This window comes from Paenibacillus sp. GYB006 (assembly GCF_036577645.1).
GTDB lineage: Bacteria > Bacillota > Bacilli > Paenibacillales > Paenibacillaceae > Paenibacillus.
In genome coordinates this window covers 1-49,199 of the sequence record NZ_JARBDA010000023.1, presented here as the reverse complement: position 1 = coordinate 49,199, position 49,199 = coordinate 1, and the positions used below count along the sequence as shown (strand labels likewise).

Genomic DNA, 49,199 nt, shown 5'->3' with positions numbered 1-49,199 from the left:
CGACTTGCATGTATTAGGCACGCCGCCAGCGTTCGTCCTGAGCCAGGATCAAACTCTCCAATAAAGTTATTGAAAAGAGCGATAAGCTCATTTAGAAAATGCTGACGAGAACTTAACGTTCTCTATTCAATTTGTTATGACCAACAAATTGAATTTGTATTAATTCACTCACGAGTTTCACTTGCGTAAAACTCCTCGTTGTTCAGTTTTCAAAGATCAATCTCGCTAACAACTTTCGTCGTCAGAAGAGTTTATATCATATCATTTCCGGTTCAGAGTGTCAAGCTTTTTATAGAAGTTTCATTCGACTTCGTTAAGTTGCTTGGTTATTCAGCGTGTTGCTTACTGTCTAACTTCTTGGCCGGAATTAGAATATACCATGCTGATAAAAATTATGCAAGTACTTTTTTGAAAAAATTAAAAACTCTACTAATCACATTTGGGTCAGCAGACAATGACACTCCATTCTTGGATAGATCCACTTTTACAGTTCGTTATTCCCAAACTATTAGTATGGACGTAAATATCAGGATTTGGGCTGAAATTCTCTCCTCTTAACACATTGGTTAATTTAGAATGCAGAAAATCAAACTTTTTGGAAGTATTCAATAGAGAGATCGTTGCAAACTGGGATACAGAGGTAAGAGGTAACTATGCGTTTCGAACTGATCCCCTGATCAACAATCAATATTAATTAAAAAACCCAGCCCTTATCAGGACTGGGTTTATGTATGGAGGCGAGGGGAGTCGAACCCCTGTCCGAAGATAACGCCACATAAGCTTCTACGGGTGTAGTAACAGATTTAATGTCACCCTAGAGACTCCCCGTTACCGGATTCTCTTCAGGTCAGCCTGATTGTCTTCTTCAGCTAGCCGCAGGCGGAGACTAGACAGCGTATCCCACTAAAGTTGAGCCCTTATCCCGGTACATGGGCGATACAGAGTAAGAGCACGCTCACAGGTTATTAAGCTGCGAAAGCGTAGTTGTTTTGTTGTTTGCCGTTTAATTGGCTTTAGCGTTGATGAAGCGGACGCGTCCCCACTACCCGCTACCCATGCTCGAACTATCCCCGTCGAATCCATAAACGCCCCCTTAATAAAAAGGGCTTCTTTGGATAGATCGGATTGTAATCCTGAGCAAAAGTAGATCTATTCCGTATCCTTTTCCTCCATGGTAAAAGGATAATCAGAAGCAGTAAAAACTTGTCTTCACGAGATCGTATGTTCCTCTCTCGTACGAAACTTAGTATATCACAAAAATATATATAATGCGACAGATAGCACACTACATCTTGCAGGTAAACAAGGAGAGAGTTACCAAATGAAGCTTCATACCATCAACCATAAACCATTAACCTTACATCTTAACGAGCAATCTTCTGCTTCTCTCGCAGTGCACGCTGAATATCACGTTGTGCATCCCGCTTCGCAGCAGTGTCCCGTTTATCATATTGCTTCTTACCTTTACCAAGTCCAAGAAGCAGCTTCGCGTACCCATTCTTGATATAAATCTTGAGTGGTACGATCGAGTATCCATCCTGCTTGGATAAACCAAGGAGTTTATGGATCTGCGCTTTATGCATAAGCAGCTTACGTGTTCTTGTCGGGTCTTCCGGATTGTGGCGGTTCCCTTGCTCAAATGGACTAATGTGCATGTTGTGAATATGAATCTCTCCATTACGAATCGTCGCAAAGGCATCTCCAATATTCGCACGACCATTTCGCAGAGATTTAATCTCCGTACCGGTCAGCACCATCCCTGCTTCATACGTATCCTCGATAAAGTAGTCATGGGAAGCTTTTTTATTCTGCGCAAGCACTTTACTGTCCGTATTCTTCGCCATGTTCTCACCTCTTCTCAGGATCATTTATTCACACTGGACGGTATTGCTAGCTAACTCTATTCCGGTCTTCATTGTAACAAATATACAGACCCAAAATCAAGGTAACAAACCTCTATATGTATTGTACCCCAAACAAGCTTTTTGAAGCATCGAAATCCTAATATGCAACCTCTACATTCGTCTTCATTCCTCCTCCCTGCGAATTCCCGTGAAAATAAACCAAGGCCCGCAGAGAATTCATTCTGCCGGCCCATCTTTCCTCTTCAAGCCGCTCCTTCATGTCACGCCTATCTCACAGCGAAATACTCTTTCAGTCGAATTTCTTCCTGCTGACGAGAAGAAGCATACGTTCCAAGAATAATCTCCAGCGAATGTCTTCCCTCTTCTCCGGTTATAACCGGCTCTCTCTGCTCACGTACCGCATAACAGAGATCACGGATCTGTTCCCTGTGTCCGTCAGGTATTACTTGAAATGGAGGAAAAACAGGAAGCTGAACCTGCTGCCCTTCGATCTCCAGCTGTACAATATCTTCTTCTTCGATGATCAGCGAACCCTTCTCACCATAGATTTCAATACGCATTCCTTTGCCTTTGAAGGCAGTTGTAGTAATTTCCAGCACACCCATAGCTCCACTCTCATACTCAAGCATTGTAATAGCCGTATCCTCTACCTCGATGTTCCTCAGTACATTCCGAGCTTTTCCCTGTAATGAGACGACATTTCCAGCAAGCCACTGCAGCAAATCGACTGTATGAATCCCCTGATTCATCATGGCACCCCCGCCGTCCATCTCCCAGGTTCCCCGCCAGCCGGCACTGTCGTAATAATCCTGACTGCGATAGATTTTGACGTAAGCAGAACATAAGCTCAGCCTGCCCAGAGCACCCTGTTCAATAAGCTGCTTCGCATATTGTGCTTGAGGAGACATCCTTCTTGGAAAAATAGTAGCCAGCTTCACACCCGCCTCACGGCAAGCCTCAACCATCCGGTCCATTCCATTTATTTCAATGGCCATTGGCTTCTCACAGAGAACATGCTTTCCTGCCTTAGCAGCCCGTATCACTTGCTCGACATGCAGTCCGCTAGGGGTACAGATACATACCGCTTCAATGTCCGTCCGTGCAAGCAACTGATCGAGATCGCTGTACGCAGCCGCCCCGTATTGTGCTGAGAACCTAGCTGCATGATCGGGCTTGCTATCACACACGGCGATTAGCTCCGCTTCTGGTATTTTGACCATCTCGGCTGCATGAACTTCTGCAATAATCCCGCAGCCAACAATTCCATACCTTAGCGGTTTCACCTTAGATACCATCTTTATTTTCCCCCTGTCCCATTCATTGTCATCTAACCTTTAGCTAAATCCGGGTTAAGATTATGACTAAGAGATTGATCTTAAGAACTTCACTCGTTTGGCCTGCTCATCAGCAAGCAAAGTTGCTTTCGTCGCTTCAAGCAAATCTTGGTGGGTGAAATCATGTGCTTCTCCTCGGACACGTCTCAAAAAATCCTCCGTCACCGATGCTACGGGTGCTCTTAGTGGAACTTCCACAAGCGCTTGTTCATGCGTCATCATAAGCAGCAATTCTTCGTCAGTCGAAACGACAGGGTCACCGGCAAGCCGAATCTCCGCACTTCCTTTTGTTCCCGTTACAAAAATACGGCCATCACCCCACGTCCAGCATTTCTCCGGTGCATGCCAGTCAGCATACAGCTGCGCCACGGTTCCTTGATCCATTTCTACTTGTACAGCTGCCGTATCATAGAACTCGGGGTACTCCGGCAAGATCTGTTTCCCCATTCTGCCGCTCACTTCTCTTACTTCCTGTCCTGTCAGCCATCTGAGGAGATCAAAATCATGTATGAGCAGGTCAATAACAATTCCGCCAGACTGCTCCTTGCTAAAATGCCAATCGGGCCTCGTATCTGGCCGTAATCGATGTGGTTTTCGCATCGTAATACTCATCACTTGTCCAAGCTCATCTTTACGAATGAGGTCATACAGTGTATATACAGCCGGCCGGTATCGCTCAGTTAACAGCATGCCAATCTGAATCTTTCCCCTGCCTATGATCTGTTCCAGCTGATTCAGCCCTGCCTGGTCTACCACAGCAGGCTTATCAAGCATCAGATGTTTTCCATACCGCTCACAGGCAGCAACAATTTGAATCTTCTCGTTATTGATAGCAGAACTACCGACATACTTTACATCTTCATTCGCCAGCAGTTCTTCCATACGATCCGCAAAAGGAAGCTGGTACTGCTCCGCTATCTGCCTTGCCAGCGTTTGATCGCCTTCATCATATATCCCAGCACAGGGATGCCCGAGTGCCTGCATTTCCTCTATAAAGATAGAAATATGGGGATGCTGACAGCCGGCTATAGCAAAGGCACCATGATCACCCTTCCCATCTGTTTCTGTTCTTTTGCTACCTAACGTCATGGGACAATTCCCTCCTTCTCTACCTGTATCTACACGGGCCCACCATCCTCTGATTCTTCTACCTGCATCTGCATGGATCCACCATGATCTAATTTCAGCTATTCAAGTGAACTGCTTCTCTTGCCCTCTCTCACAGCTTCAAGCTGTCTTTCGATCTCAGCCAGATCATAAGCAAGTCGCTCTTTCGGTGGAAAAGGGGCTGCACACTCCAGTGTGATCCAGCCGGCATACCCGCTCTCCAAAGCAGCAGCCAGCATGGGCCGGTGATCTACATAACCTTCCCCTAGCCTGCACTGCATAAATGCCTCTATGCCATGCCGAGTTCGATTGCTAAAAGACCCTTCTGCACCTTCTATTGCAATCCGTTTCTCATCTTTTATATGGATATGGCTCAGATGGCTTCCAAGCTTTCGCACGGACGCTTCCCCAAAGTCCACACCTGAAATATACATATTGCCTGCGTCATGGATAAAACCAAGCCCTGATCCACCTGTTAACTCTAAGAGACGCAGCGCACTATCTGCATCTTCCACTAAGGTCTGATTGTGAATCTCAATCAGCAGCTGAATTCCGGACTCTTCCGCCTCTGCGATACATTTCCTTAAATAGTGAGCCGCTCTCTCATAGTGCTGATCCTCTGCCAAGAACGCATTAGGTCCTCCCGGAAAAACCCGAATACAAGGAACAGACAACACCTCGGCAATCCGAAGCAACTTTTGAAATTCCTCCAGCGCATCTTCACATTCTTCATCATTTAGAGTGGAGAAGTGACCCGTGTATCCTGCTAGTGCCGGGATGCAAAGTCCAAGCCCCGCTGCATAATCGCCTAACTCTCTCACCTCTTCCAGGGGTGTATCCAGTCCAAGGTGAGGAGAGCGGCAGGCAATTTCAATCCCATCAAATCCAAGCCCTGCTGTAATTTCCATTGCTTCTCGCAGGGGATAATCTATTAACGATCCGCTAAAAGCGGCGAGGGGTATCCTTCTTGTATATTTAAGCTCATTACTCATCAGCATGCTCACTCCTCTTCTTCCTAAGTAGGAAGCGACATATGACGCGATATATGATTTCAATCCATCTACTTAATCTGACTAACTAGGTATAATCCATGCCCTTACTTAATCCCTGATGCCGAATGATTTTGCACAAAATATTTCTCAGCAAACAAGAAGACCAGTAGGATCGGAAGCAAACTCATCAGTGCTGCAGCAACCATCAGCTGCTCATTCCCCACCCATTGTCCTTTCAGCCCCAAGATCCCGATCGGAAGGGTAAACTTCTCACTGGAACTCAGGTAAATGGAAGGAGCGAGGATCTCATTCCACTTGCTCATAAACGTAAAGATCGCGAGGGTAGCAAGCGAAGGTAAGCTCATTGGCATGTAGATCCGCCAGTAAATCCGCAGCGGGTTGCAGCCTTCCATTTTGGCCGCTTCCTCATACTCTCCCGGAATCCCGAGAAACGCCTGCCGCATTAAAAAGATGCCAAAAGGCTGAGCAAGCCATTCAATGACCCAAAGCGGGGTTAGTGTATCCAGCATGTTCATGGAGTTGAAGATCATAAAGTGCGGGATAATAATAACCACAGGCGGAATCATCATCGTACCGAGTACAATGAGAAAGAGTATATTTTTCATTGGAAACCGAAGTCTCGCGAACGCATAACCGACTAATGAGCAGGATAACAGCGTCCCAATGACCGAGAGTATAGATACGATAAAGCTGTTCATCGTTTGGGTTCCGAAATCCCCCAGCTTCAGCACCTCAGCATAGTTTGACCACTGGAAGATGTCCGGGAACCAGGTAGGCGGTACGGCTGTATATTCCTTATAGGTCTTTAGAGAATTGAGTACAGCCTTGGCAAATGGGACAAGCATAACGAGTGAACTGATAATAATAGCCAGATATGCAGCTGCTTTACGCAGGTTTTTACCGGGCATCCGTATCCACTTCCTTTCTTACAGAAAAACAGGTATAGCCGCATTCAATTGTAGTGCACCCACCGGTTCTGCATTTTCATCTGTACGAGCGTGAGGCTGAACAAGATCATAAACAGGACCCAAGCAATCGCCGAGGCATAACCCATATGCATGAAGGAGAATCCTTCTCTATACAAATACAGCATGAGCACAAGACTCGCATTTCGAGGTCCGCCTGCGGAAGAGATATCCCCGGCCCCTGTCATGACGTAGACTTGTTCGAATGCCTGAAACGTAGAAATCGTACTTAGGATGATGACAAGAAACGTGGTAGGCGATATAAGTGGTACCGTAATGGCACGGAATTTACGAAAAGCACCGGCTCCATCCATTTCTGCCGCTTGGTACAGCTCGCCAGGAACACTTTGGAGCCCTGCCAGAAATAGAATCATGATGTACCCGATTCCTTTCCATACGGCAATGATAACGAGCAAGGGAATAACCCATTTTTCACTGTTCAACCACTGCTGTGGATCAAGGCCCCATTTGATGAGAAGCGAGTTCGCAATCCCAAAACGGGGATTAAAGATCGAATCAGCCACATAAAGAATAACCGTCCAGGAAGAAATCACCGGAATAAAGTGAGCCATCCGGAACAATTTTAGTCCCTTCAGCTTCTGATTCAGCATCACAGCAAGAATGAGCGCAAGCACCGTCTGGATCGGCACGAAAAGGATAGCAAAGTAAAGGGTGTTCCATAGAGACTTCCAGAATAAAGGTTCCTGAAATAACTGCTCATAATTTCCTAGTCCAATCCACTGTGGTGGAGTTAACATGTCATACTTTGTGAAGCTGAAATAGAGGGAGACAGCCAGCGGTCCTGCCACGAAGACGAGAAAATGTATCAGATAGGGGGACACCATGAGGAGTCCCCACCTGCCTTCTGATCGCAATAACCTGCTTCGTCCCGCCGCCTGAAACCTCCGCTTTTTCTTCTGTACTTCTTGAGGAGTTTCACTTGGAATCATGGGCGGCTCTCCTTTGTCTGTTTTTTACTGATAGAAACCATCCAGCACTTTCTGTATATCTTCATTCGCTTTTTTCAGTGTCTCTTCTACAGGTGTATCACCAAGGAAGGCACGCTCTGCATTTTCATTAAACTTCGATACCCACTCTTCCCATACGGCATTCGTATCGAGAGTCCCGGCAAACTCAAAGCTATCGAGGAAAGCCTGGCGATTCGCAGGGTTTGCTCCTGAGGTAAGGAATACGTCAGAATTCGCTACCGACTTTTTTACCGGAACGGCTTCGCCAAGTGCTGCCCACTCTTTTTGTACTTCATCTTCTGTTGCCCAGAATTTCATCCATTCCCATGCAGCCTGTGCCTTAGCATCATCTGCCTTCGCGCTAATTACCCAAGAGTTCGCAATAACGGGAGCAAAACGCTTGCCATCTGGACCTGTTGGAAGTAGCGCTACATCATAATTAAGTCCTGCTTCATTAGCTGCCTGAACACGTGCATAAATCCCGATCCGCATCGCAGCAGAGCCGCTTGGGAATACAGCCATCGAGCTTTGGAAACTTTTCAGATCAACCGGATCCGTAAAGATTCCTCTATTCATACCGTCTACGATCCAGTCCATTGCCTGCTTATTTTCCGGGGAATCTACGATGGATTTTGTATTTGTCTCATCCAGAATGCCTCCACCATACGATTTCAGTACGGAGAACCAACCTTCGGTAATGCTAAAAAAGGTTAGACCAAACTGGCTTACGCTATTTGCATCAAAACTTGCATCGACAGCTGTCTTTCCACTTGCATCCACCGTCAGTTTTTCCGCGGCAAGCTTCAAATCTTCCCAGGTCCAGCTATCCTCTGGGTAACTTACCCCTGCTTTATCAAAAAGATCTTTGTTGTAATACAGCACACCAATCTGAATTCCTTGGGGAATTCCCCAGTAGTGGCCTTCGGCATCTTTATTGAACTCTAAGCCATAATAATCATCTTTATTGAGATCCTTGTTGATCCACTCCGTCACATCTTTCAGCGTACCGCGTTCGGCATACTTCATGACAAGTGCTCCATCGGATAACCACACATCCGGGGCTTTACCCGCCGCAATCTGGGTATCGAGTTTTTGATAGAACTGGCCATACGGTGCACTTTGCGTTTTTACAGTAATGTTAGGATGCTTATCCGTAAATGTAGTGATGAGTTCTTTCATCTTGGCGTCGCTTTTCCCATCTGAATAATAACCAAGGGTAATCTCGGTTTGCTCCTGCGCTGGTGTATCTGTGCCTGGCTTAGGTTCTGTTACTCCCCCCGGTGAATCTGCAGTACCACTCCCGCCCTTGCTGCAACCTGCTGCGAATACTGTCAGCACAAGCAGCATACATACGAGTACAGACATGCCTTTACGCTTGACCATGAAACCGCCCCCCGTTATATTAGATCCATCTCACACCTTATATTGTAAATATTGTAAGCCCAAGTGGAATGGTTTTTCGTATTCCGGTTGTCTTTTCCTACACTGAAGTTTGGCAAGGGAGTGATCAAGCAGTCTATGCTGAAGAATCTAACCATTAACAAAAAACTCATTGCCATTAGCCTGTTGTTCGTCTGTCTGCCTGTTCTTCTCCTCGGCACCTATTGGTACAATGCCTCCACGGAAACCATTGAAGAATCAACCATTGCTTCGAACCAGCGGATCGTGACCCAGACCACAGAGTACCTAAACTTGTACATTGCCGGTCTTGAAACCTCCACCTATCCTTCTCTTTCGGGAGCAAGCATTCAGAATCTCATTAATAGCCGCAGCCTGTCTCCTTACGCCTATTTGAAATTATCTGAATCCATTGAAAAGGGGATCTTTGCCCAAATGCTATACGGCCGAGATGATGTAGTGGGCATGTCCCTTGTAGCGAAGAATGGTTTTGTTGTCAGTGACTATACCCGCGCTCCAGAACTTCTGAATATGGATCAAATTACGCACCGGAATCGGCTTTTACTGGGGAAAATGGATCAAATGGATGATTTTCATATTGAGGGGATTCGTTATGTAGGTTCTGAGCCTGTCCTTACGGTGACCCGAAAGATTTCAAGCAATCAAAGCTATCTGTTTGAAGGTTTGCTTATTGTCGATCTCCATCTCAGCCAGATTGCGGGTATATGCAAAAATGTCTCTCACCATGAACTTGAAATATGGATTACTGATGCACACAGTGGACAGGTCATTTACCATCCAGAGCAAACGAGAATCGGCACTTCACTTCCCCCCTCCCTTGTTCATGAACTTACATCCAGCAAGACAGGTTTATTACATGAATATGAAACGGATCTTCAAAATATTTTGTTGTATGAGCACTCTTCTCAAACCGACTGGGTTGTTGCTCTAGAGCAACCTAAGGATGCCGTGATTGGCGAACTACTGGACCTTCGTGCTACGGCAATTTACTTTTTTGCATGTATTATGATCGTTACTGTCTTTATTCTAGGAGGATTCTCACTCCAAATTAGCCGTGCTTTATCGCTGCTAGAGAGGTTAATGAAGCGGGTGCAGACGGGGGACTTCTCGCTGCCAATTACCACAATGACGGAGCGGCGCGATGAGATTGGAAAGCTTTTTCGAAGTCATGCCCATATGGTCGGGGAGTTAAAACGACTTGTGAAAGAGGTACAGTCTGCCAAGCTGAAGGAACGGGAACATGAACTGGCTCAGAAAGAATCTGCTTTGCAGGCCATGCAATCACAGATTAACCCCCATTTTCTATACAACACACTAGAGGTTATTAATAGTCATGCGATCATCGAGAACAATGAGGTCATCAGCAAAATGACCACTTCTCTTGCGGATCTTTTCCGTTACAATTTAAAAAATGCACATCAAATCGTTACCCTCCGAGAGGAGATTGGTCATCTTAGAGCGTATTTGGATATTCAGGCGGCCAGGTACCGCAAACTGAGGATCGATATAAACCTTGATGCACTCGATGAATCAATGCTCTGTCACGTATATCTGATTCGACTGACGCTGCAGCCGCTGGCCGAAAATGCTTTTATTCATGGATATCAGAATCATCGCCTTCCGCCTGCCTATATAGGACTTACCCTGAGCACAGAGGAAGATCGGTATGTTCTCCACATGAAAGACAAAGGACATGGAATGAGTGAAGAAAAGCGAGAGCAGTTAAATGCCTATTTTCAACAAGCACCCGCTTCTCAGGCTATTGCATCAAATGGTATCGGTCTCGCAAGTGTACATGAGCGAATTCGTCTGTCTTTTGGAGATGCTTACGGGCTGTATATCGCCTCATCTAACCATGAGGGTACGCATATCGAAGTTAGACTTCCACGCCGAATGAATTGAAAATAACTCTTTATGTTTATTCATTAAAATGAACCCCCAGACGGTCACTGCCTAACCCACCTTTACACTTAGGAGGAGTTTTCATGTATAAAGTAATCATTGCAGATGATGAATACATGATTCATCGCAGTTTGGCGAAGCTGGTAGAGTCCTCGGAACATCCTTTCCGTGTCGTAGGCGAAGCCGAAGATGGAGCGGAAGCACTTTTACTGCTGAAAGAGAAACCAGACCTCATCATTACTGACATCTGTATGCCGGGTCTGGACGGTCTTGCTTTTATTGAAAAAGCAAAACAAGTAAGGTCCGATGTTCTTTTTCTTGTCATCTCTGGGTATGGTGAATTTGAGTATGCACAGCGTGCACTGCGATTAGGAGTAGAAGACTTCTTGCTCAAGCCCGTAAGCCCTGAGAAGTTTCAGCAGACGCTTACAGCCATCTATCACCGATTGGAGAAACAAAAACGGAGAGTGATGGATTATAGACAGTGGTTCCTAGGTCACGAAGAGCTGCTGCTACAATTATCCGATGCGATTTGGCGTTTGGATGAGAAAGCTGTAGACGAACTGCTTCACAAACTCGTTCACCATTACGAAAAAGAGGCCGCCGATGAAATTCCTTTTCCCACTTTAAATAACATATTGCAAGAGAAAATAATGAATGAACTCGCGAATCGCGGGCTTTCTTTTCAAGATCATCCAATCTATAGAGAGTTAACTGCGGATGCAGATGAGAAAATCAATGCCACTTCCTCTGTTCTGATTCAGTGCAGAGCTTATACTCAAATCCTACTGCATGCGGTGAAGTCATCACGAAACTTCGGCTCACGGACTCATATTTCCAAAGCGATCACGTATACAAAAGATAACCTATCCGACAGCACTTTATCTGTTCAGGCCGCAGCTGATATTGCAGGTATGTCGGTCACCTATTTCAGTCGTTTATTTAAAGAAGAGACCGGGACTAGTTATGTGCAGTACCTTACTCGGCTGCGTATGGAAAAAGCAAAGATACTGCTTGATGAGCAGCTCCACAGCGCCTCCGAAATATGTGAACGAGTAGGTTACGCAGACTACCCTCATTTCAGTAAAACATTTAAGAAAATCTATGGCATTGCCCCGGCTGATTATAGTAAGCTGCATCGAAGTATTTAGTTTATTTCACAGTCCAATTACATGGCTTATTCACATAAAAAAAGCTGACACGAAGATCCTGTATTAAGGACCTCTGTGCCAGCTTCTTTGTTTAACCCATTCTTATAGAGTCATGTGCTTATTGTAAGCTGCTCTGTTGTTAAGAAGAAGGACTATTTTTTCTTCTTGCGTACAAATGCGGCCATCCCGTTCTTGTTGCCGCCTTTGTTTTTATTTCGTTTCCGCTTGCCTGCTGCTGTTTCACCTTCTGCTGCAGGTGGATTCACCGTTTGATCACTGGAATTCGGATTGCCGATAAAAATTCCGCTTTGGGTTGTTTTCTTTTTGCGGCCTTTACCTTGCTTATAACCGCCCCGGCTTTCAGAGAGAGATGAACTTGAACCAGAGGACGATCCAGCCGAGCTGTATCCACCTTTGCCAGATCCAAATCCAAAGCTTGGACGATCCGATGAACGAGGGTTCGTATTATTGTCACGCCCACTGCGTCCACTGTCTTTACCGCGATTTGCATTACCGCCTGCATTTCCATCCGTTTTTTTGGCGCCTCGTTTCTCACCCTTGCTTCCTGACTCTGTATTCCGTCCACGCTGACCTTCCCGGTTGCCGCTTCGGCCTCCGCTGCGTCCATCATTACGCTGACCTCCACGGCCGCCGCGTGGACCGCCTTGACTGCCACTTGGACGTCCTTGACGTGGTTTCATGTCTAGCATCTCAAAGTCGATCGTGTAATCATCCATATTTACGCGAGCCACACGAATCTCGAGCTCATCACCGATACGGAATACCTTCGACGTGCGCTCTCCGATGAGAGCCATATGCTGGTCATCAAAATGATAATAATCATCCGTGAGCATGCTCAGTCTGATCAGACCTTCTACTGTATTCTCCAGTTCAATAAACATCCCGAAGCTGGTTACACTGCTGATCATACCTTCGAATACTTCGCCGACTTTATCAAGCATGAACTCCGCTTTCTTCATTTTCTCTGTGTCACGCTCTGCCTCTACCGCAACACGTTCCCGTTCGGAAGACTGCTGAGCAATATCCTGCATACGGCTGGCCAAGTATTCTTGACGCTGCTCACTAAGCGCGCCGTTGTTCTCGAACACTTCACGCATTACACGGTGAATGACTAGATCCGGATAACGACGAATTGGTGATGTAAAGTGGCTATAGAATTCAGCCGCAAGGCCAAAGTGTCCAGACATCTCGGAATCGTACTTCGCTTGTTTCATAGACCGCAGCATCATTGTGCTGATCACCGTCTGCTCTTTGGTTCCTTGAATATCTTCAAGAAGCGATTGCAATGCTCTCGGATGAATTGCATTGCCGCGCCCCTTCACTTGATATCCAAAATTCGAAGCAAATGCAAGGAAATTTTGCAATTTCTCTTGATCTGGATCTTCATGGACACGATAGATGAATGGCACTTTTAGCCAGTGGAAATGTTCTGCAACCGTCTCATTGGCAGCGAGCATGAATTCTTCGATGATCTGTTCAGCTACTGTCCGCTCTCTCTTCACGATATCTACCGGCTTACCTTCTTCGTCAACGATAATTTTGCTTTCTTCAAAGTCAAAATCAACAGCACCGCGGCGCATCCGCATATTACGAAGCTTCATGGCGATTTCTTTCATCAGTTTGAAGTCATCTACCAAGTCGCTATAACGTTCAATTAGCTCTGGATCTTCTTCCTCCAGAATTTTATATACATTCTTGTAGGTCATCCGCTCTTTGGTCTTGATAACACTTGTGAATATATCATGGTTAACGACCTTCATCTGCTCGTTAAACTCCATTACACAAGACATGGTGAGACGATCTACCTGCGGATTCAAACTACAGATCCCGTTCGACAAGCGTTTAGGAAGCATCGGAATAACACGGTCAACCAAGTACACACTGCATCCGCGATTATAAGCTTCCTGATCAAGCTTCGAATTTTCAGGTACATAATACCCTACGTCTGCAATATGAACGCCGAGTCTATAATGACCGTTCGGAAGACGCTCTACATTTACTGCATCATCCAGGTCTTTTGCATCCTCACCATCAATGGTAACAATGTTCAGACCACGCAGGTCACGGCGTCCCTGACGAGCAATTTCCTCTTCTGTGATGGATTCGGGCACTTGCTCTGCTTCCGCCATCACTTCATCAGGGAATCCCTCTGGAAGTTGATGCTTACGGATAACAGATAAAATATCAATACCTGGATCGTCCTTGTGACCGAGGACTTCAATGATTTCGCCCTCTGCCGCTGCACGGCCTTCCGGATAATTCACAATCTTCACGACCACTTTCTGGCCATCTACTGCGCCTAGAAAACTTCCGCGAGGAATAAAGATATCCCGATTGATCCGCTTGTCATCTGGGATAACAAAGCCGTATACTTCATGGTTTTGGAATACACCCACTACTTGGGTAATGGCACGTTTCACAATGCGAACGACTTCTCCTTCAAGTCGGCCGCCCTCTGGCCCTTTTGATGTTACACGAACAAGAACGGTATCTCCGTTCATGGAACTTTTTAAATCATTGGCATGGATATAAACATCCGGATGCTCGCGATCTTCGGGAATAAGGAAGGCAAATCCCTTGGCATGCGCTTGCAGTCGTCCACGAACCATTTGCATCCGTCCAGGTACACCATAGCGATTTGCACTGGTAAGTACAATCTTCCCTTCATCTTCGAGATGATTGAGCATTTTAAGGAATTCTTTGAACTCAGCAGCATTTTCAATGTGAAAATGCTGTTCCAGTTCCTGATAAGTCATCGGCTTGTAGGCCGTTTCATGCATGAAATCGAGCAATTGCTGTTCTGTTATCATTAGGTTCACCTCTAGGAAACATAAAAGTAGGTCTTTATGTATAAAATTGAATTCAAAATCGGAAATGACAAGGCAGGTCAAGATGGCTTCATTTGTTCACTATCCAGGGTACCTGCCATCACTAAGCATTAGTAAAATCTTACCCTAGTATACACCAAATTAATCTAAACTTTCTCATTACCGTAAAACAAGCCCCCGTAAGGGCAATCACAACTAAATCTGAGTATTAAAAGACCTCCGTTCCTCACGGAACGAAGGTCTGAGTTAGTTATCTTAAAAAACTTACTGGAATACAGCTACTAAAATAGCCAGAATCATAAATCCGGCTGCAAAGCCGATCGTAATCCGCTCAAGAACGAGTTCCATACCGCGTGCTTTGGACTTGCCAAAAAGATGTTCCGCACCGCCGGAGATGGCACCGGAAAGACCTGCGCTTTTCCCTTGTTGAAGAAGAACAACGACAATAACACCGATGGCAAAAATAACGAGAAGCAATTTCAAAACGAGTTCCATAACTTCCACCTCCTAAAAAAATTGTGCGTATACATCACACGCTGATAAACAGTATTCCTATTGTATCATACAGGAGATGGAATTAGCAATCCTTAAACCTTGATATCAATTATACTTCCTGATGTAGGATGAGGAGCAGGTGCAGCCGAATTTAACATGTGCACCATCTGCTGACCATTCATTTCCGTTTGATTCTTCGCCATACCCATCACTTGCAGAGAAGCCGCCTGCTGAACAGATGCTTGGGACATAGCCATTGATAATGCTGCAATATCCATTATAATTTCCCTCCTTTCCTTCTTATCTATATATCGGTTACCGAAATAAAAAAAAAGAGCCGATCCATTTGGATCGACTCTTCTAGAAATAAGCAATAAGCTTATTATTTTTTCAAGTTGTAGAAAGAGTTCAGGCCGTTGTATTGAGCAAGTTCACCCAGTTGGTCTTCGATACGAAGCAATTGGTTGTATTTTGCGATACGGTCTGTACGGGAAGGTGCACCCGTTTTGATTTGGCCTGCATTTGTTGCCACTGCGATGTCCGCAATTGTGCTGTCTTCGGACTCACCGGAACGGTGGGAGATAACAGCTGTGTAACCTGCACGTTTAGCCATTTCGATTGCATCGAAAGTTTCAGTAAGCGTACCGATTTGGTTAACTTTGATAAGGATGGAGTTACCGATTTTTTCATCGATACCTTTTTTCAGGCGCTCAGTGTTTGTAACGAACAAGTCGTCACCAACGAGTTGGATTTTGTCTCCCAATTTCTCAGTAAGGAGTCTCCAACCTTCCCAGTCATCCTCGGAGCAACCATCTTCAATTGTAACGATTGGATATTTTTCAACCCAAGAAGCAAGAAGGTCTACGAACTCAGCAGAAGTGAAGGATTTACCTTCGCCAGCAAGTGTGTATTTACCATCTTTGTAGAACTCAGTAGAAGCAACGTCCATACCAAGAAGAACGTCTTCACCTGGTTTGTATCCTGCTTTTTCGATAGCTTCCATGATTGCGCCAAGAGCGTCTTCGTTGGAAGTAAAGTTAGGAGCGAAACCACCTTCGTCACCTACAGCTGTGTTCAGTCCTTTCGCTTTCAGAACGGATTTCAAGCTGTGGAAGATTTCAGCACCTGTACGAAGAGCTTCTTTGAAAGAAGGAGCACCTACAGGCAAGATCATGAATTCTTGTACGTCAACGTTGTTGTCGGCATGTTCGCCACCGTTAACGATGTTCATCATAGGAACTGGAAGTTGTTTCGCATTGAATCCGCCAAGGTAAACATACAGTGGCAGGTCAAGAGCGTCAGCAGCTGCACGAGCTACCGCCATAGATACTGCAAGAATTGCGTTTGCACCGAATTTACCTTTGTTTGGAGTACCATCCAAAGAAATCATCAGTTTGTCGATACCGAGCTGATCAAGAGCGTCCATACCGATAACTTCTGGAGCAATTTTTTCGTTAACATTTTTAACAGCGTTCAGAACACCTTTACCAAGGTAACGGTCTTTGTCGCCATCACGAAGTTCAACTGCTTCGTGAGCACCAGTGGAAGCACCGGATGGAACGATTGCGCGGCCGATTGCGCCGGATTCAAGATAAACCTCAACTTCAACTGTTGGGTTACCGCGGGAGTCTAGGACTTCGCGAGCATATACGTCAGAAATAATAGTCATGAGTAATAATCTCCTTTTGTTTGGAATCGAATCTATTGTTTGGCTAGCTAGGCCTTATATCTCTTATTAAAACAAAGTCAGGCAGTCAATTGCAAATAAGTTCGGTTAACAACCTATTTGCGTCTTGAGATGATGGATTTTCCGGTCATTTCCGCTGGTTGCGGAAGTTCCATCAAGTCAAGAATGGTAGGAGCGATGTCTGCAAGAATACCGCCATCACGAAGCTCCACATTTTCAGAAGTAACGATGAAAGGTACTGGGTTTGTTGTATGTGCCGTAAACGGATTTCCGTTCTCGTCAAATACCATATCCGCATTACCATGGTCAGCAGTGATCAGAACCACGCCGCCTTTTGCAAGTACAGCTTCAACAACACGTCCCATGCACTCATCTGTAGCTTCTACCGCACGAATGGTTGGTTCCAGCAAGCCGGAGTGACCTACCATATCAGGGTTTGCAAAGTTCAAAATGATCGCATCGTGTTTATCTGCTTCAATCTCTTTAACGCAAGCGTCAGCTACTTCATATGCGCTCATTTCTGGTTTGAGGTCATATGTTGCAACCTTAGGAGAATTGATCAGAATACGAGTTTCACCTGGAAGTTCTACATCACGTCCGCCGCTGAAGAAGAACGTTACATGCGGATACTTCTCGGTTTCAGCAATACGCAATTGTTTCTTGTTGTTCTGAACCAGTACTTCACCGAGCGTATTATCAAGGTTCTTCGGTGTGTAAGCAACGTATCCATCTACTGTTTCGCTGAACAGTGTCAAACATACGAAATGCAGCCCTTGAGGCCATTTATCACCACGATCGAAACCGCGGAAGTCTTGGTTTGTGAATACTTGAGACAATTGAATAGCACGGTCAGGACGGAAGTTTAAGAAGACTACCGAGTCGCCGCTTTCAACAAGCCCAACCGGAGATCCATCCTCTTTTACAATTACTGTTGGTTCTACGAACTCATCATAAACTGATTTTTCGTAAGATTCCTTAACTGCAAGCATCGGATCTGTGTATTTAGGTCCATCTCCGTACACGATTGCACGATAAGATTTCTCAACACGTTCCCAGCGTTTGTCACGGTCCATTGCATAGTAACGACCTTGAACAGTCGCAATTTTACCAATACCCACTTCCTCGATTTTAGCATTTAACTCCTCAAGGAATTTAATACCGCTATTCGGGGAAACGTCACGACCATCGAGGAAAGCATGGATATACACTTCGTCCATTTCTTCTTTCTTAGCCAGGTCCAGCATGGCAAACATATGCTTAATGTGACTGTGTACTCCACCATCAGACAAAAGGCCGTACAAGTGAAGTTTTTTGCCTGTTTGCTTCGCAGAACGCACAGCATTTACAAGCGTTTCATTGTCAAAGAACTCACCATCACGAATGGATTTAGAAATCCGAGTAAGATCTTGATATACGATACGACCTGCACCGATATTCAAGTGTCCTACTTCGGAGTTCCCCATTTGTCCTTCAGGCAATCCAACCGCTTCTCCACTTGCAGTAAGTGTAGTATGCGGATATTTTGCCATATAGCGATCGTAGTTTGGCTTTTTGGCTTGAGCTACCGCGTTACCAACAACGGTGTTTCGAAGTCCGAAACCGTCCATAATGATCAGTGCTACTGGTTTTGGTGCAGTCATCTTACTTCGCCCCCTGAACGAGCGCGATGTAGGATTCAGGTTGAAGGCTTGCTCCGCCAACAAGTGCCCCATCGATATCGCTTTGACCGAGATACTCGGCTACGTTCTCAGGTTTCACACTGCCGCCGTATTGAATACGAACTGCGTTAGCAACCTCTTCATTGTATAGATCTTTAATCACGCCGCGAATGTATGCAATAACTTCGTTTGCATCTTGGGATGTGGAAGATTTACCTGTTCCAATTGCCCAGATTGGCTCGTAAGCTACTACTACTTTTGCTGCTTGACCAGCAGCTAGTCCAGCAAATGCAGCTTCTGTTTGCACTTTACATACATCTTTTGTTTGGTCCGCTTCACGCTCTTCCAGTTTCTCACCCACACATACAATTGGAGTAAGACCATGACGGAATGCAGCGTGAACTTTTTTGTTTACTGTTTCATCAGTTTCGTTAAAGTACTGACGACGCTCAGAGTGTCCAATTACAACGTAATCTACACCCAGATCTTTCAGCATAACGCCGCTGATTTCACCAGTGAATGCACCATTGTCTTCGAAATGAAGGTTTTGAGCACCAATTTTAATGTTTGTTCCTTTTACTGCTTCAACCAAAGCTGGAAGATTGGTGAATGGAGCGCAAATCACGCTTTCTACACCCTCTACTTCAGCTTGCCCTTTTACCGCTTCAATAAACGAAGTGGATTCAGGTACGGTTTTGAACATCTTCCAGTTACCTGCGATGATCGGAGTTCTACTCATATCGTACGCTCCTCCTCTTATATCCAAATTATTTTTTATTTATCGTTCAATGCCACAACACCAGGAAGCTCTTTACCTTCCATAAATTCGAGGGAAGCACCGCCACCAGTTGAGATGTGGTTCATTTTTTCAGCAAGATGGAATTTCTCAGCTGCTGCTGCAGAATCTCCTCCACCAATGATTGTGTATCCTTCTGTTGATGCACAAGCTTCTGCTACTTCACGAGTACCGTGAGAGAATGGCTCGATTTCAAAAACACCCATTGGTCCGTTCCATACAACCAGTTTGGAATTTTTAATAACTTCTGCATATTTCGCACGAGTTTTCGGTCCAATATCAATACCTTCCCAGTCTGCTGGAATTTGATCAATATCAACTATTCTCGTTTCTGCATCCGCGCTAAATTCCTTCGTGATTACGATATCTTCAGGAAGAAGGAAGTTCTTACCTAGTTTCTTCGCTTTTTCGATAAATCCAAGAGCTACATCCAGTTTGGAATCATCCAGCAAAGACTTACCGATTTCGTGACCTTGTGCTTTGAAGAACGTATAAGTGAGACCTCCACCGATGAGTACATTGTCAGCAATGTTAAGCAAGTTATCAATAACATCGATTTTGTCTTTTACTTTAGATCCACCAATGATTGCAGTGAAAGGACGTTCTGGTGTAGTTAATGCTTTACCGAGAACATCAAGTTCTTTCTCCATCAAAAGACCCGAAACGGCTGGAAGATGATGAGCAATACCTTCTGTCGATGCATGAGCACGGTGAGCAGCACCAAATGCATCATTTACGAAAAGGTCAGCCAGATCAGCAAATTGTTTTGCTAGTTCTGGATCATTTTTCTCTTCTCCAGGGTAGAAACGGACGTTTTCAAGTACAAGAACATCGCCGTTGTTCATTTTTTCGATCTCTGCTTTTACTGCATCTCCAATAGCTTCGTCTGCTTTAGCAACCGGTTTGCCAAGCAGCTCAGATAGACGGTTAGCCGCAGGTGTCAAGCGAAGGGAATCAACAAATTCACCTTTAGGACGACCCATGTGACTTGCAAGAATTACTTTCGCACCTTTTTCTACCAAGTATTTAATAGTTGGAAGTGTTTCACGGATACGAGTATCGTCAGTAATCTTTCCATCTTCGAGCGGTACATTAAAATCGACACGAACAAACACACGTTTTCCTGTTACTTCTACATCACGTACACTTTTTTTGTTCATCTCCACGTTCCTCCTAAGTGCTATCTAAAAAAGATAGCTGATATCTTATGTGTAGTAACCATTAGGCGAAACCCAATAGTCCATTCATTCAAACAGCAATATAGTGCCTTTATATCTCTCTATTTATATAGACCGGTTTCTCCGGTTCTCTGGCATTAAAGATAAAAACCATGATGAAGAGGAGAGACATAAATGTTCTCCTCTTCACCTGGATTCACATCAGGCTGTTAAAGCCCTTGTGTTATTCTTACAGACCTTTTTTAGCGATGAAAGCAGCAAGGTCAACTACACGGTTGGAGTAACCCCACTCGTTGTCGTACCAAGATACAACTTTAACCATGTTATCGCCAACTACCATAGTGGATAGGCTGTCGATTGTGGAAGAAGCTGGATCGCTGTTGTAGTCGCTGGATACAAGCGGCTCTTCAGAGAAGTTCATGATTCCTTTAAGTGGACCGTTAGCTGCTTCTTTCAAAGCTGCGTTTACTTCATCAACAGTTACGTTTTTACCAAGTTCAACTACTAGGTCTGTAACGGATACGTTCTTAGTAGGAACACGCATAGCCATACCGTTCAGTTTACCTTTCAGTTGTGGCAATACAAGGCTAACTGCTTTTGCTGCACCAGTTGTAGAAGGAATGATGTTCTCAGCAGCTGCACGAGCACGACGAAGGTCTTTGTGCGGCAGGTCAAGTACTTGTTGGTCGTTAGTGTAAGAGTGAACAGTTGTCATCATACCTTTAACGATACCGAAGGACTCGTCAAGAACTTTAGCGAAAGGTGCCAAGCAGTTTGTAGTACAAGAAGCGTTAGAAATTACAGTGTGGTTAGCTGGGTCATATTGCTCTTCGTTAACACCCATAACGATTGTAATATCTTCGTTTGTAGCTGGTGCAGAGATGATAACTTTTTTAGCTCCGCCTTTAAGGTGAGCTTCTGCTTTTTCTTTCGCTGTGAAGATACCAGTGGATTCAACAACGATTTCAACGCCGTGTTGTCCCCAAGGCAAGTTTTCTGGGTTACGCTCAGCAAATACTTTTACTTCTTTGCCGTTAACGATAAGAGCGCCTTCTTTATGTTCAACAGTTGCATCCAGACGACCATGAGTTGTGTCGTATTTAAGCAAGTGAGCCAAAGTGCTTACGTCAGTCAAATCGTTGATTGCTACGATTTCCACATCGCTGTTGTTTAGTGCTGCGCGGAATACGTTACGTCCAATACGTCCAAAACCGTTAATACCTACTTTAACCATGAGTAAGTTCCTCCCAAGTTTTGCTAAATTTTTATATATTCAAGACAAATCTAAAATAGATTCATCAAGACAACAAGTTTCAAATCTTTCTTACTTCATTATAAATCCTTAACAATTTCCGTAGCTGCCGCCTCATCAATGACAAGTATATCTTCCTGCCCAAAACGAAGCACGGCTTTTATAGAATCTGCCTTGTATTTACCGCCTGCAATGGCGATGACGACATCCGTCCGAGTAATATCCTCAAGACGCATACCAAGCGTGAGCATAGTATGAACTACTTTTCCTTTATTATTGAAGTAATAACCAAAGGATTCAGCGACAGCACCTTCATCTCTAATCTCTTCGATCGTCTGAGGTGCAAGCTTACGTCTTTTAGCCATCTCCATTGCTCCGCCGATTCCATGAATTACAATGCGAGCTTTTCGAATCATACCCAAAATTTCTTGAATGTTAGAGTCTTGAACTAGTGATTCGTAGGCATGGTTACTTAACAGATCAGGCACATGAAGCAACCTGTATTCAGCCCCAAGCTTCTTAGCCATGGTCGACGCGATCGTATTCGCTTGAAATTCTACACTTTCACCAAGTCCGCCTCTTGCGGGTACAAACCATACTCCACGCATAGCAGACGACGGAGTTAAGTGTTCAGCGACCGAAGCTGTAGTCGATCCACCTGTAACTGCAACAACATCTCCATCATTCATGACACTCAGCAGGGCTCTAGCTCCTGCACGTCCAAGTGAACGTTTGGCATATTCAGAGTTTTCTGAATCACCGGGAACAACGATAACCTTTTGGAGTCCATACGTTTTCTCGATTAATTCTTCCATCTCCGACAGTCCAAATAATTCATTAGCCATAGGTTCTAACATTGCAAGCAGCTGCTCGCCGGACTCACTTATTCTCATGCCCATACTCTCGATCTCAATCAGTCCTTGTGATTTAAGCAAGTCTGTCTCCGATCTGAGTACACGCTCCGTCATATCCAGAGAGTGGGCAAGCGTTCTTCGTCCGATTACATCCGAAATCATGATTTGGCGCAAAATGGTATATCTCTTCTTCATTACGTCCATGAGATCAGGTAGAAGTTGCTTCTGCACTTCTAAAATCGTTCGCATACTTTCCACTTCCGCAAACTCCTTCATTCCGGCCTCTAATATGGACTAAAATTGTCCCGGGGTTAACTTTTTAAGTCCCACGTTTATTTTACCTAAATCTACCCTGGTATGCAAGTGGTCAGAAGTATATTTCGCAAGTGGGCGTCTATTTATGCACTTTGCCTACTTATAAATAAAATATTGCTTAGAACGCACTATTAATGTAGTCTGCACATTCTTATAGAACATCAAACACCTCCACTAAACTTTCTTGCATTTTTAATGGCAATCAGATATAATAAATTTTGCTGTCACACTTGTGCGCCCGTGGTCCAACGGATATGACGTAGGCCTCCGGAGCCTGAGATCGAGGTTCGATTCCTCGCGGGCGCGCCATATAATTACTAACAGCTTGTTATACACTTAACCGATGAAACCGAATAGGTTTCTTTTTTTATCAAAATAGTTTGACTTTCTTTGACTTTTTGTTTTGATTTGTTTATGATGTGGTTAATACGGAAACAGTAGATATAGATGCTGTTAAACGTCTAAATATAAACTCTAAACCTAAATTCCTAAGGAGGTTTTTCACGTGAGTTACATTCCTATGGTCGTAGAACAAACCAATCGCGGTGAACGCGCTTATGACATTTATTCCAGACTACTGAAAGATCGGATTATTTTTCTGGGAAGCGACGTTAACGATGTAGTAGCCAACTCTATCATCGCTCAAATGTTGTTCCTCACTGCGGAAGATCCGGAGAAAGACATTCACCTATACATTAACAGCCCAGGCGGTTCCATTACTGCGGGTATGGCGATATATGACACTATGCAATTCATCAAACCAGATGTATCGACAATTTGCATGGGTATGGCAGCTTCTATGGGTGCATTCTTGCTCAATGCTGGTGCAAAAGGCAAACGTTTTGCGCTTCCAAACAGCGAGATCATGATTCACCAACCTTTGGGTGGTGCACAAGGTCAAGCGACAGATATTGAAATTCGTGCTCGCCGCATTCTCAAAATGCGTGACAAACTCAACAAAATCTTGGCTGAACGTACAGGTCAACCGATTGAACGTATCGAGAAAGACACAGATCGCGATAACTTCATGAGTGCAGAAGAAGCTCAAGCTTACGGACTTGTTGATAAAGTTATTTCTTCAACTCCACCGCAAGGGATCTAATATAGAAATAAATGAAAAAAGCCGCAGTCCTAGAGGACTGCGGCTTTTTTCATGCTTCTAAACTGCTTTTCTCAAGTAAAGTACTAGTTAAGTTGATAGTGTACCGTAAGTTCTGTAGTCAATTTAATTTCTCCCGTTTCAACTGACGATGATTTATCAGCAGTACTGTTTGCTGTTTCCACTTTCATATCATACATCTGCTCGTAGTAACGAACTGGTTCTGCCACATTCCCTTGACTCACACTCAGAACAACTCCCAAACTGCGTCCTGAAACTTTAGCGATGGCTCCTGCCTTCAAATTCGCATTAGACATCGCTTTTTCAATTACGGCCGTTTCGAAAGCATCTCTATTCTCAATCGAAAACTGAATATTGTCGATCTGGTTCACACCCATTTTAGCTGCTGAATCCAGCAGTTCTCCGATCTTATCGAGATTACGATAGCTAATTTTTAGTGAATGTGATGCTGTGTATCCTTTTAGTTTCCGTCCTTCTTTTTCGCTATATGTGTAATCAGGCTGTACATAAAACTGATTCGTTTGTATATCTTTGCTTTGCAGCTTCCATGTCTTTTTAAGTAAATTGGTTAAGTTTTGCATCTTTTTAGCATTTGCCTTTTGAGCTTCAACAGCTGTTTTTCCCTCTGTTTGAATACCAATATAAAGATAGGCGATATCCGGCTTTACCGAAATCTCACCTTTCCCTACGACAGATACCACATTCTGAACCGCTGCGGCTTCCTGCGCTTGTGCTTTTCCCGCAAAGGAGATAGCTCCTCCTCCACCCCCACCAATGAATAGAGTACCTGCAATTAATGTAGCTGCTGCAGGCTTTAACCAAACCATTTTCTTTTTCATTACACGATCCTCCCTCTCTATTCAAACATCTTCTAACTCAGGCGCTACAAACTATTAGACGAGATTATTTTGTATAAAGTTCCATTTCTGCTATTTAATTTATGTATTAAATATAACGAAAAAAAGCCCCCTAAGGGGCTTTCCGGTATACACATATGAAAACATGAAATTTATTGGTTTTCCAATTCTTCCTTGCTTACAAGACTGATCAATGCATTTACTGCCTGTTCAGCGTCTGCGCCTTCAGCACTAATGTGAATTTCAGTACCCGTGCTAATTGCAAGGCTCATAATTCCCATGATACTTTTAGCATTCACTTTTTTGTCGTCTTTTTCCACAAAAATTTCGGATGAATACTTATTCGCTTCTTGAACGAATAAAGCAGCTGGTCTGGCATGAAGACCCGTCTTCAAACGGACTACTACCGGGTGTTTTGTCATGAAAACTTACCCCCTCTATAAAAATCTCTACATCATACTACATAATTATTAACATTATACCATTATAGCATGAATGAAACTAGAAGAAAAAAAGACTTCTTTATGATAAATCTCACACTATATGAGTTGTCCTTTTTCCACTCTAATTTTCTCTGCCATCTCATCAATTTTGCGAAGTCTATGGTTCACGCCTGATTTGCTGACGGTTCCTTTTAGTAATTCCCCAACTTCCTTCAAATTAATATCTGGATTCGCAAGTCTTACTTCTGCTACTTCACGTAGTTTATCAGGAAGGGTTTCAAGCCCTACTTCCTTATCAAGGAGCTTTATGTTCTCAATTTGACGCACAGCTGCACCGATCGTTTTGTTCAAATTGGCCGTCTCACAGTTAACGATTCGATTCACCGAATTCCGCATATCACGCATAATTCGAACATCTTCGAATTTAAACAAAGCCTGATGTGCACCGATAATGCTAAGCATCTCAATGATTTTTTCGCCCTCTTTAATATAGAAAATAAACCCTTTCTTCCGCTCGATACAGCGTGCATTCAGATTAAATTCATTGGCAAGATCAACCAGAGCCTGACAATGCTCTTCATACATCGAGGCAATTTCTAAGTGATAAGAGGAGCCTTCCGGGTTATTAACAGAGCCTCCGGCCATAAACGCACCTCGCAAATACGCCCGTTTACAGCAGTTTTTATGAATGGCATTCGGATTGATTCCTGGCGTAAATATAAACCCTTCTGATACAATCTCCAATTCATTCAAAATTTCTTGCACTCGAACTGGAACCCTTACGATGTATACATTATTCTTTTTAAGCCGCATCTTTTTACGAACCAATAACTCGGTATGCACCTGAAAGTGCTTTTTGAGCAAAGAATAGATTCGCCTTGCAATCGCGGCATTCTCCGTAGAGACGTCTAAAATAACCTTCTTGTTCGATAGCTGGACCGAGCCAAGCATACGAATGAGTGCAGACAACTCTGCTTTCTCACAACAAGGCTCGCTTTCGATCAGAGTTAATTCTTTTTTGGTCTGTGCCGCAAACGACAAAGGATCTCACCTCTTTCGAATCATCCAGTTTTGCACTAGCGTGTAGATATGATGACTTAATTTATTCGCATCATGCCGTAAGTAAGTCCGGTACATGACAAGTCGATCTGCGATGCATTCATTCGAGTACTTCAGAATCTCTTCAAGATCAAGCTGTACTGGTTTTGCACCCTTTTCTGCATACATTTCCTGAACAGGTTCAGGAATATCGCCATTGTTAACAATGACGTAATCAAATATTCGATGTCCTATATGGGCATCAATGGCTTTCAAATGATCACCAACAGAATAACCATCGGTTTCACCAGGCTGTGTCATCACATTACCAATAAAGATCTTGGCTGCCTTCGAGGACACAACAGCTTCTGCCAATTTAGGAACAAGAAGATTGGGTAAAATGCTGGTATACAAGCTACCGGGACCAATAATAATCGCGTCTGCCTGTTCAATTGCCTGGATAGCCTCTGGCAACGGCTCCACGTGGTCCGGTTCAAGATAAACTCTCTTAATCCGTCCGCCATATGCTGGGATCTGGGACTCGCCGGTAACGATCGTACCATCTTCCATCTCGGCGCGGAGCACAACGGCTTCCGCCGCAGCTGGCAATACTTGCCCGCGTACAGCAAAAACACGGCTAATCTCTCTCACCGCTGTTACAAAATCACCTGTTATATCTGTCATTCCAGCCAGAATCAAGTTTCCAAGACTATGACCAGATAATCCACCATTTCCACTAAAACGATAATTAAGCAATTCTGACATCAACGGCTCTACATCAGCAAGCGCTGTGAGCACATTACGGATGTCACCTGGAGGAGGCATCTGCAGTTCATCCCGCAGCATGCCTGAGCTTCCTCCATCGTCAGCAACCGTAACTATTGCCGTGATATCAAGCGGCTTATTTTTTAACCCCCGCAACATGACAGATAGCCCTGTTCCGCCACCCATAACGACAAGATGCGGACGTTTCATTTGTTCTACAGCCACTTCTATCACTTCACCTTCTATAAGAGGTTGCTCAAGGTTAGCAATCCGTTACTCTTTTGAAAAATGATGACTAACGAATGCGGTATGAGCGATCCATACATTGTATGTTGTATCCTATGCAGGTGTCATCCCTAAATCGATAAATCCATTCAATTCAAGTCGATATCTTTATCCATTCCACTTTATTTAGTGATTTCCGCGATCACGATCTGCATCTCTATGGCTGACTACAACCGATTCAGTCTCACTTGCCCCAAGCATTTTACCTAAATACTCAGCAATTGCAACGGACCGGTGCTTACCGCCTGTACATCCAATGCCGATAATGACCTGGCTTTTGCCTTCTTTCCGATACTGAGGAATAAGGAAATGAAGCATATCCAGCAGTTTTGTTAAAAACGCCTGTGTTTCCGGCCACTTCATTACATATTCATATACATCACTATTCTGCCCTGTATTCGGCCGTAGATGCTCAATGTAATGTGGATTTGGCAGAAAACGAACATCAAACACCAAATCAGCATCAATGGGAATACCATATTTGAAACCAAATGAAGTAACATTTACGGACAACATATGACTCTCTAAATGAGAGAACCTTGAAATAATTTTTTCTTTTAGCTGCGCAGGCTTCATGTTGCTGGTATCGAGCACCTGTGTAGCTGAGTTCTTAAGTTCTTCTAACATTTTGCGTTCCAGTCTTATACCATCAAGCGGCATTCCCTCTGGCGCAAGCGGATGTCTCCGCCGGCTTTCTTTATATCGCTGCACAAGAACACTGTCTTGAGCATCAAGGAACATAATTTCACAGTGAATCGTAAATTGATCCTTAATATAATTCAAAGATTCAGACAGAGCAGTGAAGAACTCTCGCCCGCGTAAATCTATGACAAGTGCTACCTTACCAATTTTACCATTAGATTGGACAATAAGTTCTGCAAACTTAGGAATAAGAACGGGAGGCAAATTATCAACACAGAAAAAACCTAGATCTTCCAGACTCTGAACCGCAATGGTCTTTCCTGCACCTGACATCCCTGTAATGATAATAAGGGTTGCTCCACCTGCTGGTGATTTTTCACCTTCAAACATGTTTTTCCCCCTATCAATTTCAGTTCGTCTATCTATTGACTTACTATTATTGTTATTTTAAGTTGCGTACGATCTTAGGAACGAATCAATAATCCAGCTGCGCCTACAATACCAGCATCATTTCCCAGGGTTGCCGGTACAATGGTTACCCCTTTTTGAAGAGGCTCGGGCGCAAGACTTGCAAACACACTGCGCACTTCATCAAACAGAATATCACCAGCTTTAGAAACCCCTCCGCCAATGATAAACATCTCAGGATTTAATACGGCAGCAACCGATGCCAGTGATTTTCCAAGATAATAAGCTGCACGATGAACAATACGAAGTGCTACCTCATCTCCTGCTTTCGCTGCATCAAATACATCTTTCGCCATAATGGTGTCTACGGATTGAAGTGAAGTATGATCTCCACGCTCTACCGCATCATTCGCCATACGTATAATCCCTGTAGCTGAAGAAACCGTTTCCAGACACCCCATTTTCCCGCATCCGCATTGAATCGCTTCTAGATCCGGTACTACATTCGTGTGTCCAATCTCACCAGCCATTCCTGAGAAACCTTGATAAATCTTACCATCAATAATAATTCCGCCGCCGACACCGGTACCTAGCGTATAGCATACGCAGTTTTCAACTCCGTTACCTGAACCAGCCCACGCTTCTCCAAGAGCCGCAACATTCGCATCATTATCTATCTTAACGAGCTTTCCTAGCCTATCTTCGAGTATCGAACGGATCGGTACATCTTTAAAACCTACGTTAGGCGCGAGTACAATTACTCCCTCTCGCACATTAGTGAATCCGGCTACACCTGCTCCGACTCCTGCAAGTTGCTCCCAACTGTATGGTGATTCTTCCACAATATGACGGACATATTTCTCGATGTTTGAAATGACAGTATCAACGCCCTTACTCACTTCTGTCGGGCCTTCATATGTATGCAGAAGTGCTCCTTGCTCATTGCAGATCCCAACTTTGATTGCCGTACCGCCTAAATCCACTCCAACGTAGACATTTTCAGACATTGCTAGCAAGCCACCTTTATCATCTGTAATATTTATTCATACGTTATCACTATAATTGAAGGAAGGGGGCCGGTCAAGACGAATACCCTTCCATTTCTCACAAGTCTTATCCAATCAAAGTAAGCAAAAAAGCCGTCCGGACACCCTTTTATGCCCGGCCAGCTTTTCATATTATTGTTCGTTGTTCAATGTTTCGCTCCAGTCATGAGCCATGCTGCCCTCAAGGTACTTCTCACAATCCATAGCAGCCATACAACCCGATCCTGCTGCTGTTATAGCTTGGCGATATTTCGTATCCTGCACGTCACCACAAGCAAAAACACCAGGGATATTCGTCTCTGTAGTTCCTGGATTACAAGCAATATATCCACCTGCATCCAGCGTGATTTGATTTTGCAAAAAGGCTGTATTCGGTGTATGCCCGATCGCTATAAATACGCCGTCTGCTTCCACCAGCTCATCCTGCCCTGTTTCATTATTATGGACTTTGAGGCCCTTTACTCCCTGATCGTCAGCAACGACTTCGAGAGGAGAACGGTTTAAAGCCCATTTTATTTTTTCGTTTTCTTTCGCACGGTCCTGCATAATTTTGGAGGCCCGCAATTGCTCGCGGCGATGTACGATGGTTACGCTAGAAGCAAACCTGGTCAAGAAGTTTGCCTCTTCCATAGCGGAGTCGCCGCCACCAACAACAACAATCTTTTTGTTACGGAAAAAGAAACCGTCACAGGTTGCGCATGTGCTCACACCGCGCCCCACATTTTCTTTTTCGCCTGGGATTCCTAAATATTTTGCAGAAGCTCCGGTAGAAATAATAACGGAATCTGCGGTGAGTTCCTCTTGGCCTTCTACTTTAATGCGGAAAGGACGCTCAGCGAGATCAATGCTGTCTACCCAGCCATTTTTGAGCTGGGCTCCAAAACGCTCAGCTTGTTTACGCATATTGTCCATGAGCTCTGGACCAAGAATTCCTTCAGGAAATCCAGGGAAGTTTTCAACCTCTGTTGTTGTTGTAAGCTGGCCTCCTGGCTCCATGCCTTCAATAACGAGCGGATTCATGTTAGCCCGTGCCAGATAAATAGCAGAAGTAAGTCCCGCAGGACCTGTGCCGATAATAACGGATTTATAGTGAGTCATACATCGTTACCTCCCTTTTACAAAATAAAGTTTGATACTACAGCTTCTCCGATAAAGACCCGAATACGGGCTGTAACAAATGTGTAGAATTACATACTAGATCAATTTGCTTAGCGTACCTGCTCACCGTGGAAGCTGAAATGCCGTAATGACCAGCTACTTCCTTATAGGTAACTTCCTTGCCTGCTGATTTGACAGTGAGATATTCGAGTGCAGCGGACCATCCTTCAATGAGTGAGATCGATGGCAATTCAGGAGCAACTTGCTTCAAATAGTCTGCCCATAAATACTGAACTCCCTTGCGCAAAATATCAGGTTGCTGATCCATCTTCTCCAAAACTTTGTTCAAGACCGCTTGCTGTTTATCATCCAGCTGCTCGTAGTGGGATGATTCTGCATCTTCATTATCTTGCTTATTCAGTATGGATAACTCTTCACCTACTGAACTAGAATCCGCAGAACGTAAAGTACTATTCTGACTCTTCTCCTTCAAAAGCATCTCTGGTTCCCCAATCTCACGCAGTACGGAAAGAGCGAGCTCTTTGAGCTCCGTAGTTTCACCTGGTTGTTCCAGAAAGTCAGTAAGTGCCTGATATACTTCATAGTCACCAATATGACGCAGTGCACTGATCACTTGGGCTTTACTCGTATCATCACCATGATGAAGCGCCCAGAAGAAAGAAGAACGGATCAGCGGATCATTTTTGATATCTTCCGGAATACTCGCTCCGTATTTCTCCCACAGACGGAATTGTTCTTCAAACGGCAAATGATAATGGTAACTTACCGTTCCAAAATCTTGATCTTCCTTCCGTGCTGACAGCCTGGAAATATAAAACTTAGGGACCTCTGATTCAGGATCGAGTGCTTGCACCATTTCCCATAGCCGCTCGGCTTCTCTATATCTCTTCGTATTACATGCTGCCACTGCAGCATAATGAACAAGCGAAGGATCGCTTGCCGTTTCTTTATTCTTAAGTAATCTGCGGAAGTGAGTATAAGCTGCTTCATGTTCTCCCAGAATACCCATCGTCGTTCCTAGTTTAAAGACATGCTCTTGCTCGAAAGGAACTAGAGTCTGCAACTGTTTGATAAGTGCCTCTACCTGTTCTTTATTTCCTTCATTCTGATAGAAAATAGCAAGATTGCATAGACCGTGCAGATTGCCCGGCTCCATTGCTAACAAATCAAAGATAGTATCCTTCGCTTTTGCGAATCTTCCCATATAGTAATAGGCTAAGGCGAGATTATTGCGCGCAGCTGTGAAATCAGGCTGATCTTTTGTAATACTCTCCAGCATTTCTGCTGCTTGAGCAAACTTCCCTTCCTCCAGCAGGCTGCGAGCATAATCATGCTCTGCGATACCTTCTCTAGCTTTAATCCGTCTCACAGGAGCCTTCCGGCCCAGTTCAAAGAACAGAAGATCTAACATCTCTTCCGCCTCATCCAGAAACTGTCCTTGTTCATCCTCTTCCAAATAAGTAACAATCGCTTCTTCTGCGGCTTCAAACTGTTCCATGTTCGCGTAGTTATTCGCCATATAGAAATAACACTCCATCATGGAGGGATCAACTTCAGTGAGCACATGGTTCAAAATTTCATTAGAGCGGGCATAATCCCCCATCTCAGACAGGATGCCTGCCACATTACAATGATTGACCGGATTTTCCGGTTCATATTCAGCTGCTTTACTAAAATATTTTAATGCCTTGTCATAATGATTGCGATCCAGCGAGCGGACAGCTCTTTCAAAGAAAAAAGAAGCGTCCAGTTGAATCGGTACAACATTGACAAGAGAGCGATCAGTCCGCTGCGGTTTGCCCTTCATACGTGCCAAGGCACCTCCTTATATCATACGATTTCATACTCTCCAGTATAACATAATCTGAAGGACTCTTCTCGTGTTGCAGAACTATACAACAGATGAAAAATTTACTTCACCATTCTATAAAAGAGATGTACACATTTTATGAGAAACTCTCGTGATACTTGGTGTGTCGTACATATTTATTACCCTTTACGGTCAGCCTACTAACTCTGCCGAGCCAAACGCAAACAAGGCTCTTCGCTGAAGAACCTTGCCGAGTGATCTATTCGTCGTCCTTAAATACCTGCATCCTTGAATAATGTAGCAATAGAACCACCATCCAGGATAATCCGGATTGCCCTTGCCAGCATAGGAGCAACCGATAAGACGGTAAAACAAGGTGGACCCGACGGAGGCAGCTCAATAGAATCCGTAACAATCACTTCCTCAATATGAGGATGAGAGAGTTTTTCCAATGCCGATCCTGAAAAAAGCCCATGTGTCGCGCAAACAATCGCTGGATATGCATTTCTCTCTTTGAGCCCTTCAACTACGTTAACAATCGTCGTTCCTGTATCAATTAAATCTTCAATAATAATAGGGGTTCTGCCATCGACATCCCCGATCACGTGAGTAATGACAGACTCATTATGAGCTGGACGTTTCTTAATCATGATAGCAAATGGAGAATCGAGCCTGCTTGCCAATTTCTCTGCCATCGATGCTCTTCCCGCATCAGGCGATACAATGACAGGTTTATCGATGTTTTTGCTTTTAAGATAATCACTAATTAAGTCCAGCGCAGTAAGATGGTCAACCGGAATATTAAAGAAACCCTGAATTGCTGCCGCATGAAGATCAATGGTTACAATCCGGTTTGCCCCTGCTGTGGTGAGTACATCAGCCAGCAGTTTTGCTGAAATCGGCTCCCTTGGAGCAGACTTTCTCTCCTGTCTCGCATAACCGTAATAAGGCAGGATGATATTGACTGTTCGGGCAGACGCACGTTTAGCTGCATCAATCATGACAAGCAGTTCAACTAGTAACTCATTGATCGGTCTTGATAGAGATTGCACAAGAAAAACATCACAATTACGAATCGTTTCCTCATAGTGCACGTAAATCTCCCCGCTCTTGAAGCGGGATATTTTGATTTTACCCTGCTCTACCCCTAACTTCTGGCATATATTTTGTACCAGCTGAGGATTGGATGATCCCGAAAAAATACGGAGAGAGTGCTGCATACATGCCTCCTGAAGAACTTATTTTTAACACTAGCATTTCCTGAAAGTACTCGGCTCACAACGAATCATAGAGTGCATTATATAGAAAAACAGGATGTTTTTCCTTTATTATACTACGCTTGTTACAGATTACAACGAAACCATAAAGCGCTTTCTCTCTTTAAAGGTAGCAAGTTCGGTATACCCAATCTCTTTTAAAAGCGTTCTAGCAGTATCTACATTCTCTCCTACTTTCAACGGATCATGGGCATCCGAACCAACCGTCACCGGAATCCCCAGCTGATAGGCTTGCTTCAAAATTCGCTCACTAGGGAACATTTCCGCACACGGCTTAGATAAGCCTGAGGCATTCAGCTCAATTGGAATCCCGCAGTCAGCAATCACCTCTAGGGTTTCGCGTTCTAGCGCATACCAAGCCTCCCGCTCTGCCTGCTTAGGCTCATATGTAAATCGTTTAATTGCATCAATGTGCCCGAGAAAATCATAAAAACCGCTCTTTGCGGCTTTTTGAACAGCATCGTAATAGGTTCGATATACTTCAAGCACATCTTTGTTTTCCCAGTGATAGACTTGCCTGTAATCCGTAATATCCCACTCTTTCAGAAAATGAACAGATCCAATCACATAGTCAAAAGGATAGGCCGAAATCATTTGTTCGATCTCTTTTTCGAAGCCTTCAACATAGTCCCCTTCGAGACCAACACGTACCTCAATATCATCCTTATACTTGTCCTTTAGATAAAGACATTCCTCGATGTATCTTGGCAGCTCTTCCATAGGCATCGCCACCTCTGAGTAATACTCAGCCGGATTAACGTGGAGCAGAGGCATATGATCAGACAAGCCAATCTGGCTGTATCCGAGCTTTATGGCCTGTTTTACATAAGACTCCAAGTCCCCTACCGCATGTCCGCATCTGGCATGATGGGTATGATAATCGATTAACATGAGTATTCCTCCCTTACACTAGTCGCGACGAGGACGCTCGTGACGCAGACTGAGTTCTTTTAATACTTGGTCCAGAGGAAGTTTACGCTCTTGCAACAAAACTAATAAATGATAGATTAAGTCACTAACCTCAAGCTTCAGTTCTTCATTATCCTTATTCTTTGCTGCAATAATCGTTTCGGATGCTTCCTCACCGATTTTTTTCAGAATCTTGTCTACCCCTTTGTTGAACAGGTACGTGGTATATGCACCTTCAGGGCGATCTCTTTCACGTTCTGCAATCACCGACTCAAGCTCTGCGAGCACATCAAAGCGATTACTTGTATATGCAGAAGATTCACTCTCTGCTTCCTCTGTATGAACACCGCGGATTTCCCGATAGAAACAAGTCGTTTCTCCTGTATGACAAGCTGGACCCTTCGGTTTCACCAAAAACAGTAGGGTATCCCCATCACAGTCGTATTTTACAGAGACAATCGTTTGTACGTTACCAGAGGTAGCTCCTTTGTGCCACAATTCATTTCTTGAACGTGACCAGAACCATGTCTCCCCTGTGGTTAATGATTTTTTTAATGATTCCTGATTCATATATGCTAGCATCAGTACCGCTCTTGAATCAGCATCCTGGATCACAGCAGGGACAAGTCCCTGCTCATTCCACCTAATATATTCGGTTACCTGTCCGAGTGATAACTGATCTTTTAATTGATTGCTCATCGAATCTCCACTCCTTTGGCTTTCAAATGTTGTTTTAGATGAGGAATCGCAATTTCCTTATAGTGAAAAATCGTTGCAGCAAGTCCTGCATCCGCTTTTCCTGCTGTAAACACTTCCTCAAAATCTTCTTCTTTCCCTGCTCCTCCCGAAGCGATCACGGGAATGCCTACTGCATCACTAACAGCGGACGTAAGACGAATATCAAAACCATTCTTGGTTCCATCGGCATCCATACTTGTAAGCAGCAGTTCACCTGCTCCCAGCTTCTCTGCCTGCTTCACCCACTCAAGTGTCCTAATTCCGGTAGGCTTACGGCCGCCGTGTGTGTACACTTCCCATTCACCAAATTCATCATTCCATTTGGCATCTACAGCAAGCACGATGCATTGCGAGCCAAACCTGAGCGCACCTTCTTTAATTAAAGATGGATTCAGAACAGCCGCGGTATTGATTCCGATTTTATCGGCACCTGCACGAAGGATTGTCTTCATATCATCAACATGCTTAATGCCCCCGCCTACCGTAAAAGGGATTGCAATCTCACCAGCCGTCTGACGTACAACTTCTACCATTGTCTGTCGTCCTTCTACAGATGCTGATATATCAAGAAACACGATCTCGTCTGCACCTTCACGATCATACAAGGCAGCCAGCTCTACGGGATCTCCCGCATCACGCAGATTTACGAAATTCACACCTTTGACCACTCTGCCGTCCTTTACATCCAGGCAAGGAATAATTCGTTTAGCTAGCATCATCCGACCTCTTCTCAGCTTATTTTCTTTACTTTCTAGCAAAGACTTTATTTAGCCGCGACTTGAATTTATTTCAAATCAGTAACGCCACTATTCTCTACCGTTTCAACCGCCTGTCTTAGGTCAATCGCTCCTGTGTATAATGCTTTACCGATAATTGCTCCGCTTACACCGTCTTCCCGGTGTCTGTGCAGTTTTACAAGATCCTCCATCGTGCTTACACCGCCAGAAGCAATGACCTTTTGTCCGCTAGCCGCCGCTAGAGCAACAATAGCCTCCACATTAGGACCTTGCATCATGCCGTCTCTCGAAATATCCGTGAAAATAAAAGTCTGTGCTCCATAAAGGGAAAGTTCTTTTGCAAGGATCTCTGCTTTCACTTCTGATGTCTCCAGCCAGCCACGAGTTGCCACATAACCATTTCTCGCATCGATACCAATGGCCACTTTATCACCATATGTACCAAGCACTTGCTCCGTAAACTGCCGATCCTCAATAGCTGCTGTACCTAGAATGAGTCTTGCAACGCCCAGATCGAGCAGTTTCTTAACATCCTCTATCCTGCGAATTCCCCCGCCTACCTGAACAGGCACTTGAACCGTTGATGCAATCTGTCCGATGACTTCGATGTTAACAGGCGACCCTGCTTTGGCTCCGTCGAGATCCACTAAATGAATGAACGATCCCCCTTGATCTTCCCAAGCTTTTGCTGCCTCTACAGGACTGTCATGATACACCGTTTCCTGGTTGTAATCTCCCTGAACAAGGCGTACACATTTTCCGCCTCTAATATCAATTGCCGGGTAAATCATGAATGCTGTCATCGCATATGCCCCCTTATAAATGTTCCAGATTAACTACTAGACTCCGCTAGTTTCAAAAAGTTCTTCAGAAGCTGCATACCGAGCTCTCCGCTCTTCTCTGGATGAAATTGCATTCCATAAACTGAACCTCTTCCGGCAATCGCTGTAACAGGAAAGCCATAGTCCGTTACCGCAAGCAGGTCCTCATCATTCTCAGGTTCGACATGATATGAATGCACAAAATAGACGTGACCTTCCGTCAGATCTTGAAACAGTGGATTCTCTCGCTGTATGAACTGAAGCTCATTCCAACCCATATGCGGCACTTTGTATGAGAAACGGTCTTCAAACCTTACTACCCGCCCAGGTATAATATTCAGCCCTTCATGCTGGCCATGTTCCTCACTGCTGCTAAAAAGCAGCTGCATGCCAAGACATATGCCAAGGAGCGGAATTTCTCTCTTTTGGACCTCTCGCATCACTTTATCAAGCCCAGTTTCCCTGAGGTGCTGCATAGCATCCCCATAAGCTCCTACCCCCGGTAACACCACACCCGACGCTCCCATAATTTCTTCTTTGTTACTCGTTACTTGTGCCTCATAGCCAAGCCGTTCGATCGCCTTGCTTACACTATGAAGATTTCCCATCCCATAGTCGACAATGGCAATGGTCATAGACTACAGCACTCCCTTCGTAGATGGAACTCCCGTAACACGCGGGTCAACGAGTGTTGCTTCATCAAGTGCTCTGCCAAGCGCCTTAAAAATAGCCTCGATCATATGGTGTGTGTTTTGTCCGTAGTGAACAATCACGTGCAGCGTAACACGCGCTTCCAGTGCGAATTTCCATAAGAACTCTTGAACAAGCTCCGTCGAGAAGCTTCCTACCTGCTGGGACGGATAATCAGCCCGATATTCAAAGTGAGGCCGGTTGCTGATATCAATGACTACTTGTGCCAATGCTTCATCCATAGGAACAAATACACTTGCATAACGTTTGATCCCTTTTTTGTCGCCCAAAGCTTCACGAAGTGTCTGGCCAAGACAGATTCCGATATCCTCAACCGTGTGATGATCATCAATTTCTATGTCACCTTTCGCCTTTACCTGAAGATCGAATTGTCCATGTTTCGTAAACAGATCAAGCATATGATTTAGAAAAGGAACGTCTGTCTCGAGCTCAGAACGACCGCTTCCATCTACACCAAAACTAAGCTGAATATCCGTTTCATTGGTTCTCCGGCTAACTTCTGCCCCGCGTCCGTCACCAAGAAATTGCTGTACATCATTTCCCATCTAATTCTCCACCCTTCGATTACTCTTCTATATTGGTTCGTCTTATTGTTTGCCTTACTGTTTGCCTTACAGCGCGCTGGTCACTCTATTAGAAGTCCAATAAAGTCTCACTTTTAGATGCTCTCATCCTTCTTTTCCATGCTTTAACCGAACTTCAATTTTGTTTTTCTTGCTTTAATCGGACTTCAATTGCCCGAGCATGCCCTTCTAATCCCTCATGACGAGCAAGCCCAATAATTGCTTCTCCATTTGCTAGAAATGCTTCCTTGCTATAGTAAATCAAACTCGATTTCTTAGTGAAATCATCAACATCCACGGGCGATGCGTATCTCGCCGTTCCGTTCGTCGGAATGATATGGTTAGGACCTGCAAAATAATCCCCGACAGGCTCCGAGCTGTATGGCCCAAGGAAAATAGCCCCGGCATGCCGGATATAAGATACATAGGACATCGGCTCTTGGACCATCACTTCAAGATGTTCCGGTGCGAGCTTGTTGACCACTTCAATTCCTTCAAGCACGGAATTAACAACGATAATGCTGCCGTGATGATCGATCGAAGTACGAGCTATCTTCTCCCTTGGCAGCTGCTTTAGCTGCTTTTCTACCTCTGTTTGTACTTCCTCCGCCAGCAGCTTGGAAGTTGTGACAAGAATAGCAGAAGCCATCTCATCATGTTCGGCTTGAGACAATAAGTCGGCTGCTACATATTCGGCTCTCGCCGTTTCATCAGCCAGCACGACAATTTCACTTGGTCCCGCGATACTATCGATATCGACGGCACCGAACACCTCTCGCTTCGCGAGCGCCACATAGATATTGCCCGGTCCACATATCTTGTCGACCTTGCGAATACTTTCTGTGCCATAAGCCAGCGCCGCTACAGCCTGAGCGCCGCCAACCCGGTACATCTCGCTCACACCTGCTTCCGCAGCAGCCACGAGAATGTACGGGTTAATCCCTTCACCGCCGCTTGTAGCCGGCGGTGTAACCATAACAATCTCTTCCACACCCGCTACCTGTGCTGGAATAACATTCATGAGTACTGAGGAGGGATAGGCTGCTTTCCCACCAGGTACATAGACCCCGACCCGATCAAGCGGTCTAATGATTTGTCCGAGCAGGCTTCCATCGGGTTCAAAATCCATCCATGAATTCCGTTTTTGTTTTTCGTGAAATCTACGGATATTGTTAGCAGCTTCGCGAATATGAGATACAAAAGCCTGATCTACCTTATCGTAGGCTGCCATCATTTCTTCCTTCGTTACTCTGAGCTTTTCGGGAGTAAGGACTACGCGGTCATGCTCTGCGGTATACCTGAGTACTGCGGAATCCCCTTCGTTACGAACAGTGGAAACGATTTGACGGACCGATTCATTCTGTTCGTTTGTTCCATAATCCACATTCCGATCCAGACGAAAATCCTGAGCTGCTACAATCTTCATCTCACTCCACTCCCTATCTTTGAATAATGTCTTCAACGAGCAGAAATGCACCTTCATAGGTGCTAAAAACCCCATTACATTCCGTTATCATGGCCTTTATCTAAAATAATTCGATTCTAATCATTCTGTTTATCCATCATCTTCATTATTAGCGTTAGCCTCTATGGACCTGCATTCCTGCCCTCGGCAAATGAGTATCGTTACCTAGCTGCTACATTAATGACTTGTTGCAACGAATCACAAATCCCTTGAATTTGATCGTTTTTCATACGATAACTAACTCGGTTCGCAATCAAACGACTTGTAATATCAAACATGCTATCAAGTTCAATAAGACCGTTCTCTTTTAACGTCTGCCCTGTCTCTACCATATCCACAATTCGATCGGCTAGGCCAATTAGCGGTGCGAGTTCAATCGATCCATTTAGTTTAATAACTTCTACTTGTTGCCCCTGCTCACGAAAATATTGCGAAGCCACATTCGGATATTTCGTCGCTACTCTCTGCCTGATGCCCGGCTCCCAATCAGGTAACCCGATGACAGACATACGACATCTGGCGATACCAAGATCGAGCAGTTCGTATACGTCGCGATTTTCTTCCAGAAGCACATCTTTACCCACAATACCGATATCAGCTGCTCCGTATTCTACGTACGTAGGAACATCAACGGGCTTCGCCATAATGAACTCTAAGGACGCTTCTGGAATAGGAATGACGAGCTTTCTTGTATCATCAATATCCTCGGGAATGTATATGCCTGCTGCGCGGAATAATTGAGATGCTTTTTTATAGATTCGCCCTTTGGGCATCGCTACTTTTAAAATCTCACTCATATGCCTTGCTCCTTTCTTATTTGATGTTACACAACCTACATTGGACTGCTGTACGTGTACACTTTTTCATACTTTCCTTGGAGGGTAGACACTGCGCAGTTATTCCCCTGCTCATTTGTATCCACGCCCTGGTGGTAACGATCCTCTACTCTTTGCATGAGTCTGGTTACTACGGTCCGGCCTTCCGTTCGAAGTTGCAATGCTTGAGACAAAGCCTCTACTCGGTGTTCCTTCGTATATTCAATAAGTACAGGAAGCGGCTGCTCTGCTCGAATTCCTTGCACTCCATCTATGATGCGGTTTGTCTTTATTGCAAAACCCGTTGCGGGAATGTCTTTACCAAACTGTTTCAGCAACTTGTCATACCTGCCCCCGCTGCATACCGGGAATCCAAGTTCTGATGCATAACCCTCAAACGTCATTCCTGTGTAGTATGAAAAGTCGCCAAGCATCGTTAAATCGATCAGTACATGTTCTGATACTCCATAAGCTTCGAGCACTTCCCACACTGCACATAGATGTTGCACTGAATTTCGCGCTTCCTCACTTGAGATTAGAGATTCAGCACGCTCACCTATTTCTTTTCCGCCCCGCAGACGTAAAATTGACTCAAGTCGTTCCTTTTGTTCTGACGACAAGGACAAGCCTTCTATTTTTTCACGGTAACCTACATAGTCACGCTTAAGTAGTACTGCTTTTAGTTCTTCTTGCAAATCTACTTCCCCTGGAATAATCTCACCGAGTAAACCGTTCAAGAAACCAACATGACCCATCGCTATTTTAAAAGATGCAACTCCAGCTGCCTGAAGCGAACTGATGGCTAGAGCTACAACCTCAGCATCTGCTTCCGGAGAATCATCACCGACCAGTTCTACGCCCGTTTGAAAAAACTCTGCTTCACGTCCTGCTTCTTCTTCAATGGCACGAAATACATTCGCATGGTATGAAAGCCGTAATGGCAATTTCTCATCTTTCAGCATAGAAGATACTACCCGCGCAATTGGTGCCGTCATATCCGAACGGAGTACAAGTGTCGTTCCCCGGTTGTTTAACAACTTAAATAGTTTCCGATCAGACGTTGAGCTGGCTACACCTACGGTATCGTAATATTCCATGGAAGGGGTAATAATCTGACGATATCCCCAGCTACTCATACATTCCAGCACTTTATGTTCAATCCGTCTCAGCTTATCTACGACATGAGGAAGGTAATCACGTACACCGGCTGGCTTTTCAAAACCTTTTGGTTTGGTCATTTCTGTTCACCTCTGCATCTATAGTTCCTAACTTTCACACCGGATTTGTTATCCATAATCTTTACCATAATCCTTATCATTATCTTTACTGCATTAAAGTGCTACCAATCTAACAAATTAAAGTATTATTCGGTATCTTACCATGCTTTCCCTTTTATCGTCAATTCTTTGTCTTCTTCTAAACTCCTGTATGTACACCCATTATTTGATTAAAAGGGTTATATAACAAAAAAAGACCGCTCGATTAGCGGTCTTCCGTGATTTCTATTCTTTTAGGCGTAAAGAAGAACTCTTAGTGTAACGTATTACTTCCACTTTCTCGTTGAGAACCGAGTTCCCGCAAAGGATTACCCCCGACAAAAGCGCCTGCAGCTACATTCTTATGAACAACAGAACCTGCGGCTACCACTGCTCCGTCCCCAATGGTTACTCCAGGTAGAATCGTCGTGTTCGCACCGATTAAGACGTTATCACCAATCCACACATCACCCAGTCGATATTCATGAATGAGATACTCATGCGCCAGAATCGTTGTATTATATCCTATTACGGAATTGGTCCCCACACGGATTCGTTCTGGGAAAAACACATCGACCATCACCATCAGTGCAAATGCCGTGTGATCTCCTACTTCCATGCGAAGACGGCTTTTGTAAATCCAGTTTTTCAAAGGTAAGATGGGACAATATCTTGCTAGCTGCACCCAGACGAAGTTACGAACCCCTTTAAAGGGACTAACCGTTCGATATATATGCCATAGTGCATTCTGCTCTTCAACGGGATAACGTTCCAGCTTCCTCACAGTATTTACTACTCCTTCTTGGTCAGAGTAAGAATGTCATGCATATCATGCAAAATATAATCAGGGTCATACTCTCTAAGCTTTGCTTCCCCTTTTAGGGACCAAGCTACACCTGCTGCCTTAACGCCAGCTGCTTTGGCGGACTGAATGTCCACTGGGCTATCTCCTACCATCAGCGTCTCCGATGGATTCACCTGAAGCTGCTCTACCGCAGTAAGAACCGGTTCTGGATGCGGCTTTGGATGAGTTACATCCGATACAGTTACGATGGACTCCATGTATTTCAGAAGGTCGAACTGTTCCAATACCCGAAGTGTGCTTGGTCTTATTTTGGTCGTAACAACACCCATACGAATCCCTTGCTCGTGAAGTTTCTTCACTACATCCATCACACCCGGAAAAGGCTTCACCATATCATCATGATGAACGGAGTTGTAGGCACGGTATCCTGTAACATATTCTGCTACATCAGGTTTGCCGGTAAATGCCTGCATTTGCTGCTCAAGGGTACCTCCCATATGAGGAATAATTTCTTCTCTAGAGAGGGCGCCCGGACCGAGTTCATTTAAAACATGGATGAAAGAACTGATAATCAGCTCATTCGTGTCGATAATCGTACCATCTAAATCAAATAAAACCGTTTTAATCATGTAACTATTGCTCCTTTATTACCCCTTTTTCTGATCAGTACCAGAACCGATAGAAGATGACTCATCTCTGCGATCTTTTTTTCGTTCTAGTTCTGAAACGTTGTCACTACCTCCATCTGTAGGAGTCTTACTGGATACAATCGGGTCCATATAACGCTCTTTTGAAGCGCCTGTTATGCGCCTTACTACAATGAGGATAATAGCGACGATAATAATTGCAATTGATAAAACTTGTGATATACGGATATTTCCATAAGCAGGGTCTAAATAACCCAGTTCAAATCCCATTGCTGTCATAGGAGACCATAAAGCATTTACGAGTGAAGCAAGCCACTCTGGACCTTGGAATCCAAGACTATCTGTACGTAATGCTTCGATAAAGAAACGACCGATGGAATACCATATGAAATAAGACAGGAATAACTCCCCTGCACGCATGAATTTTTGACGACGTAAAACGAGAAGTAAAATCAGTCCTGCGATATTCCAGAGAGATTCATATAAAAAAGTTGGGTGATGGAAGGTACCCTGCACATTCATCTGGTTTACAATAAAGTCAGGAAGATGCAATGTATTTCTAAGGAAAGACTCTTCTACAGGTCCGCCGTATGCCTCCTGATTGACGAAGTTCCCCCAGCGACCAATCGCCTGTCCAATAATAAGAGAGGGCGCACAAATATCTACAATACGCCAGAAATTATAACCTTTATGCCGGAAATAGAAAAAAGCACAGATAATAGCACCAATTAGTGCTCCGTAAATGGCAATACCGCCATTCCAGATTTTAAATACATCCCAGAAGTTATCCTTATAGTCATCCCACGTGAATGCTACATAGTAAATTCGTGCTCCGATAATAGCAGAAGGAACACCGAGAAGCAATAAATCCATGAAAAAATCAGAGGGGATTCCAAAACGTTTCCCCTCCTGTATTGCGAGCAGCAGACCAACAATGGCTGCTGACCCCAAGATTAGTCCATACCAATGGACACTGAGCGAACCGATAGAAAATGCAATCGGATCAAGTAATAAGGTACCCATCTACCCACTCCCTGTTTCGTTGATAATATGACCTACGCTAGTTCGTTACATCCTCTATCGCAAGATTAGAATCCGTTCATATCAGATTATATTCTTTAGTTTATCTTGATCTGATTTTAGTCCATATCATCGTTATCTTCAGCAATAGTAGCGGTCAGCTTATTCGTAAATTGCAGAGCCGCATTCACACCCATCCGCTTCAGACGGAAATTCATCGCTGCCACTTCAATAATAACCCCAAGGTTACGACCTGGACGTACCGGAATGGTTACGAGTGGAACATCGGTATCAATAATTCGAGTTGTCTCTTCATCGAGACCAAGACGGTCATATTGCTTATCCTGCTGCCAAGCTTCTAGGCGGACAACGAGTGTAATTCTTTTATGATTACGGATCGCACCTACTCCAAATAGGGTCATAACATTAATAATTCCGACGCCCCGAATTTCGAGAAGATGACGAATGAGTTCTGGTGCTGTCCCGTGTAATTGATTGTCTGATGTTTGGCTAATCTCTACCGCATCATCGGCAACAAGACGATGGCCGCGCTTAACAAGCTCCAAAGCAGCCTCACTTTTACCAATTCCACTGCTACCCGTAATCAATAGACCGATACCATATACGTCACAAAGAACACCATGAATGGTTGTCGTAGGAGCCAATTTCCCTTCGAGGAATCCCGTAATACGGCTTGATAGAATTGTTGTCGCCATCGTACTCCGCAGTACAGGCAGATCTTTCTCATTACTGATATCAATCAGTTCTTGAGGAACATCGAGTCCACGAGTAACAACAATACAAGGTGTTTCTTCGTGACACAAACCTTCCATGCGTTCCCGACGTTCTTTCTCGGGCAGCATTTTAACAAAAGCAAGTTCAGTTCTTCCCAGTAACTGTACCCGTTCGGATGGGTAATATTCAAAATATCCTGCCATCTCAAGGCCCGGTCTGTTCAGATCATCTACTGTGATTGGTCTTTTCAGACCATTTTCACCTGATACAACTTCCATTTGAAATTCATTAACAAGTTGCGATACTTTTACTTTTTTAGCCATATTTTATCTTCCTTTCGGCACGGCAAATATAACGCGATCCAAAGAGATAGTGTTGCCACTATTATGTACAGTTCTCTATCTATATTAACCTGATTATCATTGTACTCATCGTATCGGAAAATGAAGCCGATTGCAATGTTCGGTAAGGCGTACCTTTCATGTACCTATGAAGTAGAAAAGGGGCTGCCCGGCTTTAGAAAAGCCTGACAACCCCTTTTATTGGTGCATTATACTCGTATTAATCTAGAACAAGTACGTTTGCTTCTGTTTCTTTATCAAAGATATGAACTTTATTCATATCGATTGCCATTTTAACTGTGTTACCATCGCGAGTATTCGAACGTCCATCAACACGTGCGATTGTTACATCATTACCTACACCGCTCAAGTACAAGAGCAATTCGTGACCAAGGTTCTCACTAACATCTACTTTAGCTGTGAAAGCAGTGTGTGGAGAAGCTTCCAAGAATACTGGCTCTTCATGAATATCTTCTGGACGAACACCCAGAATCACTTCTTTGCCAGCATAACCTTTGCTCTTAAGAATTTGTGCTTTACCTTGCGGGATTTCTACATCTAGACCAGCTGCTGCGAAGCGAAGGCTTTCACCTTGCTGCGTCAATTTACCAGTAATAAAGTTCATTGTAGGTGATCCAATAAAACCAGCTACGAACAAGTTTGTAGGATGATTGTACAGTTCTTCCGGTGAAGCTGCTTGTTGAATATATCCGTCTTTCATTACTACGATACGGTCACCCATCGTCATAGCTTCGATTTGGTCATGCGTTACGTAGATAACAGTCGTTTCAAGACGTTTAGCAAGTTTAGTGATTTCTGCACGCATTTGTCCACGAAGTTTCGCATCCAAGTTAGAGAGCGGCTCATCCATCAAGAAAACTTGTGGGTTACGAACGATTGCACGTCCCAAAGCTACACGCTGACGTTGACCACCGGAAAGAGCTTTTGGTTTACGATCCAGCAAATGCTCGATATCAAGAATTTTAGCTGCTTCACGAACACTCTTATCGATTTCTTCTTTTTTCACTTTACGAAGTTTCAAACCAAACGCCATATTTTGATAAACGTTCATATGCGGATAAAGAGCGTAAGATTGGAATACCATCGCAATATCACGATCTTTAGGAGCTACGTCATTTACAACGCGATCTCCAATATATAGTTTGCCATCGGAGATTTCCTCAAGGCCAGCGATCATCCGAAGTGTTGTAGATTTACCACAACCGGACGGACCTACCAGAACGAGAAATTCTTTATCTTTAATATCTAAGTTAATATCAACAACTGTCGCTTTATCTGCACCCGGATATTGTTTGTAAATATGTTCTAAGCGTACTCCAGCCATGATTATTGCCTCCTCAGCATCATTTCGATTTAATTATGAAAGCGAATACATATAGATTATAGCGAGATGTAATCGAATTCATTTCCTGCTCTTATAATAACCTGGAAAGCCTAGTGGTGACTATGCACAATTCACACAAAAAAATTAAGAGGTTTTCGTCACTTTGTACATGAAGAGAGTCAACTTAACCAAAACTGCATCTTTAAAGGTCCGTACATCAAGACCCGTCTCTTGCTTTATCTTATCTAAGCGATAAATTAGAGTATTACGGTGAATATAAAGACGTTTTGCCGTTTCACTTACATTACAATCCATTTGAAAGAAAGTCTCTAAAGTAGATATCGTCTCATCCTCGAATAGGATCGAAGAGTTGCTCATCCCTTTTAGATAATTTGCTCTCTCTTCCTCAGGTATACTATAGATCAAACGTTCCAAATGAAATTGCCATGGAAAATAAACATGCTCGCCAACTTTAAACTTTTTACCCAGTTCCGTTATTTCTCTAAGAAAAGAAATCGTAGGAGGTAAGGATACTATATTGAATAGAGGTTTAGCTACGGATAGATGAAAGACCCCGACCCACTCATTTGCGATCACCTCATGAAGTCCATCCGTAAAGGCAGCAAGCTCTTCTTCAATGGAAATCTGCATTTTTTGCTGCAGAGCCACTTGGTTCATATCCTCATCTGTATTATCTAACACTAAACCTAATTCAGCTAATATAGACCATCTATCTTCTTCTAAGGGAACTAAGAGCACCTTTCCATCAAAATAGGATTGGAGTAGTTTATTTAAAGCTTTAAGAGAGATTCCAGATTCATGGGCTCCCTCGTACGTTAGGTAAAAAGGAATCATTCCTTTGGTAAACTGTTTTTCATACACACGAAGATCTTCAGGATAAGGCAAGGACTTATCCTTATCTACACTCTCCTGAATCCAGCTTCCTAGCTGCTCTAGTGAGTTTACCTCTTTATTTTTCGCAATTTCAGTAGAATCTGCATTATGATGTAGTGATGATATAATCCATTCAATGAGTGCTCTTTCAGATGCTTCGACGTGCTGGGCTGGTGCAGATAATAGCATCTGCTTTCCTTCTTCTTTATTTGCTTCTAGGTAAAAGTATAATGAATCCCCTTCTTCAAAAGAATGACTGGGTTCATCATCTTTTATAAATGTATGTTTATTAATGGGAACCTCAATTATTTGAAATGGTACGTTAAGAATATCCTGTAGTTTTTGCAACAGTTCTTCATAATTCGCCACGATGACCACCACTTTACGACTTTATTGTCTACTCTATTGCCTTCGTTTTCTTACAATCATACCAACCCGACAAAAATAGTATAATACAGGTAGTCTGCCTCTACCAAATCCTTTATGTATCTACTGATAAAATTCATCTAATATAAAAGTTATTTTAATGAAGTAAGACTCCATTCATAAGTTTGTCTTCTTGTTCTTATAGAGGATTAAAATAGAGGATAAAAACATTATATACAACAAAAAAAGCCACCAGTATGAACTGGTGACTTTCGTATGAGCCATGAAGGGCTCGAACCTTCGACACCCTGATTAAAAGTCAGGTGCTCTACCAACTGAGCTAATGGCTCGTAAAACTGGTGGAGGATGATGGATTCGAACCACCGAACCCGTAAGGGAGCAGATTTACAGTCTGATGCGTTTGGCCGCTTCGCTAATCCTCCGAAAATAAAAGGTGGCTCGGGACGGAATCGAACCGCCGACACGAGGATTTTCAGTCCTCTGCTCTACCGACTGAGCTACCGAGCCATACATTTAGTTACATAATAATAAAGTGAAAAACAAATCTGATTCTCACTTCACTTGTGAAATCACTCATCTACATATCAAATAGTTAAATGGCGGAACTGACGGGATTCGAACCCGCGATCTCCTGCGTGACAGGCAGGCATGTTAGGCCTCTACACCACAGTTCCATAACTATTTAAATAAAGATGGTGCCGGCGAGAGGACTTGAACCCCCAACCTACTGATTACAAGTCAGTTGCTCTACCAGTTGAGCTACACCGGCGTATATGGTGGAGATTGAGGGGATCGAACCCCCGACCCTCTGCTTGTAAGGCAGATGCTCTCCCAGCTGAGCTAAATCTCCAGGGAATTATGGTAGCGGCGGAGGGGATCGAACCCCCGACCTCACGGGTATGAACCGTACGCTCTAGCCAGCTGAGCTACGCCGCCATAATTATTTATCACACAACTTGTACTATATTATCATACTTGATTCAGAAAATCAAGAAGAAATTTATTGGCGGAGAGAGAGGGATTCGAACCCTCGCACCGCTTACGCAGTCTAACCCCTTAGCAGAGGGTCCCCTTATAGCCACTTGGGTATCTCTCCAAAAAAGATGTGTAATATCAAGGAATTGCTCCCTGAAAACTAGATACGAAACAATCTTTGCAATTTATATAGCTTATGCTTCCGAAGTAGCTTTCCTTCAGAAAGCTTGTAGGATAAGCCCTCGACCGATTAGTACTGGTCAGCTCCATGCATTGCTGCACTTCCACCTCCAGCCTATCTACCTCGTCGTCTTCAAGGGGTCTTACTAATTGGGAAATCTCATCTTGAGGTGGGCTTCGCGCTTAGATGCTTTCAGCGCTTATCCCTTCCATACATAGCTACCCAGCGATGCTCCT

Annotated in this window: 43 protein-coding genes, 9 tRNA genes, 2 rRNA genes and 1 other RNA gene; 4 read left to right on the top strand and 51 right to left on the bottom strand. The window is 44.1% G+C overall.

From position 1 onward, the window contains the following. From PV403_RS23445 to PV403_RS23405, 9 genes are all read right to left on the bottom strand, one after another. A 16S ribosomal RNA gene (locus tag PV403_RS23445) occupies window positions 1-64 on the bottom strand; the annotation flags it as partial. Window positions 65-729: 665 nt separating this feature from the next. Then, window positions 730-1,093: a transfer-messenger RNA gene (ssrA, locus tag PV403_RS23440) on the bottom strand. Between the two features lie 271 nt (window positions 1,094-1,364). Continuing rightward, window positions 1,365-1,844, bottom strand: a complete 480-nt coding sequence (gene smpB / locus PV403_RS23435; protein WP_213535943.1) for an SsrA-binding protein SmpB — start codon at window positions 1,842-1,844, stop codon at window positions 1,365-1,367. 287 nt (window positions 1,845-2,131) lie between these two features. Beyond that, window positions 2,132-3,160: a Gfo/Idh/MocA family protein gene (locus PV403_RS23430; protein WP_213535942.1), complete on the bottom strand. Its 1,029-nt coding sequence runs from the start codon at window positions 3,158-3,160 to the stop codon at window positions 2,132-2,134. Window positions 3,161-3,226: 66 nt separating this feature from the next. Beyond that, a complete protein-coding gene (locus tag PV403_RS23425; RefSeq protein WP_213535940.1) occupies window positions 3,227-4,288 on the bottom strand; it encodes a Gfo/Idh/MocA family protein in 1,062 nt (353 codons plus the stop codon). A 98-nt stretch (window positions 4,289-4,386) separates the two neighbouring features. Next, the gene (locus PV403_RS23420; RefSeq protein ID WP_249717838.1) at window positions 4,387-5,298 is read right to left on the bottom strand and encodes a sugar phosphate isomerase/epimerase family protein; all 912 of its coding nucleotides are present in this window, start codon (window positions 5,296-5,298) and stop codon (window positions 4,387-4,389) included. A 104-nt stretch (window positions 5,299-5,402) separates the two neighbouring features. After that, window positions 5,403-6,227, bottom strand: coding sequence for a carbohydrate ABC transporter permease (locus PV403_RS23415; protein WP_213535938.1), 825 nt, complete (start codon window positions 6,225-6,227; stop codon window positions 5,403-5,405). 44 nt (window positions 6,228-6,271) lie between these two features. After that, window positions 6,272-7,234, bottom strand: coding sequence for a carbohydrate ABC transporter permease (locus PV403_RS23410; protein ID WP_213535936.1), 963 nt, complete (start codon window positions 7,232-7,234; stop codon window positions 6,272-6,274). A 24-nt stretch (window positions 7,235-7,258) separates the two neighbouring features. Next, the gene (locus PV403_RS23405; protein WP_213535934.1) at window positions 7,259-8,635 is read right to left on the bottom strand and encodes an ABC transporter substrate-binding protein; all 1,377 of its coding nucleotides are present in this window, start codon (window positions 8,633-8,635) and stop codon (window positions 7,259-7,261) included. 135 nt (window positions 8,636-8,770) lie between these two features. Here PV403_RS23405 and PV403_RS23400 point away from each other — a divergent pair, with 135 nt between their 5' ends. Continuing rightward, on the top strand, window positions 8,771-10,573 hold the full coding sequence (locus tag PV403_RS23400; protein ID WP_213535932.1) for a histidine kinase: 1,803 nt from the start codon (window positions 8,771-8,773) through the stop codon (window positions 10,571-10,573). 83 nt (window positions 10,574-10,656) lie between these two features. Further along, a complete protein-coding gene (locus tag PV403_RS23395; protein WP_213535930.1) occupies window positions 10,657-11,724 on the top strand; it encodes a response regulator transcription factor in 1,068 nt (355 codons plus the stop codon). Window positions 11,725-11,876: 152 nt separating this feature from the next. Here PV403_RS23395 and rnr read toward each other — a convergent pair whose 3' ends face one another. The 9 genes from rnr to PV403_RS23350 all read right to left on the bottom strand — a co-directional run bounded on the left by rnr (window position 11,877) and on the right by PV403_RS23350 (window position 22,742). Next, window positions 11,877-14,555, bottom strand: a complete 2,679-nt coding sequence (gene rnr, locus PV403_RS23390) for a ribonuclease R (protein WP_213535922.1) — start codon at window positions 14,553-14,555, stop codon at window positions 11,877-11,879. A gap of 282 nt (window positions 14,556-14,837) precedes the next feature. Then, window positions 14,838-15,068 carry a preprotein translocase subunit SecG gene (secG, locus tag PV403_RS23385; protein ID WP_213535914.1) on the bottom strand — a complete coding sequence of 77 codons (231 nt, stop codon included), beginning with the start codon at window positions 15,066-15,068 and terminating at the stop codon, window positions 14,838-14,840. A 92-nt stretch (window positions 15,069-15,160) separates the two neighbouring features. Further along, the gene (locus PV403_RS23380; RefSeq protein ID WP_213535912.1) at window positions 15,161-15,346 is read right to left on the bottom strand and encodes a YjfB family protein; all 186 of its coding nucleotides are present in this window, start codon (window positions 15,344-15,346) and stop codon (window positions 15,161-15,163) included. Window positions 15,347-15,450: 104 nt separating this feature from the next. Then, entirely contained in the window at window positions 15,451-16,737 is a 1,287-nt protein-coding gene (eno, locus tag PV403_RS23375; RefSeq protein ID WP_213535910.1) for a phosphopyruvate hydratase, read from the bottom strand. Window positions 16,738-16,850: 113 nt separating this feature from the next. Beyond that, complete coding sequence (gpmI, locus tag PV403_RS23370; RefSeq protein WP_213535908.1) at window positions 16,851-18,395, bottom strand: 2,3-bisphosphoglycerate-independent phosphoglycerate mutase; 1,545 nt, start codon at window positions 18,393-18,395, stop codon at window positions 16,851-16,853. A gap of 1 nt (window position 18,396) precedes the next feature. Continuing rightward, on the bottom strand, window positions 18,397-19,152 hold the full coding sequence (gene tpiA, locus PV403_RS23365) for a triose-phosphate isomerase (RefSeq protein ID WP_332086137.1): 756 nt from the start codon (window positions 19,150-19,152) through the stop codon (window positions 18,397-18,399). Window positions 19,153-19,187: 35 nt separating this feature from the next. Continuing rightward, window positions 19,188-20,369 (bottom strand): phosphoglycerate kinase, encoded by a 1,182-nt coding sequence (locus PV403_RS23360; protein ID WP_332086136.1) that lies wholly within the window; start codon window positions 20,367-20,369, stop codon window positions 19,188-19,190. A gap of 247 nt (window positions 20,370-20,616) precedes the next feature. Continuing rightward, window positions 20,617-21,621: a type I glyceraldehyde-3-phosphate dehydrogenase gene (gene gap / locus PV403_RS23355; RefSeq protein WP_160036724.1), complete on the bottom strand. Its 1,005-nt coding sequence runs from the start codon at window positions 21,619-21,621 to the stop codon at window positions 20,617-20,619. 98 nt (window positions 21,622-21,719) lie between these two features. After that, window positions 21,720-22,742: a sugar-binding transcriptional regulator gene (locus tag PV403_RS23350; RefSeq protein WP_213535947.1), complete on the bottom strand. Its 1,023-nt coding sequence runs from the start codon at window positions 22,740-22,742 to the stop codon at window positions 21,720-21,722. Between the two features lie 300 nt (window positions 22,743-23,042). Between PV403_RS23350 and PV403_RS23345 the strand changes: the two genes are divergently transcribed. Both PV403_RS23345 and clpP read left to right on the top strand, forming a co-directional pair. Next, window positions 23,043-23,117, top strand: a tRNA-Arg gene (locus PV403_RS23345). 196 nt (window positions 23,118-23,313) lie between these two features. Further along, on the top strand, window positions 23,314-23,910 hold the full coding sequence (gene clpP, locus PV403_RS23340; RefSeq protein WP_213535902.1) for an ATP-dependent Clp endopeptidase proteolytic subunit ClpP: 597 nt from the start codon (window positions 23,314-23,316) through the stop codon (window positions 23,908-23,910). An 83-nt stretch (window positions 23,911-23,993) separates the two neighbouring features. Here the strand turns inward: clpP and PV403_RS23335 are convergent, their stop codons facing one another. The 33 genes from PV403_RS23335 to PV403_RS23175 all read right to left on the bottom strand — a co-directional run. Next, complete coding sequence (locus PV403_RS23335; RefSeq protein WP_332086135.1) at window positions 23,994-24,767, bottom strand: SIMPL domain-containing protein; 774 nt, start codon at window positions 24,765-24,767, stop codon at window positions 23,994-23,996. A 170-nt stretch (window positions 24,768-24,937) separates the two neighbouring features. Beyond that, entirely contained in the window at window positions 24,938-25,207 is a 270-nt protein-coding gene (locus PV403_RS23330) for an HPr family phosphocarrier protein (protein WP_160036722.1), read from the bottom strand. 117 nt (window positions 25,208-25,324) lie between these two features. Next, the gene (gene whiA, locus PV403_RS23325; protein WP_160036721.1) at window positions 25,325-26,269 is read right to left on the bottom strand and encodes a DNA-binding protein WhiA; all 945 of its coding nucleotides are present in this window, start codon (window positions 26,267-26,269) and stop codon (window positions 25,325-25,327) included. A gap of 6 nt (window positions 26,270-26,275) precedes the next feature. Beyond that, window positions 26,276-27,241 (bottom strand): gluconeogenesis factor YvcK family protein, encoded by a 966-nt coding sequence (locus PV403_RS23320; protein WP_160036740.1) that lies wholly within the window; start codon window positions 27,239-27,241, stop codon window positions 26,276-26,278. A gap of 201 nt (window positions 27,242-27,442) precedes the next feature. After that, window positions 27,443-28,348: an RNase adapter RapZ gene (rapZ, locus tag PV403_RS23315; RefSeq protein WP_213535898.1), complete on the bottom strand. Its 906-nt coding sequence runs from the start codon at window positions 28,346-28,348 to the stop codon at window positions 27,443-27,445. Between the two features lie 74 nt (window positions 28,349-28,422). Further along, a complete protein-coding gene (locus PV403_RS23310; RefSeq protein WP_213535896.1) occupies window positions 28,423-29,373 on the bottom strand; it encodes an ROK family glucokinase in 951 nt (316 codons plus the stop codon). A gap of 171 nt (window positions 29,374-29,544) precedes the next feature. Continuing rightward, entirely contained in the window at window positions 29,545-30,510 is a 966-nt protein-coding gene (trxB, locus tag PV403_RS23305) for a thioredoxin-disulfide reductase (RefSeq protein ID WP_332086134.1), read from the bottom strand. A 37-nt stretch (window positions 30,511-30,547) separates the two neighbouring features. Beyond that, window positions 30,548-32,338 carry a tetratricopeptide repeat protein gene (locus PV403_RS23300; RefSeq protein ID WP_332086138.1) on the bottom strand — a complete coding sequence of 597 codons (1,791 nt, stop codon included), beginning with the start codon at window positions 32,336-32,338 and terminating at the stop codon, window positions 30,548-30,550. 275 nt (window positions 32,339-32,613) lie between these two features. Then, window positions 32,614-33,561 (bottom strand): ribose-phosphate diphosphokinase, encoded by a 948-nt coding sequence (locus PV403_RS23295; protein WP_213535892.1) that lies wholly within the window; start codon window positions 33,559-33,561, stop codon window positions 32,614-32,616. 129 nt (window positions 33,562-33,690) lie between these two features. Further along, the gene (hisJ, locus tag PV403_RS23290) at window positions 33,691-34,509 is read right to left on the bottom strand and encodes a histidinol-phosphatase HisJ (RefSeq protein WP_332086133.1); all 819 of its coding nucleotides are present in this window, start codon (window positions 34,507-34,509) and stop codon (window positions 33,691-33,693) included. A gap of 18 nt (window positions 34,510-34,527) precedes the next feature. Then, the gene (hisIE, locus tag PV403_RS23285) at window positions 34,528-35,226 is read right to left on the bottom strand and encodes a bifunctional phosphoribosyl-AMP cyclohydrolase/phosphoribosyl-ATP diphosphatase HisIE (RefSeq protein ID WP_332086132.1); all 699 of its coding nucleotides are present in this window, start codon (window positions 35,224-35,226) and stop codon (window positions 34,528-34,530) included. After that, entirely contained in the window at window positions 35,223-35,981 is a 759-nt protein-coding gene (gene hisF / locus PV403_RS23280; RefSeq protein ID WP_213535887.1) for an imidazole glycerol phosphate synthase subunit HisF, read from the bottom strand. The genes hisIE and hisF overlap by 4 nt, the downstream gene beginning before the upstream one ends. A 68-nt stretch (window positions 35,982-36,049) precedes the next feature. Continuing rightward, window positions 36,050-36,805, bottom strand: coding sequence for a 1-(5-phosphoribosyl)-5-[(5-phosphoribosylamino)methylideneamino]imidazole-4-carboxamide isomerase (gene hisA / locus PV403_RS23275; protein ID WP_332086131.1), 756 nt, complete (start codon window positions 36,803-36,805; stop codon window positions 36,050-36,052). 29 nt (window positions 36,806-36,834) lie between these two features. Further along, window positions 36,835-37,458, bottom strand: a complete 624-nt coding sequence (gene hisH / locus PV403_RS23270) for an imidazole glycerol phosphate synthase subunit HisH (RefSeq protein WP_332086130.1) — start codon at window positions 37,456-37,458, stop codon at window positions 36,835-36,837. Window positions 37,459-37,461: 3 nt separating this feature from the next. Further along, window positions 37,462-38,079, bottom strand: a complete 618-nt coding sequence (hisB, locus tag PV403_RS23265) for an imidazoleglycerol-phosphate dehydratase HisB (protein WP_332086129.1) — start codon at window positions 38,077-38,079, stop codon at window positions 37,462-37,464. Window positions 38,080-38,233: 154 nt separating this feature from the next. Beyond that, window positions 38,234-39,523, bottom strand: coding sequence for a histidinol dehydrogenase (hisD, locus tag PV403_RS23260; RefSeq protein ID WP_332086128.1), 1,290 nt, complete (start codon window positions 39,521-39,523; stop codon window positions 38,234-38,236). Between the two features lie 200 nt (window positions 39,524-39,723). Continuing rightward, window positions 39,724-40,359 carry an ATP phosphoribosyltransferase gene (hisG, locus tag PV403_RS23255; RefSeq protein ID WP_213535878.1) on the bottom strand — a complete coding sequence of 212 codons (636 nt, stop codon included), beginning with the start codon at window positions 40,357-40,359 and terminating at the stop codon, window positions 39,724-39,726. Between the two features lie 35 nt (window positions 40,360-40,394). Continuing rightward, window positions 40,395-41,615, bottom strand: coding sequence for an ATP phosphoribosyltransferase regulatory subunit (locus tag PV403_RS23250; protein WP_332086127.1), 1,221 nt, complete (start codon window positions 41,613-41,615; stop codon window positions 40,395-40,397). A 292-nt stretch (window positions 41,616-41,907) separates the two neighbouring features. Beyond that, a complete protein-coding gene (locus PV403_RS23245) occupies window positions 41,908-42,417 on the bottom strand; it encodes an acyltransferase (protein WP_332086126.1) in 510 nt (169 codons plus the stop codon). Between the two features lie 8 nt (window positions 42,418-42,425). Beyond that, entirely contained in the window at window positions 42,426-43,067 is a 642-nt protein-coding gene (ppaX, locus tag PV403_RS23240) for a pyrophosphatase PpaX (RefSeq protein WP_332086125.1), read from the bottom strand. An 18-nt stretch (window positions 43,068-43,085) separates the two neighbouring features. Further along, window positions 43,086-44,108 carry a prolipoprotein diacylglyceryl transferase gene (gene lgt / locus PV403_RS23235; protein WP_332086124.1) on the bottom strand — a complete coding sequence of 341 codons (1,023 nt, stop codon included), beginning with the start codon at window positions 44,106-44,108 and terminating at the stop codon, window positions 43,086-43,088. Window positions 44,109-44,224: 116 nt separating this feature from the next. After that, the gene (hprK, locus tag PV403_RS23230; protein ID WP_160036704.1) at window positions 44,225-45,163 is read right to left on the bottom strand and encodes an HPr(Ser) kinase/phosphatase; all 939 of its coding nucleotides are present in this window, start codon (window positions 45,161-45,163) and stop codon (window positions 44,225-44,227) included. 238 nt (window positions 45,164-45,401) lie between these two features. After that, on the bottom strand, window positions 45,402-46,526 hold the full coding sequence (locus PV403_RS23225) for an ABC transporter ATP-binding protein (RefSeq protein WP_332086123.1): 1,125 nt from the start codon (window positions 46,524-46,526) through the stop codon (window positions 45,402-45,404). A 144-nt stretch (window positions 46,527-46,670) separates the two neighbouring features. Then, window positions 46,671-47,789 (bottom strand): PucR family transcriptional regulator, encoded by a 1,119-nt coding sequence (locus PV403_RS23220; protein ID WP_332086122.1) that lies wholly within the window; start codon window positions 47,787-47,789, stop codon window positions 46,671-46,673. Between the two features lie 274 nt (window positions 47,790-48,063). Further along, window positions 48,064-48,136: transfer RNA gene (locus tag PV403_RS23215), tRNA-Lys, on the bottom strand. A gap of 7 nt (window positions 48,137-48,143) precedes the next feature. Then, window positions 48,144-48,229 (bottom strand) — tRNA-Tyr (locus tag PV403_RS23210). Between the two features lie 12 nt (window positions 48,230-48,241). Further along, window positions 48,242-48,314: transfer RNA gene (locus PV403_RS23205), tRNA-Phe, on the bottom strand. Window positions 48,315-48,404: 90 nt separating this feature from the next. Next, window positions 48,405-48,481 (bottom strand) — tRNA-Asp (locus tag PV403_RS23200). Window positions 48,482-48,500: 19 nt separating this feature from the next. Beyond that, window positions 48,501-48,576: transfer RNA gene (locus PV403_RS23195), tRNA-Thr, on the bottom strand. 5 nt (window positions 48,577-48,581) lie between these two features. Then, window positions 48,582-48,657: transfer RNA gene (locus tag PV403_RS23190), tRNA-Val, on the bottom strand. Window positions 48,658-48,666: 9 nt separating this feature from the next. Continuing rightward, window positions 48,667-48,743: transfer RNA gene (locus PV403_RS23185), tRNA-Met, on the bottom strand. A 68-nt stretch (window positions 48,744-48,811) separates the two neighbouring features. Beyond that, window positions 48,812-48,903 (bottom strand) — tRNA-Ser (locus PV403_RS23180). 109 nt (window positions 48,904-49,012) lie between these two features. Then, window positions 49,013-49,199: ribosomal RNA gene (locus PV403_RS23175) — 23S ribosomal RNA — on the bottom strand; the annotation flags it as partial.

Coding starts and splice junctions, on each gene's coding strand:
- smpB (WP_213535943.1), bottom strand. CDS start 1,844: ATGGCGAAGAATACGGACAGTAAAGTGCTTGCGCAGAATAAAAAAGCT.
- PV403_RS23430 (WP_213535942.1), bottom strand. CDS start 3,160: ATGGTATCTAAGGTGAAACCGCTAAGGTATGGAATTGTTGGCTGCGGG.
- PV403_RS23425 (WP_213535940.1), bottom strand. CDS start 4,288: ATGACGTTAGGTAGCAAAAGAACAGAAACAGATGGGAAGGGTGATCAT.
- PV403_RS23420 (WP_249717838.1), bottom strand. CDS start 5,298: ATGAGTAATGAGCTTAAATATACAAGAAGGATACCCCTCGCCGCTTTT.
- PV403_RS23415 (WP_213535938.1), bottom strand. CDS start 6,227: ATGCCCGGTAAAAACCTGCGTAAAGCAGCTGCATATCTGGCTATTATT.
- PV403_RS23410 (WP_213535936.1), bottom strand. CDS start 7,234: ATGATTCCAAGTGAAACTCCTCAAGAAGTACAGAAGAAAAAGCGGAGG.
- PV403_RS23405 (WP_213535934.1), bottom strand. CDS start 8,635: ATGGTCAAGCGTAAAGGCATGTCTGTACTCGTATGTATGCTGCTTGTG.
- PV403_RS23400 (WP_213535932.1), top strand. CDS start 8,771: ATGCTGAAGAATCTAACCATTAACAAAAAACTCATTGCCATTAGCCTG.
- PV403_RS23395 (WP_213535930.1), top strand. CDS start 10,657: ATGTATAAAGTAATCATTGCAGATGATGAATACATGATTCATCGCAGT.
- rnr (WP_213535922.1), bottom strand. CDS start 14,555: ATGATAACAGAACAGCAATTGCTCGATTTCATGCATGAAACGGCCTAC.
- secG (WP_213535914.1), bottom strand. CDS start 15,068: ATGGAACTCGTTTTGAAATTGCTTCTCGTTATTTTTGCCATCGGTGTT.
- PV403_RS23380 (WP_213535912.1), bottom strand. CDS start 15,346: ATGGATATTGCAGCATTATCAATGGCTATGTCCCAAGCATCTGTTCAG.
- eno (WP_213535910.1), bottom strand. CDS start 16,737: ATGACTATTATTTCTGACGTATATGCTCGCGAAGTCCTAGACTCCCGC.
- gpmI (WP_213535908.1), bottom strand. CDS start 18,395: ATGACTGCACCAAAACCAGTAGCACTGATCATTATGGACGGTTTCGGA.
- tpiA (WP_332086137.1), bottom strand. CDS start 19,152: ATGAGTAGAACTCCGATCATCGCAGGTAACTGGAAGATGTTCAAAACC.
- PV403_RS23360 (WP_332086136.1), bottom strand. CDS start 20,369: ATGAACAAAAAAAGTGTACGTGATGTAGAAGTAACAGGAAAACGTGTG.
- gap (WP_160036724.1), bottom strand. CDS start 21,621: ATGGTTAAAGTAGGTATTAACGGTTTTGGACGTATTGGACGTAACGTA.
- PV403_RS23350 (WP_213535947.1), bottom strand. CDS start 22,742: ATGCGAACGATTTTAGAAGTGCAGAAGCAACTTCTACCTGATCTCATG.
- PV403_RS23335 (WP_332086135.1), bottom strand. CDS start 24,767: ATGAAAAAGAAAATGGTTTGGTTAAAGCCTGCAGCAGCTACATTAATT.
- PV403_RS23330 (WP_160036722.1), bottom strand. CDS start 25,207: ATGACAAAACACCCGGTAGTAGTCCGTTTGAAGACGGGTCTTCATGCC.
- PV403_RS23320 (WP_160036740.1), bottom strand. CDS start 27,241: ATGAAACGTCCGCATCTTGTCGTTATGGGTGGCGGAACAGGGCTATCT.
- rapZ (WP_213535898.1), bottom strand. CDS start 28,348: ATGTTTGAAGGTGAAAAATCACCAGCAGGTGGAGCAACCCTTATTATC.
- PV403_RS23310 (WP_213535896.1), bottom strand. CDS start 29,373: ATGTCTGAAAATGTCTACGTTGGAGTGGATTTAGGCGGTACGGCAATC.
- trxB (WP_332086134.1), bottom strand. CDS start 30,510: ATGACTCACTATAAATCCGTTATTATCGGCACAGGTCCTGCGGGACTT.
- PV403_RS23300 (WP_332086138.1), bottom strand. CDS start 32,338: ATGAAGGGCAAACCGCAGCGGACTGATCGCTCTCTTGTCAATGTTGTA.
- PV403_RS23295 (WP_213535892.1), bottom strand. CDS start 33,561: ATGCAGCACTCTCTCCGTATTTTTTCGGGATCATCCAATCCTCAGCTG.
- hisJ (WP_332086133.1), bottom strand. CDS start 34,509: ATGTTAATCGATTATCATACCCATCATGCCAGATGCGGACATGCGGTA.
- hisIE (WP_332086132.1), bottom strand. CDS start 35,226: ATGAGCAATCAATTAAAAGATCAGTTATCACTCGGACAGGTAACCGAA.
- hisF (WP_213535887.1), bottom strand. CDS start 35,981: ATGCTAGCTAAACGAATTATTCCTTGCCTGGATGTAAAGGACGGCAGA.
- hisA (WP_332086131.1), bottom strand. CDS start 36,805: ATGACAGCATTCATGATTTACCCGGCAATTGATATTAGAGGCGGAAAA.
- hisH (WP_332086130.1), bottom strand. CDS start 37,458: ATGACCATTGCCATTGTCGACTATGGGATGGGAAATCTTCATAGTGTA.
- hisB (WP_332086129.1), bottom strand. CDS start 38,079: ATGGGAAATGATGTACAGCAATTTCTTGGTGACGGACGCGGGGCAGAA.
- hisD (WP_332086128.1), bottom strand. CDS start 39,523: ATGAAGATTGTAGCAGCTCAGGATTTTCGTCTGGATCGGAATGTGGAT.
- hisG (WP_213535878.1), bottom strand. CDS start 40,359: ATGAGTGAGATTTTAAAAGTAGCGATGCCCAAAGGGCGAATCTATAAA.
- PV403_RS23250 (WP_332086127.1), bottom strand. CDS start 41,615: ATGACCAAACCAAAAGGTTTTGAAAAGCCAGCCGGTGTACGTGATTAC.
- ppaX (WP_332086125.1), bottom strand. CDS start 43,067: ATGATTAAAACGGTTTTATTTGATTTAGATGGTACGATTATCGACACG.
- lgt (WP_332086124.1), bottom strand. CDS start 44,108: ATGGGTACCTTATTACTTGATCCGATTGCATTTTCTATCGGTTCGCTC.
- hprK (WP_160036704.1), bottom strand. CDS start 45,163: ATGGCTAAAAAAGTAAAAGTATCGCAACTTGTTAATGAATTTCAAATG.
- PV403_RS23225 (WP_332086123.1), bottom strand. CDS start 46,526: ATGGCTGGAGTACGCTTAGAACATATTTACAAACAATATCCGGGTGCA.